At 64.8% G+C, this 54,192-nt stretch carries 52 protein-coding genes; 22 read left to right on the top strand and 30 right to left on the bottom strand.

All coding sequences use genetic code 11. From position 1 onward, the window contains the following. Nucleotides 1-217 precede the first annotated feature (217 nt). Both GSQ89_RS03715 and GSQ89_RS03710 read left to right on the top strand, forming a co-directional pair. The gene (locus GSQ89_RS03715) at nucleotides 218-1,033 is read left to right on the top strand and encodes a folate-binding protein YgfZ (RefSeq protein WP_158922143.1); all 816 of its coding nucleotides are present in this window, start codon (nucleotides 218-220) and stop codon (nucleotides 1,031-1,033) included. A 29-nt stretch (nucleotides 1,034-1,062) separates the two neighbouring features. Further along, nucleotides 1,063-1,998 (top strand): radical SAM protein, encoded by a 936-nt coding sequence (locus GSQ89_RS03710; protein WP_158922191.1) that lies wholly within the window; start codon nucleotides 1,063-1,065, stop codon nucleotides 1,996-1,998. Here GSQ89_RS03710 and GSQ89_RS03705 read toward each other — a convergent pair. The 4 genes from GSQ89_RS03705 to GSQ89_RS03690 form a co-directional block, all read right to left on the bottom strand. Next, complete coding sequence (locus GSQ89_RS03705; RefSeq protein WP_158922141.1) at nucleotides 1,881-2,957, bottom strand: hypothetical protein; 1,077 nt, start codon at nucleotides 2,955-2,957, stop codon at nucleotides 1,881-1,883. The genes GSQ89_RS03710 and GSQ89_RS03705 overlap by 118 nt on opposite strands. 4 nt (nucleotides 2,958-2,961) lie before the next feature. Then, nucleotides 2,962-4,371: an MBOAT family protein gene (locus GSQ89_RS03700; RefSeq protein ID WP_158922139.1), complete on the bottom strand. Its 1,410-nt coding sequence runs from the start codon at nucleotides 4,369-4,371 to the stop codon at nucleotides 2,962-2,964. A gap of 5 nt (nucleotides 4,372-4,376) precedes the next feature. After that, the gene (locus GSQ89_RS03695) at nucleotides 4,377-4,625 is read right to left on the bottom strand and encodes an acyl carrier protein (protein WP_158922137.1); all 249 of its coding nucleotides are present in this window, start codon (nucleotides 4,623-4,625) and stop codon (nucleotides 4,377-4,379) included. A 285-nt stretch (nucleotides 4,626-4,910) separates the two neighbouring features. Continuing rightward, nucleotides 4,911-5,519, bottom strand: a complete 609-nt coding sequence (locus GSQ89_RS03690) for a YqgE/AlgH family protein (protein WP_158922135.1) — start codon at nucleotides 5,517-5,519, stop codon at nucleotides 4,911-4,913. Nucleotides 5,520-5,638: 119 nt separating this feature from the next. On the opposite strand from GSQ89_RS03690, the gene GSQ89_RS03685 reads away from it, so the two are divergent. Both GSQ89_RS03685 and GSQ89_RS03680 read left to right on the top strand, forming a co-directional pair. After that, nucleotides 5,639-6,022 carry a Zn-ribbon domain-containing OB-fold protein gene (locus tag GSQ89_RS03685; RefSeq protein WP_158922133.1) on the top strand — a complete coding sequence of 128 codons (384 nt, stop codon included), beginning with the start codon at nucleotides 5,639-5,641 and terminating at the stop codon, nucleotides 6,020-6,022. Next, nucleotides 6,022-7,176, top strand: a complete 1,155-nt coding sequence (locus tag GSQ89_RS03680; protein ID WP_158922131.1) for an acetyl-CoA acetyltransferase — start codon at nucleotides 6,022-6,024, stop codon at nucleotides 7,174-7,176. The genes GSQ89_RS03685 and GSQ89_RS03680 overlap by 1 nt, the downstream gene beginning before the upstream one ends. A gap of 4 nt (nucleotides 7,177-7,180) precedes the next feature. Here the strand turns inward: GSQ89_RS03680 and GSQ89_RS03675 are convergent, their stop codons facing one another. Then, nucleotides 7,181-8,203, bottom strand: coding sequence for a peptidyl-alpha-hydroxyglycine alpha-amidating lyase family protein (locus GSQ89_RS03675; RefSeq protein ID WP_158922129.1), 1,023 nt, complete (start codon nucleotides 8,201-8,203; stop codon nucleotides 7,181-7,183). A gap of 59 nt (nucleotides 8,204-8,262) precedes the next feature. On the opposite strand from GSQ89_RS03675, the gene GSQ89_RS03670 reads away from it, so the two are divergent. Both GSQ89_RS03670 and GSQ89_RS03665 read left to right on the top strand, forming a co-directional pair. Beyond that, nucleotides 8,263-8,619 carry a type II toxin-antitoxin system Phd/YefM family antitoxin gene (locus GSQ89_RS03670; protein ID WP_216855995.1) on the top strand — a complete coding sequence of 119 codons (357 nt, stop codon included), beginning with the start codon at nucleotides 8,263-8,265 and terminating at the stop codon, nucleotides 8,617-8,619. Further along, a complete protein-coding gene (locus GSQ89_RS03665) occupies nucleotides 8,616-9,044 on the top strand; it encodes a type II toxin-antitoxin system VapC family toxin (protein ID WP_158922127.1) in 429 nt (142 codons plus the stop codon). The genes GSQ89_RS03670 and GSQ89_RS03665 overlap by 4 nt, the downstream gene beginning before the upstream one ends. Nucleotides 9,045-9,054: 10 nt before the next feature. Here GSQ89_RS03665 and GSQ89_RS03660 read toward each other — a convergent pair whose 3' ends face one another. The 8 genes from GSQ89_RS03660 to GSQ89_RS03625 all read right to left on the bottom strand — a co-directional run bounded on the left by GSQ89_RS03660 (nucleotide 9,055) and on the right by GSQ89_RS03625 (nucleotide 20,201). Then, nucleotides 9,055-10,749 (bottom strand): alpha-keto acid decarboxylase family protein, encoded by a 1,695-nt coding sequence (locus GSQ89_RS03660; RefSeq protein WP_158922125.1) that lies wholly within the window; start codon nucleotides 10,747-10,749, stop codon nucleotides 9,055-9,057. Nucleotides 10,750-10,753: 4 nt separating this feature from the next. Beyond that, a complete protein-coding gene (locus tag GSQ89_RS03655) occupies nucleotides 10,754-12,478 on the bottom strand; it encodes an FAD-dependent oxidoreductase (RefSeq protein WP_158922123.1) in 1,725 nt (574 codons plus the stop codon). 383 nt (nucleotides 12,479-12,861) lie between these two features. Then, nucleotides 12,862-13,743 (bottom strand): sulfotransferase, encoded by an 882-nt coding sequence (locus GSQ89_RS03650; protein ID WP_158922121.1) that lies wholly within the window; start codon nucleotides 13,741-13,743, stop codon nucleotides 12,862-12,864. Beyond that, complete coding sequence (locus tag GSQ89_RS03645; RefSeq protein ID WP_158922119.1) at nucleotides 13,743-15,389, bottom strand: acetolactate synthase large subunit; 1,647 nt, start codon at nucleotides 15,387-15,389, stop codon at nucleotides 13,743-13,745. Before GSQ89_RS03645 ends, GSQ89_RS03650 begins: the two co-directional genes overlap by 1 nt. A gap of 26 nt (nucleotides 15,390-15,415) precedes the next feature. After that, nucleotides 15,416-16,684: an amidohydrolase family protein gene (locus tag GSQ89_RS03640; RefSeq protein ID WP_158922117.1), complete on the bottom strand. Its 1,269-nt coding sequence runs from the start codon at nucleotides 16,682-16,684 to the stop codon at nucleotides 15,416-15,418. A gap of 5 nt (nucleotides 16,685-16,689) precedes the next feature. Continuing rightward, entirely contained in the window at nucleotides 16,690-17,847 is a 1,158-nt protein-coding gene (gene dgoD / locus GSQ89_RS03635; RefSeq protein ID WP_158922115.1) for a galactonate dehydratase, read from the bottom strand. Continuing rightward, nucleotides 17,844-18,917, bottom strand: coding sequence for an amidohydrolase (locus tag GSQ89_RS03630; protein WP_158922113.1), 1,074 nt, complete (start codon nucleotides 18,915-18,917; stop codon nucleotides 17,844-17,846). Before GSQ89_RS03630 ends, dgoD begins: the two co-directional genes overlap by 4 nt. 54 nt (nucleotides 18,918-18,971) lie before the next feature. Beyond that, the gene (locus GSQ89_RS03625) at nucleotides 18,972-20,201 is read right to left on the bottom strand and encodes an ABC transporter substrate-binding protein (protein WP_158922111.1); all 1,230 of its coding nucleotides are present in this window, start codon (nucleotides 20,199-20,201) and stop codon (nucleotides 18,972-18,974) included. Nucleotides 20,202-20,323: 122 nt separating this feature from the next. On the opposite strand from GSQ89_RS03625, the gene GSQ89_RS03620 reads away from it, so the two are divergent. Beyond that, nucleotides 20,324-20,989, top strand: coding sequence for a dienelactone hydrolase family protein (locus GSQ89_RS03620; protein ID WP_158922109.1), 666 nt, complete (start codon nucleotides 20,324-20,326; stop codon nucleotides 20,987-20,989). Nucleotides 20,990-21,017: 28 nt separating this feature from the next. On the opposite strand, the gene GSQ89_RS03615 is transcribed toward GSQ89_RS03620, so the two are convergent. From GSQ89_RS03615 to rpsF, 4 genes are all read right to left on the bottom strand, one after another. Then, on the bottom strand, nucleotides 21,018-22,286 hold the full coding sequence (locus GSQ89_RS03615; RefSeq protein WP_158922107.1) for a cyclopropane-fatty-acyl-phospholipid synthase family protein: 1,269 nt from the start codon (nucleotides 22,284-22,286) through the stop codon (nucleotides 21,018-21,020). Between the two features lie 145 nt (nucleotides 22,287-22,431). Continuing rightward, nucleotides 22,432-22,998, bottom strand: coding sequence for a 50S ribosomal protein L9 (gene rplI, locus GSQ89_RS03610; RefSeq protein ID WP_158922105.1), 567 nt, complete (start codon nucleotides 22,996-22,998; stop codon nucleotides 22,432-22,434). 12 nt (nucleotides 22,999-23,010) lie between these two features. Continuing rightward, nucleotides 23,011-23,283: a 30S ribosomal protein S18 gene (gene rpsR, locus GSQ89_RS03605; RefSeq protein ID WP_158922103.1), complete on the bottom strand. Its 273-nt coding sequence runs from the start codon at nucleotides 23,281-23,283 to the stop codon at nucleotides 23,011-23,013. Nucleotides 23,284-23,289: 6 nt separating this feature from the next. Continuing rightward, a complete protein-coding gene (gene rpsF / locus GSQ89_RS03600) occupies nucleotides 23,290-23,760 on the bottom strand; it encodes a 30S ribosomal protein S6 (RefSeq protein ID WP_158922101.1) in 471 nt (156 codons plus the stop codon). A gap of 228 nt (nucleotides 23,761-23,988) precedes the next feature. Here rpsF and GSQ89_RS03595 point away from each other — a divergent pair, with 228 nt between their 5' ends. The 4 genes from GSQ89_RS03595 (at nucleotide 23,989) to GSQ89_RS03580 (ending at nucleotide 26,303) form a co-directional block, all read left to right on the top strand. Further along, nucleotides 23,989-24,231, top strand: coding sequence for a type II toxin-antitoxin system Phd/YefM family antitoxin (locus tag GSQ89_RS03595; RefSeq protein ID WP_158922099.1), 243 nt, complete (start codon nucleotides 23,989-23,991; stop codon nucleotides 24,229-24,231). After that, nucleotides 24,228-24,611: a type II toxin-antitoxin system VapC family toxin gene (locus GSQ89_RS03590; RefSeq protein ID WP_158922097.1), complete on the top strand. Its 384-nt coding sequence runs from the start codon at nucleotides 24,228-24,230 to the stop codon at nucleotides 24,609-24,611. Before GSQ89_RS03595 ends, GSQ89_RS03590 begins: the two co-directional genes overlap by 4 nt. Before the next feature lie 90 nt (nucleotides 24,612-24,701). Continuing rightward, complete coding sequence (locus GSQ89_RS03585) at nucleotides 24,702-25,070, top strand: YciI family protein (RefSeq protein WP_158922095.1); 369 nt, start codon at nucleotides 24,702-24,704, stop codon at nucleotides 25,068-25,070. A gap of 6 nt (nucleotides 25,071-25,076) precedes the next feature. Continuing rightward, nucleotides 25,077-26,303 carry an RNA polymerase sigma factor gene (locus tag GSQ89_RS03580; protein WP_158922093.1) on the top strand — a complete coding sequence of 409 codons (1,227 nt, stop codon included), beginning with the start codon at nucleotides 25,077-25,079 and terminating at the stop codon, nucleotides 26,301-26,303. Here the strand turns inward: GSQ89_RS03580 and GSQ89_RS03575 are convergent. The 3 genes from GSQ89_RS03575 to GSQ89_RS03565 all read right to left on the bottom strand — a co-directional run bounded on the left by GSQ89_RS03575 (nucleotide 26,295) and on the right by GSQ89_RS03565 (nucleotide 28,994). Beyond that, nucleotides 26,295-26,582 (bottom strand): (2Fe-2S)-binding protein, encoded by a 288-nt coding sequence (locus GSQ89_RS03575; protein ID WP_158922091.1) that lies wholly within the window; start codon nucleotides 26,580-26,582, stop codon nucleotides 26,295-26,297. The genes GSQ89_RS03580 and GSQ89_RS03575 overlap by 9 nt on opposite strands. After that, nucleotides 26,582-27,757: a M20 aminoacylase family protein gene (locus tag GSQ89_RS03570; protein WP_158922089.1), complete on the bottom strand. Its 1,176-nt coding sequence runs from the start codon at nucleotides 27,755-27,757 to the stop codon at nucleotides 26,582-26,584. The genes GSQ89_RS03575 and GSQ89_RS03570 overlap by 1 nt, the downstream gene beginning before the upstream one ends. A 61-nt stretch (nucleotides 27,758-27,818) precedes the next feature. After that, nucleotides 27,819-28,994, bottom strand: coding sequence for a M20 aminoacylase family protein (locus tag GSQ89_RS03565; protein WP_158922087.1), 1,176 nt, complete (start codon nucleotides 28,992-28,994; stop codon nucleotides 27,819-27,821). A 106-nt stretch (nucleotides 28,995-29,100) separates the two neighbouring features. Between GSQ89_RS03565 and GSQ89_RS03560 the strand changes: the two genes are divergently transcribed. Then, nucleotides 29,101-30,051: an alpha/beta fold hydrolase gene (locus GSQ89_RS03560; protein ID WP_158922085.1), complete on the top strand. Its 951-nt coding sequence runs from the start codon at nucleotides 29,101-29,103 to the stop codon at nucleotides 30,049-30,051. A gap of 96 nt (nucleotides 30,052-30,147) precedes the next feature. On the opposite strand, the gene GSQ89_RS03555 is transcribed toward GSQ89_RS03560, so the two are convergent. The 3 genes from GSQ89_RS03555 to GSQ89_RS03545 all read right to left on the bottom strand — a co-directional run bounded on the left by GSQ89_RS03555 (nucleotide 30,148) and on the right by GSQ89_RS03545 (nucleotide 32,819). After that, nucleotides 30,148-31,275: a CaiB/BaiF CoA-transferase family protein gene (locus GSQ89_RS03555; protein WP_158922083.1), complete on the bottom strand. Its 1,128-nt coding sequence runs from the start codon at nucleotides 31,273-31,275 to the stop codon at nucleotides 30,148-30,150. Next, nucleotides 31,275-32,027, bottom strand: coding sequence for an SDR family oxidoreductase (locus GSQ89_RS03550; protein ID WP_158922081.1), 753 nt, complete (start codon nucleotides 32,025-32,027; stop codon nucleotides 31,275-31,277). The genes GSQ89_RS03555 and GSQ89_RS03550 overlap by 1 nt, the downstream gene beginning before the upstream one ends. 345 nt (nucleotides 32,028-32,372) lie before the next feature. Next, on the bottom strand, nucleotides 32,373-32,819 hold the full coding sequence (locus tag GSQ89_RS03545) for a lysozyme (protein WP_158922079.1): 447 nt from the start codon (nucleotides 32,817-32,819) through the stop codon (nucleotides 32,373-32,375). Between the two features lie 139 nt (nucleotides 32,820-32,958). Here GSQ89_RS03545 and GSQ89_RS03540 point away from each other — a divergent pair, with 139 nt between their 5' ends. From GSQ89_RS03540 to GSQ89_RS03525, 4 genes are all read left to right on the top strand, one after another. Further along, nucleotides 32,959-33,999, top strand: coding sequence for a TIGR03617 family F420-dependent LLM class oxidoreductase (locus GSQ89_RS03540; protein ID WP_158922077.1), 1,041 nt, complete (start codon nucleotides 32,959-32,961; stop codon nucleotides 33,997-33,999). Between the two features lie 147 nt (nucleotides 34,000-34,146). Further along, nucleotides 34,147-36,093 carry an elongation factor G gene (locus tag GSQ89_RS03535; protein WP_158922075.1) on the top strand — a complete coding sequence of 649 codons (1,947 nt, stop codon included), beginning with the start codon at nucleotides 34,147-34,149 and terminating at the stop codon, nucleotides 36,091-36,093. Between the two features lie 82 nt (nucleotides 36,094-36,175). Beyond that, a complete protein-coding gene (locus GSQ89_RS03530; RefSeq protein ID WP_158922073.1) occupies nucleotides 36,176-38,449 on the top strand; it encodes a xanthine dehydrogenase family protein molybdopterin-binding subunit in 2,274 nt (757 codons plus the stop codon). After that, nucleotides 38,419-39,813 (top strand): MFS transporter, encoded by a 1,395-nt coding sequence (locus GSQ89_RS03525; protein WP_158922071.1) that lies wholly within the window; start codon nucleotides 38,419-38,421, stop codon nucleotides 39,811-39,813. The genes GSQ89_RS03530 and GSQ89_RS03525 overlap by 31 nt, the downstream gene beginning before the upstream one ends. A gap of 118 nt (nucleotides 39,814-39,931) precedes the next feature. On the opposite strand, the gene GSQ89_RS03520 is transcribed toward GSQ89_RS03525, so the two are convergent. From GSQ89_RS03520 to GSQ89_RS03510, 3 genes are all read right to left on the bottom strand, one after another. Continuing rightward, nucleotides 39,932-43,102, bottom strand: coding sequence for an efflux RND transporter permease subunit (locus GSQ89_RS03520; RefSeq protein ID WP_158922069.1), 3,171 nt, complete (start codon nucleotides 43,100-43,102; stop codon nucleotides 39,932-39,934). Between the two features lie 372 nt (nucleotides 43,103-43,474). After that, nucleotides 43,475-44,800 carry an efflux RND transporter periplasmic adaptor subunit gene (locus GSQ89_RS03515; RefSeq protein ID WP_158922067.1) on the bottom strand — a complete coding sequence of 442 codons (1,326 nt, stop codon included), beginning with the start codon at nucleotides 44,798-44,800 and terminating at the stop codon, nucleotides 43,475-43,477. Nucleotides 44,801-44,956: 156 nt separating this feature from the next. Next, the gene (locus tag GSQ89_RS03510; RefSeq protein ID WP_158922065.1) at nucleotides 44,957-45,811 is read right to left on the bottom strand and encodes an alpha/beta hydrolase; all 855 of its coding nucleotides are present in this window, start codon (nucleotides 45,809-45,811) and stop codon (nucleotides 44,957-44,959) included. 107 nt (nucleotides 45,812-45,918) lie between these two features. On the opposite strand from GSQ89_RS03510, the gene GSQ89_RS03505 reads away from it, so the two are divergent. Beyond that, the gene (locus GSQ89_RS03505; RefSeq protein ID WP_158922063.1) at nucleotides 45,919-47,079 is read left to right on the top strand and encodes an MFS transporter; all 1,161 of its coding nucleotides are present in this window, start codon (nucleotides 45,919-45,921) and stop codon (nucleotides 47,077-47,079) included. Nucleotides 47,080-47,082: 3 nt separating this feature from the next. On the opposite strand, the gene GSQ89_RS03500 is transcribed toward GSQ89_RS03505, so the two are convergent. From GSQ89_RS03500 to GSQ89_RS03490, 3 genes are all read right to left on the bottom strand, one after another. Then, complete coding sequence (locus GSQ89_RS03500; RefSeq protein WP_158922061.1) at nucleotides 47,083-47,847, bottom strand: alpha/beta fold hydrolase; 765 nt, start codon at nucleotides 47,845-47,847, stop codon at nucleotides 47,083-47,085. Nucleotides 47,848-47,962: 115 nt separating this feature from the next. After that, nucleotides 47,963-48,943 carry an adenosine kinase gene (locus GSQ89_RS03495; protein ID WP_158922059.1) on the bottom strand — a complete coding sequence of 327 codons (981 nt, stop codon included), beginning with the start codon at nucleotides 48,941-48,943 and terminating at the stop codon, nucleotides 47,963-47,965. Next, nucleotides 48,943-50,121, bottom strand: coding sequence for a mandelate racemase/muconate lactonizing enzyme family protein (locus tag GSQ89_RS03490; protein ID WP_158922057.1), 1,179 nt, complete (start codon nucleotides 50,119-50,121; stop codon nucleotides 48,943-48,945). The genes GSQ89_RS03495 and GSQ89_RS03490 overlap by 1 nt, the downstream gene beginning before the upstream one ends. Nucleotides 50,122-50,295: 174 nt before the next feature. Here GSQ89_RS03490 and GSQ89_RS03485 point away from each other — a divergent pair, with 174 nt between their 5' ends. From GSQ89_RS03485 to GSQ89_RS03465, 5 genes are all read left to right on the top strand, one after another. Beyond that, a complete protein-coding gene (locus tag GSQ89_RS03485; RefSeq protein WP_158922055.1) occupies nucleotides 50,296-50,508 on the top strand; it encodes a hypothetical protein in 213 nt (70 codons plus the stop codon). Between the two features lie 56 nt (nucleotides 50,509-50,564). Beyond that, nucleotides 50,565-50,744 (top strand): hypothetical protein, encoded by a 180-nt coding sequence (locus GSQ89_RS03480; RefSeq protein ID WP_216855994.1) that lies wholly within the window; start codon nucleotides 50,565-50,567, stop codon nucleotides 50,742-50,744. Next, entirely contained in the window at nucleotides 50,741-51,025 is a 285-nt protein-coding gene (locus tag GSQ89_RS03475) for a type II toxin-antitoxin system RelE/ParE family toxin (RefSeq protein ID WP_158922053.1), read from the top strand. Before GSQ89_RS03480 ends, GSQ89_RS03475 begins: the two co-directional genes overlap by 4 nt. A gap of 146 nt (nucleotides 51,026-51,171) precedes the next feature. Next, nucleotides 51,172-51,858 (top strand): fumarylacetoacetate hydrolase family protein, encoded by a 687-nt coding sequence (locus tag GSQ89_RS03470; RefSeq protein ID WP_158922051.1) that lies wholly within the window; start codon nucleotides 51,172-51,174, stop codon nucleotides 51,856-51,858. Continuing rightward, complete coding sequence (locus GSQ89_RS03465) at nucleotides 51,858-52,661, top strand: exodeoxyribonuclease III (RefSeq protein ID WP_158922049.1); 804 nt, start codon at nucleotides 51,858-51,860, stop codon at nucleotides 52,659-52,661. The genes GSQ89_RS03470 and GSQ89_RS03465 overlap by 1 nt, the downstream gene beginning before the upstream one ends. Nucleotides 52,662-52,895: 234 nt before the next feature. On the opposite strand, the gene GSQ89_RS03460 is transcribed toward GSQ89_RS03465, so the two are convergent. Further along, nucleotides 52,896-54,192: carboxypeptidase M32 (locus tag GSQ89_RS03460; protein WP_158922047.1), on the bottom strand; the 1,297-nt coding region annotated here is incomplete at its 5' end.

Below are 54,192 nucleotides of genomic sequence, written 5' to 3'. Positions count from 1 at the left end.
GTGGTGGCGGTGGCCGTCGTCACCTGCGCGTTGGGGGTGTTCGGCGGGTTGTCGGGGGCAGGGTTGGTGTGAGGGGGGCTTTTGCCGTTTCCAGCGAAGGCGTGGATGCTGACCTGCGTCAGCATGACGGGGGCGGGCGGTGGGTTGGTCATTTGGTGGGTTGGTGGTTGCTTCGGCGCGCGCTTGCGCGACACGTTGGCAGCATTAACTATACCGAATGGTTCAACTGACCCCGCTACCCGAACGAGGCGTCATAGCGATCGAGGGCGATGATCGTGTCGCCTTCCTTCAGGGCCTCGTTTCCAACGACATTGAAGCCGTCCGGCCAGGCCACGCCGTCTGGGCCGCCTTTCTGACGGCGCAGGGCAAGTGGCTGGCGGATTTCTTCGTCTTCGCCCACGCGGATGCGTTGCTGCTGGACTGCGAGGCCGAACAGGTGCCGATACTGGTCCAACGGCTGTCGCGCTACCGCTTGCGGATGCGGGTCACCCTGCGTCCCGAACCGGAATTGCATGTGCATGTCGCCTGGGCCGGTGATCCGGGCGTGGGCGGTATCGTCGCCCCCGATCCCCGGCTGCCCGGCCTGGGCTGGCGAATTTTGGCCGCCGAACCGCTGCCCGCCACCGCAACGCCCGAGGACTGGGACCGGCATCGGCTGGCGGCCGGCGTGCCCGACGGATCGAAGGACATGGAATCCGATCGCAGCGTCCTGTTGGAGGCCGGTTTCGACGAACTGGCCGGCGTTTCGTGGTCGAAAGGCTGCTACATGGGCCAGGAACTGACCGCTCGGACGAAATATCGCGGGTTGGTCAAGCGTCGGCTGGTGCCGGTGACTGTCGAGGGACCGTTGCCGCCAGCCGGGACCCCGGTGCTGCGGGATGGGGTAGAGGTCGGCTCCATGCGGTCCGGCCGGGATGGGATAGGCTTGGCGTCTTTGCGGCTGGATGCGATCGGCGCCACGTTGCACTGTGGGGATGCGACGCTGATGCCGTCCGTGCCAGCCTGGATGCGGTTGCCGGCTACGACATCCTGACCGCCGGGGGGAACGACTACGTGGACCAGATGACGGCCAGGCTGAACCCGGCGAAGTTCCGCGATCCGTTCACCACGGCGGCGGGGGAAACACGGGCGACAGTGGCGCTGCGGGCGCTGGAGACGCTGTGGTTCAACACCGGCACGCTGTGCAACCTGACCTGCCGCAACTGCTACATCGAATCATCCCCTCGCAACGACCGGCTGGCCTACCTGACCCTGGCCGAGGTCGAGACGTATCTGGATGAAATCGCTCGCGACCGGCTGCCGACGAAGCTGATCGGGTTTACCGGCGGCGAGCCGTTCATGAACCCCGACATTGTCCCGATGCTGGACGCCGTGTTGTCGCGCGGGCTGGATGCGCTGGTGCTGACCAACGCGATGAAGCCGCTGCGCAAGCTGCGCCCCGAGATGCTGGCGTTGCGGCAGCGTTATGGCGACCGGCTGACGATCCGCGTGTCACTCGACCACCACGATCCCGTCATTCATGAGCAGGAACGCGGCCGCCGCAGTTGGCGCCCCGCCCTCGACGGGCTGATCTGGTTGGCTCGTAATGGCTTCAGGCTCGACGTCGCCGGCCGCCGCTTCACCGGGGAAAGCGAGCAGTCGTTGCGGGAAGGATTTTCCCGACTTTTCGCGACGCATGACATTCCGGTGGATGCGCATGATCCGGTGCGGCTGATGTTGTTCCCGGAGATGGAACCGGAACGCGATGTGCCCGAGATCACCACCGCCTGCTGGGGCATCCTGCATAAGTCGCCGGATGACGTGATGTGCGCCGGTGCGCGCATGGTGGTGAAGCGCCGAGGCGCCCCGGCACCGGTGGTGCTGGCGTGTACTTTGCTGGCCTATGATCCGCGCTTCGAGATGGGAACGACTTTGGCCGAGGCGTCGGCGCCGGTGTCGCTCAACCACCCGTTCTGCGCGTCATTCTGTGTGCTGGGCGGAGCGTCCTGCAGCCGCTGAGCCAGCATGTCGCTGAAGCGTTCGGCGCCCTCCGGGTTCAGGTGGGAGAACATGTCGCCGAAGAACCGGTCCGGCCAATGCGGCATGATCTGCGACGCCACGCGGAAGTGTTTGTAGCGGCGTTCGTAGGCGGCGAGGTAGGCGGCGAAGCCGGCGGGCACCGCGGGGTTGACCACGTTCCATGTCGATTGGTTGATCGGCATGGCGATGAAGCGCGTCTCGATGCCGCGGCGGTCGAGTTCCGCCAGCAGTTGGTCGAAATAGTGGTCGAGGATCGGTAATGGCTTGAATGCGGCCATGTGGCCGTCCAGGGTGACGACGCTGTTGCCGGGGTCGGTGCCGAAATAATAGTGGCCGCGGGCTGCCAGGGTCTCGGCCAGCCAGCGCTGGTTGGTGGGCCAGCGGACGAAGAAGCCGCCATGCGCCAGGTTGGAAAAATACAGCGGCGGGAAGCGGACTTGGTACAGCCAGTCGCGGACGCGCGGCGGCACGCCCTCCAACGGTTGCGAGTCGTAGACCGAAAGATCGCCGGTCTGCCGTGTGGCCTCGCGCACGGCGGCGACCTCGGCATCGGAGATGATGCCGAAGCGAACGCTGCGTTCCCAGAACATGTCCGGGCGGCTGAAGTGACCCGGATCGATGGAGATGATCACCAGCCGCGGTGGCGTCGGGCAGGCCAGTGCTCGTTTCAGCATCGACAAGGCCTCGATCGCCTCGGCGCCGCCCATGGCGAGGTTGGCGACGCGGATCGGCAGCCTGGAAGGGAGGATATCGGCGGCGGCGCGGGAATCGCCCAGGACGATCGCCTCGCCCAGGTCGCAGGTGTCCAGCATCGTCTGCTTGGCGCGCCATGCGGTGTATTCGACGTCCATGAACGCCATCGGCATCCGCACCACCCAGACCCAGAGCGCGGCGAAACTCACGACGGCGGACAGTCCGAACAGGACCAGGTAGCGCACCGGGTCAGAACCGGAAATACAGGAATTCGCTGGTGCCGCCGGCGGCGAGCACGCCCAGCGTGGCGGCGCATCCCATGGCGACGGCCCATTGCGGCGACGGCCGCCAGGGGAGGCGGGACGCTGGTTCGCCCAGCATCCATTGCCGTGTCGTCGGAGCGAGCCAGACGATCGCATACAGGATAACGAGCCAGAGGATTTGGGCGGGGACGTGGATGTCCGGTTGCAGATCGCCGATGCCGTGCAGACCGGCCATGCCAGCGAGCATGGACCCCGCCCGAGCGGCGGTGGTGGAGCGGAACAAGACGGCGCCGACCAGCACGCAAAGATAGGTCAGCGCCACGGCGACCCAAGCCGGAAGGACTCGGCCGTGCTTCACCCGCCAGACGTGGTTGACCAGCAGGAACGCCGTGTGCAGCAGCCCGAACAGCAGGAACACCCAGGTGGCGCCATGCCACAGGGAGATCAGCATCATCGTCACCACGATCGGGCCGCCGATCATGCTGACGAACCCGGCCGCGGTCGCCTGCGATCGCGCATCGATCGGCCGTCCATGGGCTTTCCGCCAGCGCAGGATCGCCAGGGTCATCGGCGCGTGCACGGTGGTCATCAGGAACCGGGTCAGCGACATATGCCAGCGCTGCCAGTAGGCGGTGACCGAGGTGGCTCGATACGGCTGGTCGAAGTTGTCCGGGTAGCGCAGACCGACCATCCAGGCGATGCCGATCGCCATGTCGGTGTAGCCGGAGAAGTCGAAATACAATTGCAGCGAATAGCACGTCGCGGCCTGCCAGGCCGGGAACAGGGTCAGCGCACCGGGATGGGCGAAACCCGGGTTGATGACGGTCAGCAGCGGGTCGGCCAGCAAGGTCTTCTTCAGCAGCCCGATGACGAAAAACCCGCTGCCGGTGGCTAGGTTGCCGCCGGTGAGTCGCCATCCATCGGTTCGCGCGAATTGCGGCAGCGTTTCCCTCGGGTTGAGGATGGGGCCGGCCAGCAGGGCGGGAAAGAACCCGGCGAACAGGGCGTAATCGCGCACCTTGGGTGGCGGTGTCTCGCCGTCGGCGTGATACAGCAGGCAGCCGATCTGGGTGAACGTGAAGAAGCTGAGGCCCAGGGCCGGCTGTGCATCCAGGTATTTGAACCAAGCCAGGACGGCGAGGTTGAGCGCTACGCCGGTTGCCGCCCATCTGCCTGGCCTGGCGGACACGTGCATCGCGTGCAGGCATCCGAGGTTACCGGCGATCGACAAAATCAACAGCGGCAGGAACGCCGGGGCGCCGGCGGCGTAGAACAGCAGCGACGCGGCGATCAACCAGGTCTTCGCCGATGCCTGCCCCCAGCGTCCGGCCAGCGCGAAGCCGCACAACGCCACCGGCAGGAAGCCCAGCAGGAACGGAAAACCGTTGAACGGCACCGCGGTCAGGCCGCCATCAACGCCTGCTTGGCCGCGATCATATCGAGCAGATCGCGGACGGTGACCAGGCGGTCGATCTCGGCAAGTTCGAACTGCAGCCCGAACCGGCACTCAACCTCGACCACCACGGTGACGAGGTCCATCGAGTCCCAGCCGGCCACGTCCTCGAACCGCGTCGCCGGGGTGCATTCCAGCGAGGGGTCGAGCAACAGCTCGCGGAGGATCGTGGTAATCTCGGCTAAGGGTCTGGCCATTGCCCGCTCCTTCCGTAAGGCAGGCGGCCGATATACGCGCGAAATGCTACCGAAACGTTAACGAGGGCCGCCAGCCGTAGGCCGCGGGGACAGACAAGTGCCTCGGCGTCGGCGCCAGACCCCGGCCCGTCATGGCGAACGAAGACCGCCATCCGCGCCTTTGCCGAGAACAGCATAGCAAGGCATGCATGCCGACCGCCGTCGGCATGACGATGAGAGGCCGATGGCGGTCGCTAGACGACCCGATCGTTTCGCCGCACACCCTTTGTCTTCAATGCCTCAGCGTCAGGCGTGGCCGGCGGTGTCGGACAGCAGCAGCGGATCGACGCGCAACTTGGCGAAGGCGCGCCGCCATTTGGTGTCGTGCTGGCCGTCGAACAGCAGCGTCTCATCGGCTGGGGCCGACAGCCAGGAATTCGCCTGGATTTCCTGGTCGAGCTGACCCGGCCCCCAGCCCGCATAGCCCAGCGCGAGGACACATTCCCGCGGCCCGCCGCCCTCGGCGATAACCTTCAGCACGTCCAGGCTGGCAGTCAGGGCCATAGTGCCGTCGACCTTCAGGCTGCCCTCCCCCGTCCAGTCGGTGGTGTGCAGCACGAAACCGCGGGCGTTCTCGACCGGGCCGCCGGCACATAGCTTGATCTGCCGGACGGGTGGCAGCGGTTCGACGCTGAGTTGCTTCAGCAGGTCGTCGAACGTCGGCTTGACGATCGGGCGATTCAGAATCAGGCCCATCGCGCCTTCCGGCGTATGCGCACACACGTAGATGACGCTCTGCTGAAAGCGCGGGTCCGCCAACGCCGGCATGGCGATCAGCAGTTGGCCGGTCAGGAAGCCCTCGGGAACCGGCTGACCAGGCGGGGAAGCGACAGTCTGGGAGAAAAAATTGGCCATTGGCGAAATTTGGTCTCAACCCTTCATCTGTGCAAGCGCTTCGATATCGCTACCGGCTGGTTTGTCTACCGCCTATGGCCTTGCTAGTTTGCCGGCGCATTGCCAGAGGAAGCCGTCCCATGCCGAACGCGACCGAATCGCCCCTTGCGACATACATCGCGCATCTCAAACGCGGTGAGTTGGGGTATCAGTTCAGCCCCTCGGCTCAACAGGTAGTGTTCTACCCGCGGGTCATCGCGCCGAAGACGGGGGCGGCGGATCTGGAATGGCGGGTCAGCAAGGGACTCGGGACGGTGCATGCGACCACGGTGGTGCACCCACAGCAGGGGCCAAAATACAATGTGTGCCTGGTCGACGTGGACGAGGGGTTCCGGATGATGAGCCGGGTCGAGGACATCGAGCCGACCGCCGTCAAGATCGGCCTGCGGGTGAAATTCCGCGTGCATACGCCAGAGGGCGACGAAGACCCCTACCCCGTGTTCACGCCGGCGGAGAGCGTCTGATGAGCAACGTAACCCGCGGCAGCGTCGCCATTGTCGGCGCCGCCGAATCCGATCTGGGCGCGGTCGCCGCGCTGATGAGCCCGATCGACCTGATGGCGCAAGGCATTCACCGAGCGCTGGAGGATGCGGGGCTGACCCTGGCCGATGTGGACGGGGTGTTCTGTGCGACCACCCAGGCGCGTACCTCGGCGATGTCGCTGGTCGAATATCTGGGGCTGCCGAACGCCTATACCGACAGCACGATCGTCGGCGGGTCGTCGTTCGAGATCCATGTCGCCCATGCCCATGCGGCGTTGGAAGCCGGGCTGTGTTCGGTGGCGGTCGTCGCCTACGGCAGCACCCAGCGCACCGTCGGCCGCCGAGCATCCAGTGCTCGGGAATTCAATCCCTATGAAACGCCATACAAGCCGTTCCTGCCGGCGACGGCGTATGCGATGGCGGCGAACCGGCACATGCACGAGTATGGCACCACGCGCGAGCACATGGCCGCGGTGGCGGTGGCGGCGCGTGAATGGGCGCTGCTGAACCCGGTGGCGTGGGAGAAGAAGCCGCTGACCATCGCCGATGTGCTAAATGCTCGGCCGATCAGCGATCCGTTCACCGTCCGCGACATCTGCCTGGTGACCGATGGCGGTGGGGCGATCGTTCTGGTGCGGGCGGACCGGGCGCGCAGCATGAAGCAGAAGCCGGTGTATGTGCTGGGCAGCGGTCAGTCGATCACGCATGCTTCGATCACCTCGATGCCGGTGCTGACGCATACCGGGGCGATCGAATCCGGTGCTCAGGCTTATCGGGCGGCTGGCGTGAAGCCATCGGACGTGAAGGTGCTGGCGCTGTACGACGCGTTCACCATCAACACGATCCTGTTCCTGGAGGATCTGGGGTTCTGCGCGAAGGGCGAGGGCGGGCCGTTCGTGTCGGGCGGTCGGATCGCGCCGGGCGGATCGCTGGCGGTCAACACCAATGGCGGCGGGCTGTCGTACTGCCACCCGGGAATGTACGGGCTGTTCCTGCTGATCGAGGCGGTGCGGCAGTTGCGCGGCACCTGCGGCCAGCGCCAAGTCGCCGGCGCCGAGGTGGCGCTGGTGCATGGAAACGGCGGCGTGCTGTCAGCTCAGGCGACGAATATCCTTGGCGGGCCGGCGACGGTTTAACGGGCTATTTGAGGGTGAAGCGGTCTACCCGCTTCCCCTCATTCGAGGCGCCGTAGATCGTGCCGTTCGCGTCGGCGGCGACGCCCTCCGGTCCGACCTTGTCACCCTCCGGCCGGGGGATGAAGTATTTGACCGAACCATCCGCGGCATTGCCGATGCGAATGCCGTGGCGGCAGCCGGGGTCGGTCGTGCAGCCGGTCTTGTCGGTGGTCTGCGAATCCGCCACGTAGATCATGTCTTTCGCGTCCACGTAGACTCCGCTGGGGCGGCCGAATTGCCGCCAGTCCGCGAGGAACTTGCCGTTCGCGTCGAACACCTGGATGCGGTTGTTGGAGCGGTCGGCCACGTAGACCCGTTCGTGCGAGTCCACTGCGATGGCGTGTGGAACATCGAACTCGCCGGGTGCGCTGCCCTTTTTGCCCCAAGCCAGCAGGAATTTTCCGGTCTTGGAGAACTTGACGACTCGCGCGTTGGAGTCGTCGCCGTGGCCGTCGGAGACGAAGATGTCGCCGTTGCGGGCGATCGCGATCCCGGTCGGACGGTTGAAGTAACCGGGGGCGTCTCCCGGCATGCCGGCCTTACCGAGTTTCATCAGGACTTTGCCGGTTGGGCTGAATTTGACGACCTGCTGGCCCTTGCCGTTCTTGCCGTCGGCATCGGCGACCCACACGTTGCCGTCCGGATCGACGGCGATGCCGTGCGGAAACACGAACATGCCGGCCCCGAAGGCCGCCGACAGTTTGCCGGTGGGGTCGAAGTGCAGGATGGGGGGTAGTTTCGAGTCGAGACAGCTTTCGGCGCCGCAACGCTCGAACACCCAGACGCTTTTGCCGTCGCGGTCGATGGCCACGGTGGTCGTGGCGCCCCACGTCCGGCCGGTCGGCATCTGGCCGAACGAGGTGGCGGCGTTGTACGGGTTGGGCAGGTCGATGCTGGGCGGTGGGGTGCCTTGTGCCCATGCGGACGTCGCGCCGGTGACGGCGATGGTTGCCGCAATGAGGATTTCGGCCAGTTTGATAGGTCGCATGGACACTTCCCCTTTTTGTTTGACTATCGTTAGCAGGTTTGGGGGAAGTGTGCGAAGGCGTGGATTGGTTGCAAATCGCGCCAGTGATCCTTAATCTGGTCGAACTGACTAGAATTTTGAGAGTTGTGCCGATGTCTCCACGTCAATCATCCGGCGATCGACCGAATCACTGGCCCTTGCAGAATGCAAAGGCGCGTTTCAGCGAGCTGGTGCGACGAGCCCGGAGTGATGGGCCGCAGCATGTCACGGTTCATGGACGTGACGAAGTCGTGGTCATCTCGGCGGAAGCGTTCAGGCGCCTTTCAGGGGGTGAAACCGGCCAGGCGCTGATCGATGCGCTGCAATCTTCGCCGTACCGTGATTTTGATATCGAACCAGTTCGACAGGCGATGCCGGTTCGCGATGTCATCCTGTGACGGGCTGGCTGCTGGATACGAATATTCTGTCGGAACTGCGTAGGCCACGCCCTGAACGGCGTGTGGTGGACTTCGTCCGCAGGCAGCCGCTCGACCTGTTGTTCGTAAGTGTGGTGACGTTTTCCGAGATCCGGCTTGGAATCGAATGCGCACCCGACCCGCTGCGCCGAACCGAACTGAACGAATGGCTGACGCACAAAGTCCGACCCATGTTTGAGGGGCGCATTCTACCGATCAGTGAAGATGTCATGCTGCAATGGCGGCTGTTGGTCGAGGACGGGCGTAAGGTAGGCCACACTTTCACACAGCCTGATCTGATCATCGCGGCGACCGGGCTGCATCATGGATTGACCATCGTGACTCGCGACACGGGGGATTATTCCCGGACGCGGGCCGCTGTGCTCAATCCATGGATTGCTTCGTAGGCGGGTCGTTCTATCCGCCCCGGCGGTTTGACCTTCGCAGCGTCGGCGGGGTCGCGGCCAGTCGTTCCAGTTGCGGTGCCAGATCCTTTTCCGGAATGATCACTTCCACCAGCACTGGTCCGTCCGTCACCTTTACCACGTCGGCCAGGACCGTGCGCAGGCTGCCGACCGTATCGGCGCGGACGCCGGTTGCGCCGAAGCCTTTCGCCAGCGCGAGGTAGTCCCAGACGGGCAGTATGTCGAAGGGGGCGAACTCGCCGTCGGGCTTGAAGGCATCCAGGTTCACGAAGGCCTGTTCGATGGCGTAGACATTGTTGCTCATGACGAAGATGGCGGCGTTCTTCTTCGCCATCACCAGGCTGGAGAGTTCCTGGCAGATCATGCGGAACCCGCCATCGCCCGCCACCACGAAGGCTCGCTTGTTGCTGCCCAGCATGACGCCCAGCGCGGCGCCGGTTTCGTGGCCGAGCGATCCCCAGGCGGCGTTGGAGATGAACCCATCGCGCGGCAGGCCAAACAGATTGCCGAAAACGTAGAGCGATGTGCTCTCGCCCAGGACCAGCGCGGTGCTGTTCACCAGGTTCTCACGCCGGAGGAAATCGGCCAGTTCGTACATGAAGATGTTGTAGGTCAGGCCGTCGGTTGGTTGCGCGGCCGGCGGGTTCCCGGGTCGTTGCGGCAGCCGCACGGGCGGAGGCGCGGCGTTTTCGTACCGCGCCAGCAAGCCCTCGATGAAGTCCCGCATGGTCACCTGGTGATAGTATTGGTGGCCGATGCGAACTTCCTCCTCGGTCACCTCGATCATGACGCCGAAGCTGGAGGCCATGATGTTCAGGTAGTCGTCGGTGATGATGGTTCCCAATGCAACGACACAATCGGACGCCGACACGAAATCCCAGGTACTGGGCGGCGAGGCGGGACCGGCATAGGTGCCGATGAATTGCGGCTGCGCCTCATCCAGCACGGTCTTGCCCAGGGAGGTGGTGGTGAACGGCAGACCACTGCGATCCACCAGCGCCTGTAACGTGTCGCGCAGCCCGAAGCGGGCGATTTGCACGCCGGCCCAGATCACCGGCTGCCTCGCTGCCTGGATGCGTGCCCAGGCAGCGTCCAATGCGGCGTGCAGTGACGCGGGGTCGCTGACGGTGACGATAGGCGCCAGGGTCCCGCTGGGCTCGCCGCATGGCAGTGTCCATACGTTCTTCAATACCTCGATATAGATCGGGCGCCGATGGGTCAGCATCGCGGTGAATGCCGAGTCGATCTGTTCGGCCGCCTTCGCCGGATCGTCGATGATCAGCGACGCCACGGTGACGTTCTGGAACACGATCCGATCGGCCTGAAGATCGCCGGTGCTGTGGTGGAACAGGATTTTCTTGGTCCGTTCCAGAACCCGATCGGACGTGCTGGGGCTGGCGGAGATCACCACCACCGGCACCCGTTCCACATACGATCCGGCGACGCAGTCCAGCAGACTGAACGTGCCGACGCCGTACTGCACGCAGGCACAACCGACACCTTTGTAGCGTCCATAACCATCGGCGGCGTAGCCCGAACCGAGTTCGTTGATGTTGGCGACGCGGGTGATGCCTGGGCTACTGTCCAGGACATCGATAAATGGGGCCGCATAGTCGCCGGGGACGGTGAAGACGTGCTCCACGCCGACGTCCCGCAAACGAGCGATGATGTATTGGGCGACGTTCATGACTTTACCCCACTGGCGGTGGATTCAGGCAACTCGGTGTCGCATCGTCGAGCGTCTGTTTGGCGCCGGTCACCGTGACCCCGCCCGACAGATCGCCGCATCCCGGACACGGGTTCGGCATCAGCGCGTAGTTCGGATCGGTGATCCATGTTGGCCGCGTCAGGCCGAAGAAATCCTCCAGCATGGATTCGGCTATGTCGAGCGCGCCTTCGACCCAGCCCTGGCCGTATGAATAGGCCTCACCGACGATGAAGATGTCCTGGTCGTCCACCGGCTTGCGCATCCGGCACATGATTTCATCGAGGCGGAAGTTCGATTTCCATTCGTGCCAGCCGCCGCCGTAGGGATCTTCGTTCCAGGTGTGGTAGACCGCCGAATACGGTAGCGGAATGTCCGGCATGGCGTGCATCGCGGCAACTTGGCGGTTGGCGGCGGAGACCATCTCGTCGGTGGCATGGAACGGCGTGTCGGGGATCGGGTTGGTGACCGTCGACTTGAGGGTGTCGGGCACGTAGCCTCGGTAGGGTGCGCCTTCTTCCAGGCTTTTCCAGAACGGCACCGTGCCCATGTCGTTGTAGCTGGCCATCAGCAGGGAGTTCATGTACGGCAGGCCGCCTGGCTGTTCCGCCTCGGTGCCGAAATAGTAGGTCTGGCGCACCGGCAGGTCGGTGACGGACCGGCCGGCTTCCAGCCCAAGCGCGCGCCACCACGGTGTTTCGTAGGCCAAGAACAGCTTGAATGCGGTCTGGATCAGCACCGATGGGATGTTCGCCTTCAGCCAGGGGTCATCGAAGAAGCTGCTCTTGATCAGCTCAAGCGAGCGGCGTGGCATCGCCAGGATGATCTTTTTCGCCCGTATGGTGATCGGGCCGGCGTTGTGCAGCAGCCTGGTCTGCGCTCTCTCGGTGATCGTGGGTTGGAAGTGCAACGTGTAGGGATATTCGCCGGTGCCGATCTCGATTTCCGCGAGACGGTGGTTCAGCATGGTGCGGTGGCCGATGGGCAGGCCGCCCGGCATGTCCTCGTTGAATTCCTTGGCGAGCCTGATCGGCAGTTGGTCGTAGCCGTCGCGCAACGTCAGGAACTGCGTGGTGTCGGTGTATTCGGTGGCCGGCAATTGGGTGACCGCGTTGGCGTTGGCGACGTTCGCTTCGTATCCGCCGGCGTCCTTCATGAACTGATAGCCCTCATTGCTGAGGACGCGGTTGGCGAGGTCCCAGAAACCCCATTTCCACAGCGGCCGCCCATAGGCGGTGACTTTCATCAGGTCGCACAGCGACAGGTTTTCCATGCCGGGGAAGATGTTGTTCATCATCCGCACTTGCAGGTTGGTCGGTCCCTGGCCTCGTTCGCTGAACGACATATTGTAAGGGACTTTGTCGGGATCGGCGAGTTCGTGCAGGCGAAGGTGCTTGCCGCGCAGGTAAAACAGATTGCAGTTGGCGCCGACAGGTTCCGGCGCGCCCATCGGGAAATCCTTTTTCGCCAGCCCGAGATGATCCACCAGACTGGCGACCATGATGTGCTGGGTGGGGATATAGCGCATGCCGCCGACCTCGGCCTTCACGTTCGGCAGACCGGGGATCGTGACTGTGTAGAGTCGGCCGCCGATGCGGTCGCTGTACTCGAACAGGGCGATTTTTGCTTCGGCGCCGAGGCTTTGCTGCAGCCGCCATGCCGAGTAAGCACCGGATACGCCGGCACCCACGACTGCGATATCGAGATCCATACCGTGTTCCTCCCCCGCTGGAGAAGGGCGGTATCACAGTTGCGTTATATGGGCAACAAACAACCGGAAGGTGAAATTGTTGGGTGATGCTGCCGGATCCGGCGTGGCGGGGTCGGCTGGGCTGGCGGATCCGGCGTTCGGGGGCGGTAAATTGCTGGTTATGGTTCCATGCCGGAAGGATAGGCCGGGCTGTCACGTTTTCGTGTACGTAGATGGGACGGTACTTTTGGGCATGGTGAGCACGGGGCCGTCTTTTTGTTACTTTTACGTAGTAACAAAAGGCGTAGATGCCGATCTGCATCGGCATGACGGTGGTGATGGGGGGTGACGGGCGTGGTGATGACCCGGGTGACTAGACGTGACGAGGGAGGTAGCGGCGGGGGTTATGGTGTCCAACCGAACCGGGGAAACATCCAGCCCAGGACATTCACAATCATGGCGTTCATCTCCGGCGTGAACGTCGTCTGCCAGTCCCCGGATACGCCCTTCCGGAAGAACGACCCATCCAGTGCCACACCCGGGGCTCGACCGCCGGACAGTGCGGTGAACGACGACCTGGCAACGCACTCGGCCACAATGGCGTCGTCGTGAGCCACGCCGAGGAAATGGAACAACGCGACAGCCACCGGCAATAGCGCCGTCCGCATGTGTTCGTAGGTCACGACCATGCAATCGGCCGGGTATTGCTCGGTCAGCGCAAACATCGTGCGGGCGCCGTTGTCCAGCGATGACAACGCGCTGGAAATGAAGGCGGTCTTTGCCGCGATCTCGTCGGGCCTCGGTTTCGACTGGTGGAAGAAGTGCCAGGCCGACGCAAGGACGTCGCGGGGATCGCGGGCGATGCCGATGAATTTCGCATTCGGGAACAGGGTTTTCAGGCGCGCGAAGAAAAACACATTCTCCGGCGTCTTCTCCCCGATCGCTCGGCAGTTCTCGCCGGCGCCGTGGCGGTCCAAGGCCAGCAGCACGCCCGAACCGAGGAGGAATTCGGTATCGTCCGCATCCGGCAACGGATACCCACTGCCGTGGCGGAACACCGTCTCATTCTTCGCCGCGATCGCCTCACGCCGTGTCACCGCCATGGCCTCCAGCGGTTCCGCGAGATACTTCGTGAACAGGCCTTCGCCGCGGCAAGACACCTCGGGGTGGCTGTCGAGGAGATATTGCAGCCAGGTGGTGCCCGACCGAGGCGCACCGCCGACAAAGAACAACTGCCGCCGCAACAGGCGCAGGATCGCCTCCTGCCGGTCAACCCAGGGTACCATCAAGCGGACGCGGGCTTGTGCGCCCGCAACTCATCCACCAGCACGCGGATGTTCTCGCTGTAGTCGATCGGCACCGCGACAAGGTGCACGCCGCCGCCGGTGAACGCGGCTTCCAGCACCGGGATCAGGTCGGCGGTCGCGGTCACGCGGGTGCCCTTGGCGCCGTAGCTCTCGGCGTATCTGACGAAGTCGGGGTTGCCGAAGGTCAGGCCGAAATCGGGGAATTCGTCCACCGCCTGCTTCCAACGGATCATGCCGTAGGCACCGTCGTCCAGGATCAGGACGACCAGGTTCAGCTTCAGGCGGACGGCCGTCTCCATCTCCTGGCTGTTCATCATGAACCCGCCGTCGCCGCACACGGCCATCACGCGCCGTTCCGGATACAGAATGGCGGCCATGATCGCCGACGGCAGCCCCGCGCCCATCGTCGCCAGCGCGTTATCCAGCAGCAGCGTGTTGGCGAACAAGGTGCGATAATTCCGAGCAAACCAGATCTTGTACATGCCGTTGTCGAGGGCGACGATGCCGTCGGGCGGGATCACTTTGCGCACGTCATGCACGATACGCTGCGGCGTGGGCGGCCAGCGGTCCTCAGTGTTGCGGTCGGCGATCCGGCTCAGGATGCCGTCTCGCAATGACAGCAGAGCACCGGCATGGGGCAGTTTGCCCTCCAACCGGTCGGCCAGCAGTTCCAGGCTGGGGCCGACATCGCCGACGACCTCGGCGTGCGGGAAGTAGACCTGATCGACGTTGGCGGGCGTGTAGCTGATGTGGATCACGCGCGGTCCATCCGGACCCATGATGAACGGCGGCTTCTCGATCGTGTCGTGACCGATCGCAATAATCACATCCGCTCGGTCTATCGCGTCGTGCACGTAGTCGCGCTCCGACAGGGCGGCGGTGCCCATGTAGAGGTTGGTGCCGCTGGCCACCGTGCCCTTGCCCATCTGAGTGGTGAAGAACGGGATTTGCGTGCGCCGCACGAAGCCGGCGAGGCCGGCGGTCGAACGCGGCCGCGACGCCGCGGCGCCCAGCATGATCAGCGGGCGCTTCGCCGCGAGGATCATCTCCGCCGCCCGGTCCAGCGCCACGCGGTGCGCGACGGGGGTCTCGATCGGATGGATCGGGAACGGTTGCAGATCGGGGGCGTCCTCGGATGCCACGTCTTCCGGCAGTTCCAGCAGGACGGGGCCAGGCCGTTCCTCCATGGCGACGCGGAAGGCGTCGCGCACGGTGGCGGGGATGCTGGCGCTGCCGGCGATCTGCCGGGACAGTTTCGTCAATGGCTTGAAGGCGCCGACGATATCGACGATCTGGAAGCGCGCCTGGCGGCTGGTGTGGATCGCCTTCTGGCCGGTGATCATCACCATCGGCATGGCCCCCAACAGCGCGTAGGCGGCGCCGGTGGTCAGGTTCAGCGCGCCTGGACCCAGCGTGGCGATGCAGACCCCGGGCTTGCCGGTCAGCCGGCCGTAGGTCGCCGCCATGAACGCCGCGGCTTGCTCATGCCGGGTGACGATCAGCTTGATGGAGGACCGCCGCAGGCTTTCCACAACCGCGAGGTTTTCCTCGCCCGGCACGCCGAAGATGCGTTCGACGCCCTCGTTCTCCAGCGCGGCGACGAGGAGGTCGGATCCCTTCGGCATGTCGATCCCTTTCGATACGGGGCGTGTTACTCCGCCGCCCGCATCGGTTGGGATTGCAGGCGGGTTCGGTCCAGCTTGTATGCCTCGCCGCCTTTCATGATAGCAACCAGGCGATCCTTATGCCGCAGGATGCTCACGTCGGCGACCGGATCGCCATCGACCAGCAGCAGGTCGGCGAGGTAGCCCTCGCGCACCTGCCCAGCCTGGATACCCATCAGCGCGGCGCCGTTCTGGGTGGCGCAGACCAGGGCTTCGGACGGGGAGTAGCCCAGGTAGTTGACGAAATGGCCGATGTCGCGGGCGTTGTCGCCATGCGGGGTGCGGGCGAAGCCGTAATCGCCGCCGATGACGACCTTGATACCGCGCTTCTTCATTTCGGGATACGACCGGGACGCGGCGGCGAGGCCCAGTTCGATGCCGTGCCGGATGCCGCGAGGGATGGCGCCTTCCGGGGCTTCATGCACGGCGGCATGCAGCAGGCCGATGGCGGGACCGATGAACACCCGGTCCTTGACCGATTCCAGTAGGTCGAGCGCCTCCTCATCGGCGTGTTCGCAGTGGTAGATCACATCCACTCCGCATCGCACCGCCCGTTTGACCGACTCCGACGCTCTGCAGTGGGCGTTGACCTTGCGTCCGAACGCGTGCGCGGCGGTGACGCCGGCCAGGATTTCGGCTTCCGACATCACGGTGCGGGGCAGATCGCCGGTGCGGGTATGATCGTCGCCGGAGATGTTGAGTTTGATACTATCCACGCCCTCCCGCACGCACAGACGGGCGAGGCGGGTGATCTCATCCGGACCGTCGCCGACGATGGCGAAGCTTTCGCGGATCTGATGCACCCGGCGTTCGTCGCCGAGGCCGCCGGTAACAGTGATCTCCGGGCCGCAGGCGCGCAGCCGGGGGCCTTGCAGTTCACCGGCCTCGATGGCGTTGCGGATGACGACGTCGATGCGCAGCTTGGCGCTGGCCGCGCTGTAGGCACTGGTGAAACCATGATCCAGCAGCAGGCGGGCGCTGCGGGCGGCGATGAGGGTGTGTTCCTCGGGCGGGGTGTCGCCGATATCGGTGCCGCGGGCGGCGTTGATGAAGGTGATGTGGGCGTGGCCCTCCACCAGGCCGGGCATCAGGGTCATGCCGTTGGCGTCGACGATGTCGGCGCCGGTGGGGTCGAGTTGGCCCCGGTCCTTGGCGACGGTGCGGATGCGTTCGCCCTCGATCAGGACGTCGGCGGGGAAAGCTTGGGCGCCTGAGCCATCCCAGACGCGGCAGTTTCTGAACAAGGTGCGGGTCATGACGGTTACATGTCCACGACAGCGCCATCGTGATGCGGGCGCATCCGGATGGGGCGGGGTTTTTCGGGGAAGTTTTTGGCAGCGTCAGGCAGCAGTTCGACACCGATTCCCGGGCCGTTGGGGATGGGCATGAAGCCTTTGTGCGGTCCGGCGATCGGCGAGACGATGCCGGTGCCCAGGATGTTGCTGGTGCCGTGCAGGTCCGGTGTCTGGGTCGGGTATTCCTGGATGGCAAAGTTCGGAATGCAGGCCGCGATCTGCAGGCAGGCGGCGGTGCTGACCAGGGACAGCGGGTTGTGGGGGACCACCATGCAGTCGTTCGCCTCGGCCAGCGCAGCCACTTTCTTGGCGCCGGTAATACCGCCGCATAGACAGACGTCGGGACGCAGGTAGGCAACGGCGCGACGGTTCAGTAACGTTTGAAACTGAAACAGGCTGATGAAGCGCTCACCGGTAGCGACAGGAATGTGGATGTGGTCGGCAACCCAGGCCATGGCGTCGGGGTCATTGGGACGCAGCGGGTCCTCATAGAACATCGGTTTGTACTGTTCGATCGCTCGGGCCAGGGCGACGGCCTCCGGCGGGGTCATGCGGCGGTGGATTTCGACGCACAGATCGACCTCCGGCCCGACGGCCTCTCGCAGTTGCCGGACCGTTTCAGCGGCGTCCTCGATCTTCTGGGCGTGGCTCTTGAAGTAGGGGGTGGTTTCGTCTTCATCCAACAACGGGTTCAGATGGCCGAGCGCGGTGAATCCTTCTTCTTTGAGGCGGACGGCCTCGGCGATCAGGGCGCTGCGCGTGCGTCCCTTCACATGTCCATACACCCGAGCGGTTTCGCGCATCTTGCCGCCGAGGAGTTCCCAAACCGGAACGTTGTAGAGTTTCCCCTTGATGTCCCACAGCGCGATGTCGATCGCCGACACTGCGCCGTTGATGGCGGTGCCGGAGAAATGGTGAGCACGCAGCATGACGTTCCAGTGGTGCTCGATCAGCCGCGGGTCTTTGCCGATGAGGTATTCGGCGAACTTGGTGATGGCGGCGGCGCTGGCCTCCATGTGACCCCAGGTGCCGGATTCGCCGAGGCCGGTGATGCCCTTGTCGGTTTCGACCTGGACATACAGGAACCGATCGATGAAGAGCGGTTCGATGCGGGTGATTTTCATGGCTTGATCATGTTGTAGACGCGGGCGGCGGTGCCGCTGTACAGCGCGGTTTTCTCCGTGGCCGACGCGCCGGCGGAGATGCGTTTGAAGGCGTTCCACAACTCGGTGTAGCCGCCGGATTGCTTGTCGGGCGGGAAGTTGCTCTCGAACATGCAGCGGTCGACGCCGAAGGCTTCGATGCAGGGTTCGACGTATTGGCGCCAGCCGGCGGCCAAGTCCTCCGATCCGGGCGGGATCTCGCGTTCGTGGTATTCGAAGCCGAAGGACGTCATGCCGATGCCGCCCAGCTTGACGACGACGTTTTGGCATTTGGCGAGTTCCTGGATGTCTTTTTTCCAGGTCTGGAGGATTTCCTTGCGCTTGCCGGAGTAAGGGCCGACGCCCAGTACGCCACCGACGTGGTCGAGGATGATGGTGGTGTCGGGGAACGCCTGCGCCAGCTTGATGGCGTCGGGTAGTTGCGGATGATACTGCCAGGACTCGAAGGTCAGCCCCAGCTTGCCGAGTTCGGCAAAGCCCTCCTGGAATTTGGGATCGAGCACAAGATGCGGCGGGACGATGCGGGAGGCGAACTTGCCGATCGAGTCGTGGCCGTCCCAAGAGGCGCCCATGCGGATGCCTCGGAAACGGCCGTTGCCGGCGGCGATTTCGGCTTCCAGCACGTCGCGGACGCGGGTGCCCAGGCGCAGGTCGGCGTAACCGATGATGACCTCGGCGACGCGGCAAGGACCGTAATTGCCGGATGCGCTCATGGCGGCGATGCCGTTGACGAATTCGACCTCGCCCACAGGCGCCATCTCCTCCGGCCCGTGTTTGCGGTACATGGCCTGGCATTCCATGAACACCGTGGAGACGATGTTGTGGCCGCCGCCGATATCGGCCAACAGGTCGGGCAGGAAGTAGCTGCCGCGATGCGGCGTGTCCCAGAAATGGTGGTGCGGGTCGATGATCGGCAGATCCGGTTCCAGCGCGGTTTCTCGCGGCCGCTTTGCCAGCCAGGCCTTCAGGTCGGCGTCGTTGCGATAGACGATGCCTGTGAACGCGCCTTTTGAATCACCGATCTGCGCCATGTTCTTCCCCTCTTTCCTGGATCGCGGGGGGACTTCATCATTGAACGGCCGGTTCTACAAGCTTAGCAGCGGGCAGGCGGGCGCCGGCGGTGGAGCGAACGCGGTCTGGGCCGGAATGGTCGCCAGCTTGCGGCAGTAGTCCCAGGCGTATTTCGACTCCGCAGGCGATTTGACCTGCCACAGATACATATCGTGGATCATCTGGCCGTCGGCTCGGACGGATCCTCTGCCGAACAGCGGATCGTCGGTCGGCATCGCCTTCATCTGCTGCATGACGGCCTTGCCGCTGGCCTTGGCCTTGTCCACACCGATCGCGGCGACGGCCTTCAGATAGTGCAGCGTGCCGGCATAGACCGCAGCGTGGTCCTCGGTGGGTTTCAGGTCGCGCCATTTCGGTTGGAAGCGCGCCGAAAAATCCCGAGCGCCGTCATTCATGTCCCAGTAAAACGGGTCGGAGTAGACGAGGCCCTGGGCGGTTTCCAGACCCAGCGAATGAATGTTGGTGATCAGGACCAGCAGGCTGACGAGGCGCTGGCCGCCCTTCCCTATGCCGAATTCATGCGCCTGCTTGATAGCGTTGGTCGTATCGGCGCCGGCGCTGGCCAGGGCGATGACCTTGGCGCCGCTCGCCTGCGCCTGCACCAGGAACGAGGAGAAATCGCCGTTGCTGGGGAAGGGGAAACGGGCGTTGCCCAGAACCTTACCGCCGGCGGCGCGCACGACCGCCGAGGTATCGTCCACCAGCGCCTGCCCGAACGCGTAGTCGGCGCTGATGAAGAACCAACTGTCGCCACCGTCCCTCAGCACCGCGGACCCGACGCTGGCACCCAAAGTGCTGGTGTTATAGGCGAGCTGCATACTGTTGGGCGTGCACGCCTTGCCAGTGATGGCGCTGGCGGCGGCGCCGATCTGGGCAACCTTGTCGCGCTCCTTCGCCAGCCCCGCGACGGCTAGCGCGATCGCCGAGTTGGGCATGTCGGTGACCATGTCCACGCCGTCACGGTCGAACCAGTCTCGGGCGACCGACAGGCCGATATCGGGTTTGTCCTGCATGTCGCCGGCGATCACCTCCACCTTGAAGCCGGGTTTGTGGTCGCGGATGAAGTCCTCGGCGGCGAATTGGGCGGCAATGACCGATCCGCCGCCCGACGGGTCGGTGTAGTCGCCGGACAGCGCGGTCAGCACGCCGATGCGGATCGTCGGGGTTTGCGCGCGCGCCGACCTGCCCAGGACCGAGCTGGCGGCGCCGGCCATCAGCAGGCGGCGAGGAATGTGAATTGTCATGATTGCAGCCTTCGTGGATCGGCGCCGAGTTTGGGTGAGTCGATGATCGTCCGCAACGGGTGTGCGGTTGACGGATGGGGCGATCTGGCCATTCTGTCGCGCATTGTTTCGGAGGGAATCAGATGGGTGAGACGATCCAGTTGAAAGCCGCGGACGGCTTCAGCTTTTCGGCCTATGTCGCCGGGCCGGCCAACGCCACCAAGGGTGTCGTGGTGGTGCAGGAGATTTTTGGCGTCAACCACCACATTCGCGACATGGCCGACCGCTTCGCCGCGTTGGGCTATGCCGTCGTCGCGCCGGCGCTGTTCGATCGCGCGCAGAAGGGCGTGGAACTGGGCTACACGCAGGACGATATCGGCACGGGCCGTGACATTCGTATGAAGCTGAACGACGCCGAGGTGATGCAGGACGTCGAGGCAGCGGCCAATCATCTAGCCGGCAAGAAATTGGGCATCGTCGGCTACTGCTTCGGCGGCACCGTGTCCTGGTGGGGTGCGACGCGGACGACGAAGTTTGGCGCGGCATCATGCTGGTATGGCGGCGGCATTCCCGGCACGAAGAATGAGAGCGCAAACTGCCCGGTGCAGATGCATTTCGGCGAGAAAGATGCCTCGATCCCGATGAACGACGTGGACGCGGTGCGCGCGGCGCAGCCGAAGGTCGAGGTCTACGTCTACAACGGTGCGCAGCATGGCTTCGGCTGCAACGAACGCGGCAGCTACAGCAAGCCGGACTACGATGTGGCGCAGCAGCGGACGCTGGATTTCTTCGCCAAAAACCTGGGGTAGCTGGGTGGGGCCGCAGGTCGCGGCCCCTTCAGTCCGTGCGAAGCCGCCGCAGCGGGCTTGCCGCCTCTTCCACCGGGCCTGTCCGTTCCCCCTTCTCGACCGCGGCAATGTAGTCGCGGGTCAATGGGACGACGCCGTGGTCGTGGGCAAGCTGCAGTTGCCACACCATATGGCGGCGGCGGCGGAAGGTGATCTCAGAGGCGGCCAGGTAGAACTCGAACATGCGGCAGAAGCGGTCGTCGTAGAGTGCGGCGATGGCATCGCGATTGGCGGCGAAGCGCCGGCGCCAGTGGCGCAGTGTCTCGGCGTAATGTAGCCGCAGGATCTCGATATCGGTGGCCATCAGGCCGGATCGTTCAGCGTGGGGCAGGACTTCCGACAACGCGGGCGAATAGCCGCCGGGGAAGATGTATTTGCGGAACCAGGCATTGGTGCCGCCCGGGCCGTCGCTGCGGCCGATCGCATGGATCAGCGCCACACCGTCCCGTTTCAGGCACCGGAACACGGTATCGAAAAACGCCTGGTAGTAACCAACCCCAACATGCTCGAACATGCCGACTGAAACGATCCGGTCGTACGTCCCGGTGACCGAACGATAGTCCAGCATCTCGAAGCGGACGCGGTCTTCCAGACCCTCGGCCACGGCGCGGGCACGCGCTTCCGCCAGTTGCTCCTGCGACAGCGTGATCGCGGTGACACGAGCACCGAAGTCGCGCGCGAGGGTCAAGGCCATGCCGCCCCAGCCGCAGCCGATGTCCAGCACGTGCAGGTCGGGCCGGTTCAGGCACAGCTTGGCGGCGATATGCCGTTTCTTCGCTATCTGCGCTTCTTCCAGCGTTTCGTCGCCGCGGGGGAAGTAGCCACAGGAATATTGCCGGTCTCGATCCAGAAACAGACTGTAGAGACGGCCGTTCAGATCGTAGTGGTGCGCCACGTTGCGGCGCGAGCGGCTGGCCGGGTTGAACTGCGCCAGGCGGCGGCCCAGCACACCAAGCCGTTCCCGCCAGCGGGCGACCGGATGACCGTCCGGGTTGTGCTGCATGTTGGCCAGAAACACGTCCAGCAGGTCATAGATACCGCCCTCCTGAACGGAGAGCTTGTCGGCCATGTAGGCTTCACCCACCGCGAGCGATGGATTCAGCACGAGTCGGCGGATTGTCTGCTGGTCGCGCAGCCACAGTGTGGCAGTTGGTCCATCGGTACCGGAGTAAGTGGTGGATGCGCCGTCCGGCCACACAACGTTCAGTTGTCCGACCGCAATCAGCCGCCGGAGAATGCCATCAAGGACAGCGCGCATCGTTCTCCAATCCCTTATCCCGACCGAGAAACGGACGGAGCATGGATCAGGTAAGCGCGAAGCGTCAAATTTTCATGGCACAGACGTTCAACAGACCGTGCCGGTCGGCTTCCCCTGTTCCTGGCGAACAGGGGAAGACCGGGTATCAATCGGGTTGCGGCGTATCGCCTTCGAAGATGTTTTCGGCGGTCGGGGCCTGTTCGTCGTCATCCGCGGGGCCGGCCGCACGTTCGCCGCGGGCTTGGCGTTCGGCTTCCTCGGGGCTGCGGGCGACGTTAACGGTGACTGGGATCGACACTTCCGGATGCAACGACACGCGGACCTGCGACAGGCCGAGTGTCTTGATCGGATGTTCCAGGACGACCTGGGACCGGTTGATCGTCAAGCCGCCCGTCGTGGCGCCCTCGGCGATATCGCGCGCCGAGACGGAGCCGTACAGGCTGCCGGACTCGCCGGCCTGGCGGATGATGATGACGGACAGCCCGCCCACCCGTTCCGCGATGCGTTCGGCTTCCTCGCGGCGCCTGAGATTCAGCGCCTCAAGCTGCACGCGCTGCTGCTCGAACTTCGCGCGGTTGTCCTTGCTGGCGCGCAGCGCCTTCTTCTGTGGCAGGAGGAAGTTGCGGGCGTAACCCGGCTTCACCTTCACCACATCGCCCATCTGTCCCAGCTTTTCGACCCGCTGGAGCAGGATCAGTTCTACGGCGGCCATGAAATCCGCTCCTTACGCGACGATGTAGGGCAGCAGCGCCAGGAAGCGGGCGCGCTTGATGGCCACCGCGAGTTCGCGCTGCTTCTTCGCGGACACGGCGGTGATACGGCTGGGGACGATCTTGCCGCGCTCCGACAGGAAGCGGGACAGCAGGCGCACGTCCTTGTAGTCGATCTTCGGCGCGTTGGGGCCGGAGAACGGGCAGGACTTGCGGCGGCGATAGAACGGCCGGCGGGCGCCTACGGCGGCGCGGCGGGCGGCTGGATTGACTTCGGTATCGGACATTGGGGTCTACTCCTCCAGCAGGCCAGGGCGGAATTCGTCGCCGCCGAATCCGTCGCGGGCTCGGAATTCCTCGCGGTCGTCGAATCCGCGGCGGCGGCCGCTTTCGAACCGGCCGGCGGGCTTGGGTCCGCGGAAGCCGCGTTCGCGGTCGTCGGACTTGCGGGACAGGATGGCGGACGGGGCTTCGTCGATTTCCTCGATGCGCACCGTCATGAAGCGCAGGACGTCTTCGTTCAGGCCCAGCTTGCGCTCCATCTCCTTGACGAAGGCCGGCTTGGCGTCGAGACCGAGCAGCATGTAGTGGCCCTTCCGGTTTTTCTTGATCCGGTAGGCCAGGCCACGCAGGCCCCAGTATTCGCGCTTCTTGACTCCACCGCCATCGGCTTCGAGTTCGGTGCCGATTTCGTCGGCGATCGTCTCGACCTGCTGCTGCGTGACGTCGTTCCGTGCGATCAGCACGGTTTCATATAGCGGCATGGATGAACCCCCTATGGCTTGTCTCTGCCCTCGACCGGAAATGGTCTCATGTCCACGATGGACATGCGGGCATAGCCGGGTGCGATGCCGTCGCCCCCGGCAGGGAAGGCGCGGCTTGAAGCACGGATGGGGTGGGAATGCAAACGGTTTGTGCTAGGCGTAGGTCGCGTGCTTGACCGTCGGTCGTGCAACTCTTAAATGATTGGTCAACCTGGTCAAGAGATCGTCATGGTCCACTTCGTCAGTCTCTATGACGCGAAAACACGGCTCTCCGCGCTGGTGGATCGGGCTGCCGCCGGCGAAGAGATCGTGATCGCGAAGAATGGTGTCCCTCGCGCACGATTGGTGCCGATCGAACAGCTTGGTGCACGCCGGAAGCCGGCCAACGCCATGCGCATCGAATACCTCGCCGCGGACTTCGACGCCCCCGATCCACGTATCGAGCAGATGTTCGGCGATGACACGACGTGAATCTCTTGCTGGATACCCATGTTTTTCTTTGGTGGGACCGGCGTGAGACGACCTTAAACGCCGACGCGCGTGCCGCGATCGAAGATCCCCGCAACGATGTGTTCATCAGCGCTGCGTCCATGTGGGAGATCGCGATCAAGCGGCGCCTGGGCAAGTTGACCTTTCATGGTTCGGCATCCTCCGCGATCGGCGCCAATGGGTTTCATGAGCTGCCGATCGTGCCGATCGATGCCGAGGATGCAGGCAATCTGGCATGGCACCATAACGATCCTTTCGACCGGCTTCTGGTGGCTCAGGCAATGCGCCTTGGTCTTGTTCTACTGACTGCCGATCGTTCGATCCGGTCCTTCGACGGCGTGGCGCTGCTCCCGGCTGGGTGAAACAGCGCCGGTCTTTGTCGAAATCGGCCCCGCTTGAACGTCATTGGACCAGCGGCGCATCGTGCGGCCGCCAAGCCAGGGAAACCAATAATGCAATACCTGTTACTTCTGTACGTCGGCGAGGCCGATATGGCGGCCGCGTCCAAGGACGACTCGCGAAAGATGACCGCCGCCTACGGCGCCTATGCCGAGGCCATGGTCCAGGCCGGCGTCATGGTCGGCGCGAACCGGCTACGCCCGACCGAGACCGCGACAACGGTCCGGTCGCCCGGCGGCAAAACCCAAGTGCTGGATGGTCCATACGCCGAAACCAAGGAACAACTGGGCGGGTATTTCATGATCGAGGTCCCCGACCTGGATACGGCCCTGTCGTGGGCGGAACGCTGCCCCACCGTGGGACATGGCGTGGTCGAGGTGCGTCCAGTCTGGCCGGCGTCGGACTATGATCCCGATCGCTGACAGAGGATGAGCGATCCGGCCGATATCGCGGCGGCGGTGGCGCGGGCCAGCTATGGCAGGCTGCTCGCGTTCGTCGCCGCGCGTACGGGCGATGTGGCGGGGGCGGAGGACGCGTTGTCCGACGCCTTCGCCGCGGCGCTTGCCACTTGGCCGGTGCAGGGTGTGCCGGATAGGCCGGAGGCTTGGTTGTTGGCCGTCGCGCGCCGCAAGCTGATCGATGCGGGCCGGCGGGGGCGAAGCAGCCCGGGGGCGGCCGAACATCTGCGACTGCTGGCGGAGGAAGGCGCGGCCGAAATCCCGAGCGCTGTGCCGGACGACCGGCTGGCGCTGATGTTTGTTTGCGCCCATCCGGCGATGGATCCGGCGGTGCGGGCGCCGTTGATGCTGCAAACTGTCCTGGGGCTGGATGCGGCGACGATCGCCTCCGCTTTCCTGACGGCGCCAGCCACGATGGGACAGCGGCTGGTGCGGGCGAAGACTCGGATCAAGTTGGCGGCCATTCCGTTCCGCCTGCCGGAGCGGGCCGATCTGCCCGAACGGCTGGCGGCGGTGCTGGACGCGATCTATGCCGCGTTCGGTGCCGGTTGGACGGACCCCGGCGGCACGGATGCCCGGCGCCGGGACCTCGCTGGAGAGGCGATCTGGCTCGGCCGCCTGCTGGTGTCGCTGTTGCCGGAGGAACCGGAGGCGCTGGGTTTGCTCGCCCTGATGCTCTATGCCGAATCCCGCCGTGGCGCTCGGCGTAGCCCAGACGGGGATTACGTGCCGTTGGACGAACAGGATGTGGGTCGCTGGGACGCTGGGTTGATCCGGCAGGCCGAGGCGCTGTTGCTGCGGGCCAGCCGGATGGGTGCTGTCGGCCGGTTCCAATTGGAGGCGGCGGTGCAGTCGGCGCATGGGGTGCGGCGGCAGACCGGCCGGACCGATTGGGCGGCGATCGTCCAGCTGTATGATGCGCTGGAAACGTTGACCGGATCGCCTGTGGTGACGATCAATCGTTCGGTCGCCGTTGCCGAGGTCAAAGGGGCTGCCGCGGGGCTGGCGGAGTTGGATCGGTTGGCCGACGATCCCCGGTTGGCGGATTATCAACCGTATTGGGCGGCTCGCGCCGGGTTGCTGGCACGGATGGGGTCGGCGGCGAGCGCGGCGGCGGCTTATCGACGGGCAATTGGGCTGGAGGCTGATCCGGCGGTCCGCCGTTTTCTGCAGGGCCGGCTGTCGGCGTTAGGCTGAGAGTGTCCTGGCGCCATCCTGCCGCTCGATCCGCATGCCGTCGCGCACCGGCATCATGCAGGTCTGCGTGTTGGGTCGGCCATCCACCACGGCGAGGCATTCGAAACAGGCGCCCATCATGCAGTATGGGCCGCGCGGTGCGTTGGATACCGGCGTGGTGCGGGTCGTGGTGATCCCGGCGGCCAGCAGCGCCACAGCGATGCTGTCGCCGGTTCGGGCAGGGATGGCGGCGCCGTCGAACCAGATCGTCAGGTCGGTGGCGCCGGGGCGAACCAGCATCAGTCCACCGAACCCTTGGGCAGTTTCTTCTCGGTGATCGCCGCGTAGAGGGCGACGCCGTAGGGGATCGTCTCGTCGTTGAAGTCGTAGAGATGGTTGTGCAGCGCGGCGGTGTCGCCGCTACCCAGGTTGATATGGGCGCCTGGGACGCGTTCCATCATGAAGCTGAAATCCTCCGATCCCATGCCGGGTGGGGCGTCGCGGCGGACGTTGTCCTCACCCACCAGTTCGGCCGCGGCGTCGCCGTAGGCGATGGCCTCTTCGGTGTTGTTGACCATGGGGGCGAAGATGACGCGGAAGTCGACCGTGGCCTCGGCGCCGAAGCCGGCGGCGACGCTGGTGGCGAGGCGCTTCATGTTCTGTTCGATGGTCGCCATCACCTCGGACTTCATGGTGCGGACGGTGCCGGCCATAACGGCGGATTGCGGGATCACGTTGTAGGCGTCACCGGACTGGATGCGGGTGATGCTGAGCACCGCGGTGTCCATGGCGGAGATGTTTCTCGAGATGATCGACTGCAGGGCGGTGCCGAGGTGGCAGGCGACCAGGACGGGGTCGATGCTCTGCTGCGGATGCGCGCCGTGGGCGCCTTTGCCGGTGATGGTGATGTCGAAGAAGGCGCCGCCGGCGGCTCTGGCCGAGGGGCCGGTGATGAATTTGCCGACGGGGAGGCCGGGGCGGTTGTGCATGCCGTAGACGGCGTTGCATGGGAAGCGCTCGAACAACCCGTCCTTCAGCATTTCCAGGGCGCCGCCGACGCCTTCCTCGGCCGGCTGGAAGATGAAGTTGACGGTGCCGTTGAAGTTGCGGGTTTCCGCCAGGTATTTGGCGGCACCCAGCAGCATGGTGGTGTGGCCGTCGTGGCCGCAGGCGTGCATGCGGCCAGGGTTCTGGCTGGCGTGCGGCAGGCCGGTTGCCTCCAGGATCGGCAGGGCGTCCATGTCGGCACGCAGGCCGACCGAGGCTTGGCCATTGCCGTTGCGGAGGACGCCGACGACTCCGGTCTTGCCGACGTTGCGGTGAACCTCGATGCCCCATTCCTCCAGCTTGCGGGCGACGAGGTCCGCGGTGCGGTATTCTTCCAGCCCCAGTTCCGGATGGGCGTGGATATCGCGGCGAATGGCGGACAGTTCGTCCTGGTAAAGACGAGCACGATCGAGCGCGGACTGGGTCATCCTGGGTTCCTGGGCCGGTTGTGTCGCCGGACCATATCACGTGGGCCGGCGCGTGCCAGGGTCAGTCGAGCGTGGGCTTGGGAAGTTTCTTCTCGGTGATCGCCGCGTACAGGGCGACTCCGTACGGAATCGCTTCATCGTTGAAATCGTACTGATGGTTGTGGACTGCGGCGCTGCCGCCGTTACCCAGCAGGACATGGGCGCCGGGCACGGCTTGCATCATGAAGCCGAAATCCTCCGAAGCCATGGCGGGCGGTGCGTCCCGGCGCAGGTTTTCCTCGCCGGCCACACTGGCCGCGGCGTCGGCGTAGGCGAGCGCCTGCTGTTCGTCGTTCACCGTGGGCGCGAACAGGATGCGGAAATCGACGATGGCCTCGGCGCCGAAGCCGGTGGCGATGCTGGCTGCGAGGCGCTTCATGTTCTGCTCGATGGTCGCCATCACCTCGGACTTCATGGTACGGACGGTGCCGGCGAGGACAGCGTGTTGCGGGATGACATTGTAGGCGTCGCCGGACTGGATGCGGGTGATGCTGAGCACGGCGGTGTCCTGCGCGGAGATGTTGCGCGACACGATGGATTGCAATGCGGTGCCCAGGTGGCAGGCAACGATGACCGGATCGATGCCCTCCTGCGGGCGGGCGCCGTGGGAACCCTTGCCAGTGATGGTGATGTCGAAGAACGCACCGCCGGCGAAGCGGGCACCTGGGCTGGTAGCGAACCGGCCGATTGGTAGGCCGGGGTAGTTATGAAGGCCGAACACCGCATCGCAGGGAAAGCGGGCGAACAGGCCATCCTTCAGCATTTCCAGGGCGCCGCCGAGGCCTTCCTCCGCCGGCTGGAAGATGAAGTTGACGGTGCCGTTGAAGTTGCGGGTCTCCGCGAGGTATTTCGCCGCGCCCAGCAGCATCGTGGTGTGGCCGTCGTGGCCGCAGGCGTGCATCAGGCCGGGGGTCTGGCTGGCGTAGGGCAGACCGGTCGCCTCCAGGATCGGCAGCGCGTCCATGTCGGCGCGCAGCCCGACCGAGGCCTGCCCGTTGCCGTTGCGTAGTACCCCTACGACACCCGTTTGGCCGACGTTGCGATGGACCTCGATGCCCCATTCCTCCAGCTTACGGGCGACGAGGTCGGATGTGCGGTGTTCCTGCAGGCCTAGTTCGGGGTGCGCATGGATGTCCTGGCGAATGGCGGCGAGTTCGTCCTGGTACAGGCGGGCTCGGTCGAGCGGGGATTGAGTCATCTTGAGGTCCTGGGCCAGGGTGTCGCCGGCCGACTGTAGCACGCGGGTCTTGCCTTGTCGCTTGGGCCGGGGTGTTGTTGCGGTTCGGTACGGGAGAGGACGCAGGATGTATCTCAACACTTTTGCCCAGGGGTCGACGCCGCTGGACATGACGGGGACGGACGAGTTCCGCAGCCTGTTGGCCAGCGCCGGCGATCTGAGCATTCCGCATGCGCCCGACGTGCCGTACCGGTCGTGCAACATCGTGCTGCGGCAGTTGCGGTTTCATTTCCTGGAATGGGGGAAGGCGGACGCGCCGGTGATCGTGCTGCTGCATGGCGGGCATCAGTCGGCGCATTCGTGGGATCTGGTCAGCCTGCATCTGGCGCAGCGATATCATGTGTTCGCGCTGGATCAGCGCGGGCATGGCGACAGCGAGTGGGCGCGGGATGTTGTTTACTCGAACCACGAGATGTCGCTGGATGCCGAGGCGTTCATCGGCGCGATGGGGCTGGTTCGGCCGATCGTGGTCGGTCATTCGATGGGCGGCCGGAACACGATGCTGCTGACCCGGCGGAACCAGGCGTTGCTGCGCGCGGCGGTGATTGTCGATGTCGGGCCGGAATTGTCTGATCGGGGACGTGCGGCGATCGGCGGGTTCGTGCAGGCGAACCAGGAATTCGACGATCTGGAGCACTTCGTCAGCAACGTGCGTAAATACGATCCGTACCGCAGTCGTGAGCACATCGAGCGGACGGTGAAATACAACATGCTGGAACGGGCGGATGGGAAGTATGTCAGCAAGTGCGATTCCAATCCTCGGCGGCTGAATATTCCGCGTGGGTCGGGACCGTTGGAGAATATTACGCTGGAGGAGGCAGGGGGATTCAATCTGCCGGTGCTGCTGGTGCGAGGTGCGAACTCGAACATCCTGGAGGCGGAGGCGGCGGAGCGGTTTGCGGCGGCGATGCCGCGGGGGCGGTTGGTTACGGTGCCGGATGCCGGGCACAATGTGCATGGGCAGAATACGAAGGGGTTTATTGGGGCGTTGGGTGGGTTTTTGGAGGGTTTGGGGTAGTATCGTCATACCGATGCAGATCGGCATCCATGCCTTTTGTGTGCGAGGACGAAGGCGTGGATGCTGACCTTCGTAAGCATGACGGGTGTATGACGATCAGCGGCCGAAAATTTCCTCGTTGTGCTCTCCGAGTTTCGGGGAATCACCTTGCGGATGCGGGCGCTGGCGATCGAATGTGATCGGCAGGCCGACGATCTTCAGGTCGCTGCCTGGCAGGGTTCGCATCATGTCCATTGCCTGTAACTGTTCGGTTTCCGCCAGCTCGGCGATGTTGTTGACGGGCGCGCAGGGGACACCGGCCTCACCGATGATGCCCATCCAGTCTTGGCGCGTGCGGGTCAGCAGGACGGGTTGCATTGCGTCCACCACAGCCTGGCGGTTGGCGGCGCGTTTGCGGCCGTCGGACAGCAGCGGGTTGTCGCACCACTCGGGGTGGCCCATGGCGCGGGCCAGTTTGACGAACAGGCGGTCGTTGCCGGCGGCGATGCATATCGGGCGGTCGGCGGTTTCGAAGATCTGGTATGGGGCCAGGGTCGCGCTCGCCGCACCGTGGCGTTTCGGGAGGTTCCCGGTCACGTTGTAAGCGTTCAGCGGGCCTTGGACCCAGGCGACGGCGCTCTCGAACAAGGACGCGTCTACGACGCAGCCGACGCCGGTGCGGTCTCGTTGCTTCAGCGCTGCCAGGGCGCCGATCACGCACCACATGCCGGTGGCGGTGTCGTTGATCGCCGGGGCGCAGAATGTCGGCGGATCGTCGGGGCGGCCGGTCAGGGTCACCACGGCGCCGTAGCATTGCAGCAGCGGGTCGAAGCCGGGTGCCAGCTTCAGCGGGCCGGTAAAGCCGAATGCCCAGATCGAGCAGTAGATCAGCGCCGGGTTCATCGCCATCATTGCGTCCGGGCCGATGCCGAAATCATCGACGATGCCGGGGCGCAGGTTCTGGATCAGGATGTCGGCGTGCCGCACCAGCGCCTTCAGTTTCTCGACGTCCTCGGCGCTTTTGATATCCAGCGTAACCGATCGCTTGCCGCGATTGTTGGTGTGGAAGCTGACGGAATCGCCGTCGATGAAGGGAGGTCCCCATAGGCGCGCATCGTCGCCCCCGTCGGGCTTTTCTATCTTGATCACGTCGGCGCCCATGTCGGCCAGGATCACCCCGGCGAGCGGGCCGGCCAGCGCCTGACCGATCTCGACGACCTTGATGCCGTCCAGCGGTCCTGACATCAGACCAGGCCCAGGCGGGCGCGGAACGATGCCTCATTCAGGCTGAATTCCTGACCGTTCAGGTCATCGGCGGCCGTGGTACACAGATACACGATGGATTGAGCCGGCAATGCCACCGGTGTCAATTTTTCCCGGGGAATTTGGCTGACGGGGTTCACGCCGGAGGCCCGGATCAGCACCTGCATGTCGGTGTCCGTCGTGCCGGGCTGGAAGCCGAAGATACGGATGCCCTTGCCGGTGGTTTCCAACGCAACCGCTCGGGTCAGCATGTGCAGGCCGGCTTTGGCGCTGCAATAGGCGCTCCATCCCTCCAGCGGGCGGATCGCCGCGCCGGAGGACACGTTCACGATCGTTCCGCCGCCGGCCGCCAGCATGCCGGGCAGCACGGCGCGGATAGCGTGGTAGGCGCCGGTCAGGTTGATGGTAACGTTCCGGGCCCAGGCGGCCGGATCGCTGTCGGCGATGGAGGTGATCGGCTCGATCACCCCGGCGTTGTTGATCAGTGCGTCGAGGCGGCCGAAGCGGGCCTTGGTTTCGGTGACTAACGCCGCAAACGCCGCATAGTCGGACACATCGCAGGGCCGTGCCGAGGCCCTACCGCCGATGGATCGCGCCACCTTATCCGTCAGCTTGCCATCTCGCGCGGTCAACACCACGGTGGCACCCGCTTCCGCCAGTGCCGCCGAAGCCGCCGCGCCGATTCCGCGGCTCGCACCGGTCACGATGATGACCTTGCCGTCCAGACTGCCCATGGTTTCCCCCTCATTCACTCCGGGAGGTTAGAGCATCCGTCCGGCGGAGGCCAAGGCTCGGCCTATCCGTGCTGCCGGTACTGTTCGCAGAACGCCGGTCTATCCTTATCGAGAAGTGCGCAGCCGCGACGGATTTCATCATGGATCAGGGCACAATCGTTCGCCGTGTTGCGGGGGGATGGGTTGCCGGGGAGACGGTCAGGCACTGCTGTACCAGTTGCCGCGCTTTCGCGACGCCGATCGACTGGTTGCAGGGAACCGCCGCGAAGGTGGGATGCAGGCAGGCCAGACATCCAACCAGCAGAAAGCATCCCTGTGCCAGACTTGCCAGATTCTCTCGCCTATTTATGTCAGATACAGTGTCCGTTCCGCGGTTCGCCGGTTGGTCAGACCGTTCACCACCTGCAGGACGCCGTTGATCGTGGCTTTGTTCCACATCAGGAATGCATCGGCTGCGTCCTGCGCCCGACCCGTTCGATGATGTTTCAGAACGCTCGAGGAAGCAAAATTGCCGGAACCAATATTATAGGTCAGCGAAACCATGGCGGCGAAGTGATTGTCGTTCGTGTCCACGCTGGCCAATGCCCTGGCGACGGCGGCCTCCGTACTGAGAAGATCACTGGCCAGGGCTTGGTCCGCCTGATCCTGGGTGAAAACCATGCCGACGGAAACACTGCGCGTATGGCCATAGCCGATCGTCCAGATGCCGGCGACATCCTGATAGGCGGTCAACTTGCACCCCTCGAAGCTCTTGATCAGCTTCAGGCCGGCGGCGTTTATTGTTCTGGCCATGGGACGCTCCATTCCTGGAATTAGCGGGATGATGGCCGATCGGCACTGTCGAAGCAACAATATCCCGCCGGCGTGACGGCATTTGCCGCCGAGACACGCCTGTCGCACACTTGGACGAACCACACGCGAGAGGGACACGATGCGGGTTTCAATTGGGCTGCCCGTGGCGGATTGGCGAGCCTGCGCCGCGGTCGCGCGCCAAGCGGAAGAAGATGGCGCCGACGCCGTCACCGCGAGCGAACTGAAGCACGATCCGTTCGCACCGCTCGCCTTCGCGGCGCTGGCCACCGAACGGGTGGCGCTGGTGCCGTCCGTGGCGATCGCATTTCCGCGTAGTCCGATGGTGATCGCCAACCAGGCTTGGGACCTGAACCGGCACTCGCGCGGGCGGTTCGTTGTGGGGCTGGGCAGTCAGATCAAGGCGCATAACGAACGGCGGTTCAGCACCCCTTGGATCGCGCCGGCCGCTCGTTTGGGGGAGTATGTCGAGGCGTTGCGGGCAATTTTCCGGTGCTGGGAGACCGGGGAGAAACTGAGTTACCAGGGAAAGTATTACAATTTCTCACTGATGACGCCGGAGTTCTCGCCGGGGCCGCAGGGGCTGGGCCTGCCGCCGATCGCGATGGCGGCGGTCGGGCCACTGATGCTGAAGACCGCCGCTCGGGTGGCCGACAGTGTGCGGCTGCATAGTTTCGCCACGCGCGACTATCTGGAGAAAGTCGTGCGGCCGCTGCTGGCGACGGAACTGGCCGCGGCGGGCAAGTCGTTCGAGACGTTCGAGATCACCGGCGGCGGGTTTGTCGCCACCGGTCCGGATCAGGCCGCGGTGAAGGACGCCGCGGAGAAAGTCCGTTATCGCGTGGCCTTCTATGGATCGACGCCGGCCTATCGTGGGGTTTTCGATCTGCATGGGGTTGGCGACCTGGGTGTGCGGCTGACCGAGATGTCGAAGCAGGGCCTGTGGCACCAGATGGCGGCGCAGGTGCCGGACGATGTGCTGGATCTGTTCGTGGCCCGAGCGACTTATGATGAACTGCCGGCGGCGATCGAGAAGCGGTACGGCGGGATCGTCGATACGGTGTCGTTGGAGTTTGCGCCTGGCACTGATGCGGTGACCCGGCGCGCCACGATCGCGGCGATCCAGCGGATTCCCAGTGGGTTTACCGGGTTTCGGAGGTAAGTCGGTCGGTAACCTCGAATTTCACCGGATACGACTCCCCTTCGCTGGATTTTGCGGTAGCATCCCTTGGCGAGGGCGCTCCGGGTGCCCGCTTCGCACGGGCCCGCATCTCGGCTGGCGCCTTCCACTAACGAAGGAGGTGCGACCATGTCCGGAACCAAGAACGGCAGAAGTCCCCGCTCGGTGGCTCTGGTGGGGCCTTATGGCAGCGGAAAATCCACGCTTTTTGAAGCCCTGCTGGACGCAGCGGGCGCGCCTGTCAAACGACCGGCCGATCCGCGCAACCGCCCGACGACCACCGAGATCCGACTGGGACATTGCACCTATCTGGACGACCCGTGGTCCATCCTGGACTGCCCGGGGTCGATCGAGTTTGCCCACCAGACCTGTTCGGCACTGGCGATGGTGGATATCGCCGTCGTGGTCTGTGAGCCGACGCCGGCAAAGGCCGCGATGGTCGCGCCGCTGCTGAAGACGCTGCGGGATGAAGGCGTTCCCCACATCATCTACATCAACAAGATCGACACGCTGGAAGGCAGCATCGCCGACACGCTGGCCGCCCTGCAGAGCTATACCGCCAGCCCGCTGGTGCTGCGGCACATGCCGATTTTCGACGGCGAGGCCGTCACCGGCTACGTCGATCTGATGAGTGAGCGGGCCTATCGCTACCGCAAGGGACAGGCATCCGAACTGATGCAGATCCCTGAGGCGCTGCTGGCAGAGGAACAGGCCGCGCTGGACCGGCTGGTGGAGACTCTGGCCGATCGCGACGACGCATTGTTGGAGAAGGTGCTGGAGGACATAAAGCCGACGCCGGACGAGTTGTATCGCGACATGCGCAAGGATCTGTGCGCCGGCGCGGTGATCGAGGTGCTGGTGGGGGCCGCCGAACACGCCGCCGGTGTGCGCCGCCTGTGGAAGGCGCTGCGGCATGACACGCCCGACCCGGCTGAAACCGCGGAGAGGCGGCAGATCGTACCCGGCGGGGCGCCTCGGGCGCAGGTATTCAAGACGGTTTATGCCGGGCATACCGGGAAGCTGTCGTATGTCCGGGTGTGGAGCGGGACGGTGGCCGACGGCGCTCAGTTAGGCGGGACGCGCCTCGGTGGCATCTATCGGTATGTGAACGGCGAGATGGCCAAGGTGCCGGACGCTCGGCAGGGCGACATCGTTGCATTCGGCCGGCTGGATGGCGTGCCGACCGGTGCCACTCTGTCGCCTGGCGGCCAGCCGGAACCCCTGCCCTTCCCGCATCCGGCGCCGCCGGTCTACGCGATGGCCGTGGCCACGACGGATCGGAAGGACGATGTGAAACTGTCGGGGGCGCTGCACAAGCTGGCGGAGGAAGATGCCTCACTTTTCATCACCCAAGAAGGCGAAACCGTGCTGCACGGCCAGGGCGAGATGCATCTGCAGACCGTGGTGGACCATCTGGCGCGGGACTACGGGCTGAAACTGGCGGTGCAGAAGCCGGCGATCGCGTACAAGGAGACCATCCGCAAACCGGTGCATGAGCATGGGCGATTGAAGCGCCAGACGGGCGGGCATGGGCAGTTCGCCGACGTGAAGATCGACATCGCGCCTCGGGAGCGCGGCGAGGGGTTCCTGTTCGTCGATAAGGTCGTCGGCGGGGCGGTGCCTCGGAACTTCATTCCGTCGGTGGGCGATGCGGCCGAGGAGGCGACGAAAAAGGGGCCGTTTGGGTATCCGGTGGTGGATATCTCTGTGACGCTGGTGGATGGCGGGTTTCATTCGGTCGACAGTTCCGACATGGCGTTCAAGACCGCGACTCAGATCGCGATGAAGGAGGGGCTGGCCAAGGCCGATCCGGTCCTGCTGGAACCGGTCGATCACGTCACGATCAGTGTGCCGAACGACTACACCGCCAGGGCGCAGCGGCTGCTGACCGGGCGGCGCGGGCAGATCCTGGGGTTCGCCGAACGGTCCGGGTGGACTGGCTGGGATGATGTCGAGGCGTTGGTGCCCGAGGCCGAGATGCATGACCTGATCATCGAGTTGCGGTCGCAGACGATGGGACTGGGGACATACAAGAAGCGGTTCGATCATCTGGCGGAGACGCGGGCGGTGCCGTGATGGTGCAGGGGCACGGGGGTCCCTTGCCCCCTGCCCTGCTCCCGGCCCAAACTGGCGCTTGAGGAAACCCTGGGGACTGTCCATGAACGATCGCGCCGTCATTGGCGATTCTCCGCGCCGGCGTGAGGACGCCCGCTTTGTTGCCGGGCGCGGTGCGTATCTGGATGATCTGCGCTTTGACAGCGTTACCCATGCCGTGTTCCTGCGTTCCCCGCATGCACACGCCCGTATCGATGCGATCGAAACCACGGCCGCGGCGGGGATGCCGGGCGTTGTTGCTGTGCTGACGGCGGCGGACGCGGCGGCCGATGGGCTTCGTCCGTTGCGTCCGACGGTCGAGGCCAATGTGCAGACCAATGAGCCATTCCGCTTTCTGCCGCAGCCTCTGCTGGCCGAGGGCAAGGTCCGGTATGTGGGCGAGCCGGTTGCCTTGATCGTCGCGGAAACGAAGAACCAGGCGCTGGATGCTGCTGAACGGATCGTGGTGGATTATGAACCGTTGGCAGCCATTACGCGGGCGGATGATGCGTTGCGGCCGGGTGCTCCGCTGTTGGCGGACGAGGTACCGGACAATGTGTGCATGGACTGGACATGGGGCCAGACCGCGGGGGTCGCGGATACTATCCGGACGTCTGATCATGTCGTAACGATCGCGTTGAACAACCACCGCATCGTCACCAATCCGATGGAGCCGCGTGGTGCGATCGGTGTCTACGACGGTCGATACACGCTGCATGTGTCCAGTCAGAACCTTCATGGGAACCGTGATACGGCATCCCGAGCGCTTGGGGTGGCGCCGGGGGAAGTTCGTTTCATTGCACATGATGTGGGTGGTGGATTCGGAGCGAAGAATTTTGCTTATGCGGAGCAGGCGCTGATTTTGTGGGCTGCGCGTCGGGTTGGTCGGCCAGTGAAATGGATTTCTACCCGATCCGAAACATTTCTCTCCGACCATCAGGCCAGAGATCATCTGTCGGTTGCCACGCTGGCGCTTGATAACGATGGAAACTTTCTGGCGCTGCATGTGGACAGTGTCGCCAACCTCGGCGCTTATATGGCCGGTGGGGCCGGCGGTGTGCAGACCAATCAGTATCCGCACTTGCAAGGCACCGTCTACGGTATTCCGGCCATTGCCCTGCGGGTGAAGGCCGTCCTGACCAATACCGTCCCGATCGGGGTCACGCGCGGGCCGGGCTTTGGCGAGGCGGTCAACATCATGGAGCGGTTGATCGACGCGGCGGCTCGGCAGTGCGGGTTCGATCGGATCGATTTGCGCCGGCGCAACTTCGTCCGAACGATACCGATGACAAATGCCTTCAAGTTCGTTGTGGACAGTGGGGATTTCCGAGCGGCGTTTGATGCTGCGATTGGTGGTGCCGATCTGGAGGGTTTTTCGGTTCGGCGGCGCGCCAGTGAAACCGCCGGCAAGCGCCGGGGTGTCGGGCTGGCTTGCCACATCAAGGCCACCGGCGGCCTGCCGACTGAGAACGTCGATATTCGGTTCGAGGCGGATGGGTCGGTTTCGCTGATCACGGGGACTCAGACAATCGGCCAGGGGCATGAGACGACGATGCCGCAGATCCTGGCGGATCGGCTGGGGCTGCCCAATGCGATGATCCACCTGAAGCAGGGCGACACCGATCTGATACCGATGGGTGGCGGGCATGGTAGTTCTCGCGCCACGTATATGGGCGGCACGGCGATCTGGCGGGCGTCCGACATCATCATCGCCAAGGGGCGCGCCATTGCTGCTCAGGCGCTGGAGGCGGCCGAGGCCGATATCGTGTTCGAGGACGGGTTGTTTCGCGTCGCTGGAACCGATCGTGTCATTGCCTTGCTGGATGTCGCGGCGAAGGCGCCGGGGACGCTGGATACGTACCATCAGTGGACTCGGGAGGCGATGACGTTTCCTAACGGCACCCATGTCGCGGAGGTGGAGGTCGATCCCGACACAGGCGCCGTCACCTTGGAACGGCTGACCGCGGTTGATGATTACGGGGTGATCGTCAATCCGATGGTCGCGGCCGGCCAGGCGCATGGGGCGATCGCGCAGGGGGCCGGTCAGGCGCTGCTGGAACACGCGGTTTATGATCCGGAGTCCGGTCAGCCGATCAGCGGGACATTCATGGATTATGCCATGCCAAGGGCTGGTGACCTGCCCAGTTTCGACCTGCGTTTCGCCGGCACGCGTTGCACCACCAATCCCGTGGGTGTGAAGGGCTGCGGCGAGGCAGGTGCCATCGCGCTGTTCCCCGCTATTGCCAACGCCATCGCCGATGCGGTCGGGGTTACCTCGCTGGACGGTCCGGCCTCGGCGTCGCGGGTGTGGCGCGCCATGCGGGGTGCAGCGTCCTGAAACATCCAATCATCCCGCTGCTGATCGTTGGCCTGGGCACTTTGGTGGTGCCGCTGGACTCGGCGGTGAATATCGGGTTCCCGGCGATCGTCGCGCATTTCGGGCTGCCGATCCCGATGATCCAGTGGATCGTCATCAGTTACACGCTGACCCAGACGTCGCTGATGCTGAGCTTCGGGCGGGTGGGCGATTTGCTGGGGTACCGGCGCGTGTTTCTGTTCGGCACTGGTGTCAGCTCGCTCGCCTTCGTTGGCTGTGCGTTAGCGCCTTCGTATGGCGTGCTGCTGGCGGCACGAGTGGCGCAGGGGGTTGGCGCCGGGTTGATCCTGTCCTGCGGGCCGGCACTGGCGATCAGCCTGTTCCCCGAGGAACAGCGCACACAGGTGCTCGCGCGCTACATGATGATGTTCGGTATCGGCAGTGCGCTGGGTCCTTCGGTGTTCGGAACGCTGGTGGAGCATTTCGGGTGGAGCGCGGTGTTCAGTTTCCGGGCGCCAATCGCGGCGGTGGCATTTTTGTTGGCGTGGACGTTGCCTCGGCCGGCGCGTGGGGAGCGTGAGCCGTTCGATGCGGTGGGCGGCGCGTTGTTGGCGTTGGCGCTGAGTTTCATGCTGCTGGCGTTGAACCGGTTGCGACCGCCGGGTCCGGAGACGGTGGTGTTCGCGGTGGTGGCGATTGTAGGGTTCGTGCTGTTCTATCGGCAGGAGCATCGGGCGGCAAAGCCGATCATCGACTTCAAAACGTTCCGGAGCGCCGATTTTGCGGTGATCAACCTCAGCAATGTGCTGCTCAATCTGTCCGCGTTCTCCATCATGCTGCTGGCGCCGTTCTACCTGGCTCGTATTCCGGGGTTGACGCTGCCGATGGCGGGCCTGGTGCTGGCGGCGTCGCCGGCCGGGCTGATCGTTGCCGCGCCGATCGCGGGACGGCTGGCGGTGGGGCAGAAGCCTCGGGTGATCGCGCTGGTGGGCACCGCGTTGAGCGGCGTCGGGTTGTTTGGGATTTCGCTGTCCGGGAGTACGCCGGATATCCCGATCCTGGTGATGTCGATGCTGGTGCAGGGGTTTGGGATCGGGCTGTTCCAGGTTGCGTATTTCGACATCGTCACCGCCACCATTCCGGCGCGAAACCGAGGTGTCGCGGGTGCGCTGGGTATGGCGACACGGACGATCGGCACGGTCACTGGGGCGACTGTGTTGATGCTGATTTTCCAAAGCCTGCGAGCATCCAGTCCGGATGGGTTCATGGTGGCGTTCCAGACGACGTTCCGGATTGCGGCTATGATTCCGGCGGCGCTGATCCTGCTGGACTTGCGACGTCCGCGGGTTCGGGTTGCTGGGGTGCGGGTGACGCCGAAAGAGTGATGGGGTGGCTGATTTTCGTTGTGGTGGGCGGGAAGAACGGCGTGGATACCGGCATTCGCCGGTATGACGGGGGGTCAGGTGGCGGCGGGGGGCCAACGGGCGGCGGGTGGGTATCCGGTTACGCTGCGGGTTCCAGGTCGTGGGTTGGCTCGTCTGCTGCTGAGCGGCGGGAGAATGTGTCGATCAGGACGGGCAGGATAATCAGGATCAGCACGGGGGCCAGCATGATGCCGCCTACCACCACAAGCGCCAGAGGTTTTTGTACCTGGGAGCCTATGCCGTTCGAGATCGCAGCCGGCAGTAGGCCGACGCAGGCGACCACGCATGTCATCAGCACGGGGCGCATTTGGACCCGGCAGGTGCGCAGGATCGCTTCGGTGCGGTGCAGGCCGGCGTCGATTGTTGCGTTGTACGATGTCAGGACGATGATCCCGTCCATCGCGGCGATGCCGAACAGCGCGACGAACCCGATGGCGGCGGACACACTGAACGCGGTGCCGGTGACGTACAGCGCGAAGATGCCGCCGATCAGCGCCATCGGGATCACGCTCGCTGCCAGCAGCATGTCGCGCAACGAGCCGAAGTTAATGTAGAGCAGAAGGCAGATCAGCAGGATCGCGATCGGAACAACGATTTCCAGGCGGGCGATCGCTTCTTCCAGGTTACCGAACTCGCCGACCCATTCGAGGTGATAGCCGCCGGGAATGACGACGGCTTCATCGACTTTCTTCTGTGCCTCCAGCACGGTGGTGCCGAGGTCTCGCCCGCGCACGCTGAACTTGATGGGAATGTAGCGTTCCTGCCCTTCGCGATAGATGAACGATGCACCGGAGGTCAGGCGGATCGTTGCCACATCGGTCAGGGGAATCGGCACCACGCCATTGCCGTTCGGATTTGGCGCTCCGACGACGATGTGGCGGATTGCATCGAGGTTTTTCCGGTATTCAGGTGCCAGCCGGACCATGATCGGAAAGTTGCGGTCCGATCCGTCTTCATACAGGTTTCCCGCCTGCTGCCCGCCGATCGCCGCTTGCACCGTCGTATTGATATCGCCCGGCGCCAGCCCATACCGCGCCGCTCGGGCGCGATCGATATCGATACGAACCGTGGGCTGCCCGAGCGAAGCGAAGACGCCGAGGTCTGTAATGCCGGGGACGGTCGCCATGACGTCTTTTATTTTGTTTGCGGTCTTTTCAAGCGTTTCCAGATCGCCACCGAACAGTTTGACCGAGTTCTCGCCTTTCACGCCGGAGGCGGCCTCCTCGACGTTGTCTTCGATGTATTGAGAAAAATTGAAGTCTACGCCAGGGAATTCGCTCTGCAGCCGCTGCATCATCTGTTCGGTCAGCTTGTCCTTGTCGACGCCGGCGGGCCAGGTGTCGAACGGCTTCAGCGGCACGAAGAATTCGGCGTTGAAGAACCCGGTGGCATCGGTGCCGTCGTCGGGGCGTCCGTGCTGCGACACGACGGTAACCACCTCGGGGTAGGATCGCATGACCGCGCGCATGCGATTGACGTAGGCGTTGCTGTCCTCCAGCGAGACCGAGGTTGGCATCGTCGCGCGTATCCACATATTGCCTTCTTCCAGCTTGGGCAGGAATTCCAGCCCAAGTGTCCGGATCGCGAGGCCGGCGCCCAGCAGCAACAGCACCAGAGCACCCAGGGTGAGTACGCGGTTGGCGAGCGCGAACCTGGCCACTGGTCCGTAGGTGCGATGCAGCAGGCGGACCGGCAGGGTTTCTTTCTCGCTTTCCCGGCCGCGCAGCAGCACCGCGCACAGCGCCGGCGTCACGGTGAAGGTAGCGATCAGTCCGCCGGCGATGGCGTAGGCGTAGGTGCGGGCCATCGGGCCGAAAATGTGGCCCTCGATCCCGCTCATGGTGAACAGCGGGACGAAGCCGGCGATGATGATCGCGGCCGAGAAGAAGATGCTTTTGTTCACCTCGATCGCGGCGTTGCCGATCACCGCGAACTTGCCGCGCAAAGCGGCGACAGGTCGTGAGGTTTGGACCGAAACGGATTGGAGGAATCGTTCCGAGGGCGGTTGCGCCAGGCGGCGGACGACGTTCTCCACCAGGATCACCGTGGCGTCGACCACCAGGCCGAAATCGATCGCCCCCACCGACAGCAGGTTGGCGGATTCTCCGGTGAGCAGCAGCAGGCCGATGGCGAAGGCGAGCGCGAAGGGGATCGTCGCCGCGGTGATACAGGCGGCGCGCAGATTGCCGAGGAACAGCCATTGCACGATGAAGATCAGCACGATGCCGGCCAGCATGTTGTGCAGCACCGTTTGGGTGGTCACGTTGATCAGATCGGAACGATCGTAGATTTTTTCGATGTGTACGCCGGGCGGCAGCACGGTGGAATGGTTGATGCTGCTGATCAGCGCCTCCACCCGCTTGATCGTCGGCAGGCTTTCGGCGCCGCGCCGCATCAAAACGATGCCCTGGACGATATCGTCGTCGTTGTCTTGTCCGGCGATTCCCAGCCGTGGGACGTTGCCAACGGTGACCGTGGCGACGTCGCGCACCAGCACGGGAGAGCCGCTGTTCTGCGACACCATGGTATTGCGAATGTCGTCCAGCGAGCGGATCACGCCGATGCCGCGCACCACCGCGGCCTGGGTGCCGAAATTCACCGTCTGGCCGCCGACATTGATGTTGGCGTTGTTCAGCGCGGCGACGACCTGTGGCACGGTCAGCCCGTAGTCGGTCAGCTTGTGCTGGTCGATCGTGACCTCATAGGTTTTGGTCTTGCCGCCCCAGCCGTTGACGTCGATCACGCCGGGGACGGCCTTGAAGCGCCGTTCCAGCATCCAGTCCTCGATCGTTTTCAGGTCGGTCACGGAATAACCGGGCGGGCCGACCACGCGGTATCGCATGATCTCACCGATCGGGCTTTCGGGGGAGATTTGCGGCACCACGTTGTTCGGCATTGGCGGCAGCGCCGACAAGCGGTTGATCACCCATTGTTCGGCTTGTTGATAGGTAAAATTGTAGTTGAACTGGACAGTTATGTCGGACAGGCCGAACAGTGATATCGTTCTGATAGCGGTCAGGTTTGGGATGCCGGCCATCTGGATCTCGACCGGAATGGTCATGTAGCGTTCCATTTCCTCGGCTGATGTGCCGGGGCTTTGGACGATAATGTCGACCAGGGGGGGTACCGGGTCGGGGTAGGCTTCTATGTTCAGTTTGGTGAAGGCGACGCCACCGCCGACGAACACGGTCAGCATCAAAACGAGCATGAGGATGCGTTGCCGCAGGGCGAGGGCGATCAGGCCGTTCATGGGTGGGGCCTGTTGGGGGGCGGGCTATGCCTTGTGCAGGATCGGCATAGGAAGGCGTGGATGGCGGGCCTTCGCCCGCCATGACGATGGTGGTGGTGGTGGTGGACGGGCCGTTGTCCGTCGTGGCGACGAGGGGGGTGGACGATGGGCCGTTGTCCGTCGTGACGACGAGGGGGGTGGATGGTGGGCCGTGGTCCGTCGTGACGACGAAGGGGGTGGTTGGTGAGCCGTGGTCCGTCATGACGACGAGGGGGGTGGATGGTGGGCCGTGGTCCGTCGTGACGACGAAGGGGGTGGTTGGTGAGCCGTGGTCCGTCGTGACGACGAGGGGGGTGGTTGGTGAGCCGTGGTCCGTCGTGACGAGGGCGGATATCAGTCACCGGTCACCGCCCGGTCGATGAAGACGGCGCCGGCGGTCACGATTTTGTCGCCGGGTTTCAGGCCGTCGAGGACCTCGGTTGTGCCGTCGTCGCGGGTGTGGCCTGGCTTGATTGGGCGGATGGCGAGCGTCTTTGCCGTGTCGTCAGCGACCCAGACGTGGGCGGTGTCGCCTTCGAAGACCACCGCATCACGGGGCACGGCCGGATGCTGGGCCTCGGCGCCGGTGATGATGCGGAAGCTGGCGAACATCTCAGGCTTCAGGGTCTGCTGCGGGTTCTCCACCTCAGCGCGCACCGGCAGGCGATGGGTGGCGGCGTCCAGCGAGGCGGCGATGTAGTTCAGGCGGCCCTTGAAGACGCGTCCGGGGTAGGCCAGGACGCGGACCTCGACCGGATCGCCGAGGTGCAGATACGGGGCGTCTTCTTCCCGGGCGTTGGCGACCATCCAGACCTTGGAGACGTCGCCGATCATGAACACGGGATTGGTCGCGCCGGCCGAGGCACTGATGATGTTCTGGCCCAGGCCGATCTGCCGTTGCACCACCGTGCCGCCGATCGGTGCTCTTACCACACTGTCGGCATCTAGGGTGGACAGATCGGCGGTGGCGGCGATGGCGGCGATGTCGGCCTCACTCCTGCCCAGGATCCGCAGGCGGTTGCGCACCGAGGCCAAGGCGATGAAGGCGTTGTTCATCCCGCCCTGCGCCGTGGCAAGGTCGACCTGGGATTGCTGCCAATCCTTCAGCGCCGCCCCTTGGGCGGCATAGAGGGCGTGCTGCCGCTTCTCGTTGGTTTCCGCCAGGTTGAGCTGGGCTTTCGCCGTCTTCACCCCGGCCGTAGCGGTGATCAGGTCGTTCTGCGCCTGCGCCAGTTCCGTCGACTGGATGGCGAACAGCGGGTCGCCTCGCTGGACCGTGTCGCCCGCTCGGGCCATCAGGCGCGTCACGCGGCCGCTGTAGGGGGAGAAGACCGGCGTCACAAGATCGTCATCAAGAGCGATCCGGCCGTCGGTTTCCGCCACCGGCTGGAACGCCTGGTCCTCCACGGTCTGGATTTTCAGGGTCGCCCACTGACGGGCTGTCGGCTTGAATGCAGTTGGGTCGGGCTGAGCGGGCGCTTCCTCGGTCGTTGGGACCGGTGTGGATCGGCTGAACAGATGCAATACCGCAGGTCCGCCGATGAATACGGCTACCAGAAGGGCGAGGGCGATCCCGACCAGCAGGAATTGCAACGGGCGTGGCAGGCGTGGGCCGAACGAGCGCGCGGGTTCGACCCGCGTCGGCGGAATCTGGACTTCGGTGGGCGAATCCTGATCCACGAACAAACCTCGCAATCGGCGCCGGGCGCCTGGGCAATTGCGCGGCCTTCTATCCTATCATTTGGTAAATGTCGCTTCATTTGCGACCAAATTTGGTTGCGAACCGTAACCCGCCGGCGGGACCGCTGCTACGGTCCCGCCGCACGTGGCGCGCCGTCAGGTCAGATGGCGCGCGAAGAACGCCGCTGTGGGATTGTGGGAGGTCTCCGTCCCGCGCGTGGCATTGTCGATGTACAGCAATTCCAGGTCTCCGCCGGCCTTGCGGTAGTTGTGCGCAAATCGTTCCGGTTCGTTACCGTCAAACGTCCCTACCGGGTCGCGGTAATCGTGCGTCGGGTCGGGGCGGCCTTGGATCCACAGCGCGGGCAGCATTTGCACCTTCTCGCCGCGTTCCAGCAGCAGCATGGGATTGCCTTCCTCCATGGCCGCCTCGGTCTTCCAGTACAGGTCGTGGCGGCTGGGGATGTCGCCGACCCAGGCGGGCGGGTTGCCGGAATCCCGCAGCTTCACCGCGTTGCGGTAGCGCGATAGCGGGTTGATCACTGGCCACTGCATGACCACGGCCTTCACCGTGGCGTCCACCTTGGCGCCGTCGGGCGAGGCGATGGCGGTGTAGCGGGGATCGGCCGGGCGCATCGCCGACAGCATGGCGAGGTGACCGCCGCTGCTCTGGCCGGACAGGCCGACGGCGTCCGCGCGCAGCCCCAGCTTGCCGGCGTGGGCCTTCAGCCAGCGGATGGCATAGTTGATATCGACCAGTGAGGTCGGGTAGCCCGACCCGGCGTGCCGAAAATTCAGCGCCGCGACGGCGAAGCCCGCCTTGGCGAGCACCAGGTCGCGGGGTTCGCAATCCTTGAGGTCCTGATTGCTCCAGGCGCCGCCGTGCAGGTCCACGATCAGAGGGAATGGTCCTGTTCCCACCGGCATAAAAAGACGCAGGCGCTGGGGTCCGTCGGCGTGCTCGATATAATTGAAATCGGCGACGGTGTAGTCGAATGGCTGCTTGCTCATCGAACGCTCCCGTTGGTTTCCGGTTAGTGTAGGACCGAGCGGGCGGTATGGACAACTGGCTGGGGTGTGGATTGTTCCGGGTTGTCGTTTGGCGGATGCTGAGCGGAATGTCCGCATCGCATTTCCGCCTCGGCACCGTGCTTGGCATCAACCAGATGCTGTCCTGGGGGATGACGTTCTTCCTGCCGGCGATCGTTGCGGGGCCGGTTGGGGTGACGCTGGGGCAGTCGGGGTTTCGGATGCTGGGGGCGTTTTCGTGGGCGTTGCTGGTGGCGGGTGCAGGTGCGCCTCGGGTCGGGAAGTGGATCGATCGGCATGGCGGGCGTGGCGCGCTGCTGACCAGCATCGTGGTGATGGCTGTTGGCCAGGTGGTGTTGGCGTTCACGCCTAATTTGGCGGTCTGGTACCTCGGGTGGACGATCATCGGCGCGGGCATGTCTATGGGATTGTATGACGCCGCCTTTGCGACGGTCGGCGGCCTGCTGGGACAGGAGGCGGGACCCAGCATCACGGGGATCACGCTGGTGGCGGGGTTTGCGAGCGCGGTGTTCTGGACCGTGGGGGCGACGCTGATCGGGACGCTGGGCTGGCGTGGTCTGCTGCTGGGCTATGCGGGGCTGATGCTGCTGGTCAATTTGCCGATGGTTTGGCTGTTGGTGCCGCCGGCGCCGCCTCGGCCACGCCAGGATGGCGTGGAGGGCGGGATGCCCCGGTCCTCGGCGCAGCGTCGGGCGCTGGTGCTGCTGGGCGGGTTCTTTGCGCTGCGCTGGTTCATTACGTCTACGATCGCGGTGCATATCCTGTCGTTGTTGCAGGGAATCGATCTGACCGCGGCGGAGGCGGTTGGTGTTGCTGCGCTGATCGGGCCGGCCCAAGTCGCCGGGCGGCTGCTGGAATATGTCATCGGACCGCGGATCAATCTGCTGGTTAAGGCGCGTGTCGGGGCAGTGCTGTTTCCTGTTGGGGCGGTGTTGTTGCTGTTCGGTGGGGCTTACGCGGCGATGGGGTTCGCGGTGCTGTATGGCATGAGCAACGGGATCCTGACGATCAACCGGGGGACGCTGCCGCTGGCGATCTTCGGGCCGGCGGGATATGCGGCGCTGTTGGGGTGGCTCGCGGTGCCGGTGCTGCTGGCACAGGCGCTGGCGCCGACGGTGACGGCTCCGGCGATCGCCGCGCTGCCGGCGCTGGATGTGTTTCTGGTGTGTGGGGCTGGGGCGGCGGTGGCGTTGACGTTCCTGTTGCCGTTGCGGCTGCCTGCCGCGTGATCGTTATCGCCAGTCGTGCAGGAAGGCCTCCACGACCGAGAGGAAGCCGGCGGGGTTGTCGGCGTGGACCCAATGGCCGGCGTTCTTGACGGCGACGAAGCGGGCCGTCGGGAACTGGGATCGGATGGCGGGTCGGTGCTCGTGGCGGACGTAGTCGGAGTTGGCGCCGGTCACGAACACGGTTGGGCCGGGGTAGGTGCCGGGCAGGTCGATCCAACCCTCCAGGTCAGGGACGGCGGCGGCGATTTCGGCCAGGCCGATGCGCCAATGCGGGTCGGTGCCGAAGCGCAGGTTTTGCAGCAGGAAGGCTCGTATGTCGGGGCGGGGGACGGCGTCGGCCAGGGCGGCGTCGGCTTGCTGGCGGGTCAGTGATGGGGTCAGGGGGATCGCGGCCATCGCCGCAGCAATGATATCGTTGCCGTGCTGGTAGATGACGGGGGCGATGTCGGCGACCAGCAGGCGGCCGACCTGATCGGGATATTGCAGGGCCAGCGCCATGGCCGCCTTGCCGCCCATCGAGTGGCCGATGACCGCGGCTTTATCGATACCGAGGGACAGAAGGGTCTCGTGGACGTCGGCCGCCTGGGTGGGGTAGCGCATGTCGTCGGCATGCGGGCTGTCGCCGTGGTTGCGCATGTCCAGCGCGACGACCCGGACGTGCGGGACGATGGCGCGCTGGACAGCCCCGAAGTTGCGGGCGGCGCCGAACAGGCCGTGCAGCAGGACGACGGGTGGGCCGTCGCCGGCCTGGATGGCGTGCAGGATCATGGGGTTCTCTGTGTAGGCGGAACGTGTCCCAGCGGTCGCTGCGCGGATGGCCGGGACACGCCCGGCCATGACGATCGAAGGGAGTGGGGCCGGCCGTGGCGAGTCGGACGCTCGTTCAAGCCGGCATCAGCCTGCGCAGGTCGGTTTCCGGACGGGCGCCGTAGTGGCTGATGATCTCCGACGCGGCGATGCTGCCCATCTGGCCGCACACAGCCAACGGCTTGCCGGCGGTCAGGCCGGCAAGGAAGCCGGCGGCGTAGGCATCCCCGGCACCGGTGGTGTCCACCACCTTGGTGGGTTGGGCGGCGATCTTGACCGTTTCAGTGCCCTGGATGATCAGGCTGCCCGCTTCGCTGCGGGTCAGGGCAGCGAGCGCGATGTCCTTGCGGGCGGCCTCGGCGGCTTCCTCGAAGGTGTTGCGTTCGTAGAGCGCGGTGATCTCGGTCTCGTTGGCGAACAGGATGTCGACGTGGTTGGCGACCAGGTCGAGGAACGCCGCGCGGTGGCGGTTGACGCAGAAGGCGTCGGACAGCGACAGGGCGACGCGGCGGCCGGCGGCATGGGCGGCGGTGGCGGCCTTGCGGAAGGCGGCCTGGGCCTCCGGCGGGTCGAACAGGTAGCCTTCCAGGTAGGTGACGGCGGAGGCGGCGACCAGGGCGGGGTCCACGTCGGCCTCGCCCAGGGTGACGCAGGCGCCCAGGAAGGTGTTCATGGTGCGCTGGCCGTCCGGCGTGACCAGGATCAGGCAGCGGGCGGTCGGGGCGCCGCCGGACAGCGGGGCGGTGGGGAAGTGGACGCCGACCGCCTTGATGTCGTGGCGGAACGCGGCACCCAACTGGTCGTCGGCAACCTTGCCGATATAGGCGACCTTGGCGCCGAGGCCCGCCGCGACGGCGCAGGTGTTGGCGGCGGACCCGCCGCTGCTCTCCTGCCCCGGAGGCATCGCGGCGTAGATCGAGTCGGCCGTCGGGGCGTCGATCAGGATCATCGCCCCCTTGTGCATGTCGTGGCGCGACAGAAAGCTGTCCTCGGCTCGGGCGACGACGTCGACAATGGCGTTGCCGATGCCGAGGATATCGTAGGTAGGTTCGGTCATTATCTTCCTTTTGGCGGGTGCGCTCTGACGGCCGCCTCGTTGACGTCGACGCCCCAACCGGGACGGTCGGGGATGATGAGGTCGCCGTTTTCTATGATTGGCGCGTTGATGAAAAGCTCATCCCGCCAGGCGACGCTGTCGATGTCGATTTCCATGATGCGGAAGTTGGGCACCACGGCGCAGAAATGCGCGCTGACGGCGGAGCAGAGGTGGCCGTAGTAGTTGTGCGGGGCGACGTTGACCTCATACGCCTCGGCCATGGCGGCGATCTTGATGGATTCGAGGAAGCCGTTCCAGATGACGTCGATAATCGCGACATCGGTGGAATAGGCGTCCAGGAACGGGCGGAAGGCTCGGCGGCCGGTGACGGATTCCAGCGAGGCGATGGGGCACGGCGCCTTGCTGCGGATCAGGGCGAGGGATTGCGGGTCCCAGGTGTCGATTTCCAGCCAGGTGAGATCGAACGGTTCGACCGCCTTGGCGATCTGCAGGTACCCCTCGGTCTTGAAGTGGTAGTTGACGTCGAGGTGCAGGCCCATGTCGGGGCCGGCGCCAGCGCGGAACGCTCCCAGCAGGTCGCGGACGGCTTGCAGGGTCTTGCGGTCGACGTTGAGTTCGGGGTGGCCGGGCGTGCGGCCGAAACCGGGGCCGAAACCTGTCAGTTTTTCACCGTCGAAGGGCAGGATGTTGGTCTTGAGGCCCTTGAAGCCACGGCGTTTGACCTCGGCGCCCAGGGCGGCGACGTCGTCGTAGGTCCGCAGCGGGGGGACGCCGACCAGTTCGTGGTTGCGGACGCGGTAGGAGCCGCAATGCGACCAGTAGACGGGGATGCGGCGGCGGACGGGACCGCCGAACAGTTCGTAGACCGGGACACCGAGGGCTTTGCCCTTGATGTCGAGCAGGGCGTTGCCGATGGCGGCGATGGCGCGCTGGTTGACGCCGTTGGGGGCCTGGACCTGCTTCACATACAGCAGTGAGTCGATAGCCTGGATCGGCCGCGGATCGGTGCCGATCAGGGCTTCGGCCATGCCTTGGATGACGGCGGTGAGGCCTCGGCTGCCATCGGCCTCGGTGTACTCGGACCAGCCGACCAAGCCGTCATCGGTGGTGATTTTCAGGAATGAGAAGGTGCGCCAACCGGCGTCGGCGTGCAGGTCCTCGATCTTGGCGATCTTCATCGTTGATTCCCTCCGGGTTGTGCGGGGAGGTTAGGCTGGATCGGGGCGCTTGTCGTGCTTTGGGGCCGGTACGATTTATGATATGTCGTGGATCGTCGCTTTGCGGCGCGGTTACGCGTGCGATCGTGGGGGGTCTCTGGTTGCTTGGTGGATTTCAACAAACGGACTTCGCAAATGTCTGATGACCCCAACAATCTGATCCTGACGTTGCTGCGCGCCATCCGAGGCGATATCAGCCACATCAAGGGTGACATCATCGAGATCAAGGAGCGCCTTGGTTTCCTGGAAGGCAGCTACGCCTCGCTGTCCCGTCGTGTGGATCGGTTGGGCGGCGATGTGGAGCGGATCAAGGTACGGCTTGATATCGTCGATGCGCCAGTGAACTGAAACTGCGGCTACCAGACGTTCGTGACTACACGGTAAAACATCGGTAGAATTCGCACATGGGCAACACCAAACTCGAGTCTATCTTCGACACACTTCCGGACGAGGCAGAAGAGGTTCGGCGCGACGCCATCGCCGACGCGGAAATCGAGGCCGGCCTCGGCGTTCCGCACACCAAGGTCCGCGAATGGCTGAAGAAGCTGGCGCAGGGTAAGCGGACGCCACCCCCGACCGTATGACCTTGCCGGTCATTTGGTCGCCGTCCGCCCTGCGCGAGATTGTCAAAATCTTCGACTACCTGACCGTCTTCAATCCCCAAGCCGCTGCCAGCGTATTCCACGCCTTGATCGGCGCTGGAGACAGCCTCGCAGACTTTCCGCATCGGGGAAGAGCGGTACCCAAATCCAATATGCGGGAACTGATAACGGCATATCCCTACATCATCCGTTATCGAATCACGCGGGACAGTGTCCGCATCCTGCGGGTCCGGCATACCGCTCGGCGGCCCACCAAACGTTGATCACGTCCACTGGAGTCCCGGGGTCCTCCCGGCAGATCACGCGGCCGGGTGAACCATTGCCTCGCCTTCATGTTTCCCGTATGTCCGGCCGCTGTTTCATCCGATTCCGACTATTTCCGACTGGCTCCATACGAGGGTGCAACCGAATGGCTGATTACGTCATCTCCCCGCCGGCGATTGCGTCCGTGCCTGTTGCCGGTGGTGGCAGCTTTCCGGTCCGCCGGGTTTTCTGCGTCGGGCGCAACTACGCCGAACACGCCAGGGAGATGGGCAGCGATCCGGATCGGGAGCCGCCGTTCTTCTTCATGAAGCCGGCCGACGCGCTGCTGCCGGATGGCGCCGACATGCCGTATCCGCCGCAGAGCAGTCAGTTGCACCATGAGATGGAGATGGTGGTGGCGATCGGCGAAGGCGGCGCGAACATTGCCGAGGCCGATGCGCTGCGGCACGTCTGGGGCTATGCCGCCGGGTTGGACATGACGCGGCGCGATCTGCAGAACGCGGCGAAGAAGGAAGGCAAGCCCTGGGATATGGGCAAGGGCTTCGACTGGTCGGCGCCGATCGGGCTGCTGGTGCCGGCGTCGAAGGTCGGCCATCCTGCCAAGGGGCTGATCGAGTTGAAGGTGAACGGCAAAGTTCGCCAGACCTCCGATCTGTCGAAGATGATCTGGAGCGTGCCGGAGATGATCGCCTACCTGTCGGGGCTGGTGAAGCTGGCGCCTGGCGACCTGATCTACAGCGGCACGCCGGAGAATGTCGCGGCGGTGCAGCGCGGTGACCTGCTGGAAGGCACCGTCGAGGGCGTCGGTTCGGTGAAGACCCGAATCGTCTGATGGCGTCTCTGCGGGTCGCGACCTGGAACATCAACTCGCTGCGCTTGCGCGTCGGGCTGCTCGACAAGCTGGTCGAGGCGCTCGGGCCGGACGTCATCTGCTTGCAGGAGACGAAGGTCCCGGACCTGCTGTTCCCGGCGGAGGCGTTGCAGCCGCTGGGGTATCCTCACACCGTGTTTCGCGGGATGAAGGGCTACAACGGCGTGGCAATCTTGTCCCGCGTGCCGCTGGAACTGCACGACACCGCCCCGGACTGGTGCGGCAAGGGCGACTGCCGGCATGTCGCGGCGACGTTGCAGACGCCGGGCGGGCCAGTCGAGTTGCATAATTTCTACGTGCCGGCCGGCGGGGATGTGCCGGACCGGACTCAGAACCCGAAATACGGCCACAAACTCGATTTCATCGCCGAGGCTCGGTCTTGGTTCGCGGCGCGGACTCTTTCGCGATCGGTGCTTGTCGGTGACCTGAACATCGCGCCGCTGGAGAACGATGTCTGGAGCCATAAGCAGTTGCTCGATGTGGTGAGCCATACGCCACCAGAAACCGAGGGGCTGAACGCCTGGATGGACGCTGGCTTCGTGGACGCGGTGCGGCATTTCGTGCCGCCGGAGCAGAAGCTGTATTCGTGGTGGTCGTATCGCAACCAGGATTGGCGGGCGTCGGATCGCGGCCGGCGGCTGGACCATGTGTGGGTGACACCGGACCTGGAGTCGGGGCTGCGCAGCCAGACAATCCTGCGGGACGCTCGGGATTGGCCGCGCGGGTCGGATCATGTGCCGGTTTGTGTGGAGATGGAGGTCTGAACGCTGGCCTGGGTCGGTGTCGACGGCTTCTGCCTTTCTGCCCCCAAGGCGTAGATGGTGAGCCTTCGCTCACCATGACGGGGAGGAAAGGCCGGCGGGTCGGTCCATGACGGGGGAGAGGCTCGCGCGCCAGACTCTATGACGTGGAAGAGAGGCCGGCGGGTCGACCCATGACGGGGAGGAGAGGCCGGTGCGTCAGCCTTGCGGCGGCGTGGTTGCGGCCCCTGCCCTCGCTTAGTCGACGGCGCGCAGGTAGCGGCGGCGCAGGTGGGACTGGAAGGCGAGCGGGTCGAGTTTGCGGCCGGTCGCGCGTTCCAGGATCGTGTTGAAGTCGAACCGGCTGGCAACGCCGTGGACATGGACCCGAAGCCATGCCAGCAGGGGCGACAGGTCGCCTCGGCTGAAGGCTTCATCCATGTTGGGGATTACGGCGCGGGCGGCCTGCATCAGTTGGGCGGCGGCCATGGCACCCAGTGTGTAGCTGGGGAAATAGCCGAAGGCGCCGTCGTACCAGTGAATGTCCTGCAGGCAGCCTTGCGCGTCGTCGGGCGGCGTGACCCCCAGCAGGGCGTGCAGGCCGTCGTTCCAGGCGGCGGGCAGGTCGGAGACGGACAGGTCTCCGGCGATCATCGCGCGCTCCAGCCGGAAGCGCAGGATGACGTGGGCCGGATAGGTCATTTCGTCCGCGTCGACGCGGATTGTGCTGCGTTGGACGCGGCGCCACAGGCGGCCCAGGTTGTCCAGTCGGTATGGGTCGGGGGCGCCGCCGAATGTCTCGTGCAACCGGGGACCGAGCCAGCCGAGGAACGAGTCGGAGCGGAAGGCTTGCATCTCGACGATGAGCGATTGGCTTTCGTGTGTGGCCATGCCGGCGGCCTCGCCAACCGGCAGGCGGGCGTAGGCTGGGGGCAGGCCGCGCTCATACAAAGCGTGTCCGGTCTCGTGCACCACGGCCAGGATGGCGGAGGTGAAATCGTCCTCCAGATAGCGAGTGGTAATCCGGACGTCGGTGGGGGTTCCGCCGGAGAATGGGTGGGCGGACTGGTCGAGCCTGGCGTGGTCGAAATCCAGGCCCAGACGCTGTGCGAGGTCTCGACAGAGCATTTGTTGCGCGGCGACCGGGAACGGCCCGACGGGGCGGATTGGGGCGGGGTGTTCGGCCTGGTATTGTTCGGCGAGCGGCAGCGCGGTGGACAGGAAGTCTTCATAGGCAGCGAAGACCGGGGCTACGTCGTCGGCGCCGATGCCCGGCTGGTGGCCGTCCATCAGGGCGTCGTACGGGGTCAGACCGAGTGCGCCGGCGAGCGCGGCGGCGGATTCGCGGGTCAGACGCAGCACCTCGGCCAGATGGGGTCGCACCATGGCGAAGTCGGCGTCCTTGCGGGCGGTGCGCCAGATTTTCTCGCAGGCGGAGTTCGCCTTGGCCTGTGCCTCGACCAGATCCTCCGGCAACGCCTTGGCGCGCGTGTAAGCGTGGCGCATCAGGCTGAGGTTGGCGGCTTCCCATGGGTCGGCGGTTTCGGCGGCGGCG

The sequence above is a fragment of the Acidisphaera sp. S103 genome (assembly GCF_009765975.1).
Taxonomy (GTDB): Bacteria; Pseudomonadota; Alphaproteobacteria; order Acetobacterales; family Acetobacteraceae; genus Rhodopila.
Note: the sequence above shows the minus strand (reverse complement) of the source record. Positions and strands in the feature narration are given on the sequence as shown.

Excerpts from the sequence above, each read along its gene's own strand:
- GSQ89_RS03715 (WP_158922143.1), top strand. The coding sequence starts at position 218 with ATGGTTCAACTGACCCCGCTACCCGAACGAGGCGTCATAGCGATCGAG.
- GSQ89_RS03710 (WP_158922191.1), top strand. The coding sequence starts at position 1,063 with ATGACGGCCAGGCTGAACCCGGCGAAGTTCCGCGATCCGTTCACCACG.
- GSQ89_RS03695 (WP_158922137.1), bottom strand. The coding sequence starts at position 4,625 with ATGGCCAGACCCTTAGCCGAGATTACCACGATCCTCCGCGAGCTGTTG.
- GSQ89_RS03690 (WP_158922135.1), bottom strand. The coding sequence starts at position 5,519 with ATGGCCAATTTTTTCTCCCAGACTGTCGCTTCCCCGCCTGGTCAGCCG.
- GSQ89_RS03685 (WP_158922133.1), top strand. The coding sequence starts at position 5,639 with ATGCCGAACGCGACCGAATCGCCCCTTGCGACATACATCGCGCATCTC.
- GSQ89_RS03680 (WP_158922131.1), top strand. The coding sequence starts at position 6,022 with ATGAGCAACGTAACCCGCGGCAGCGTCGCCATTGTCGGCGCCGCCGAA.
- GSQ89_RS03675 (WP_158922129.1), bottom strand. The coding sequence starts at position 8,203 with ATGCGACCTATCAAACTGGCCGAAATCCTCATTGCGGCAACCATCGCC.
- GSQ89_RS03660 (WP_158922125.1), bottom strand. The coding sequence starts at position 10,749 with ATGAACGTCGCCCAATACATCATCGCTCGTTTGCGGGACGTCGGCGTG.
- GSQ89_RS03655 (WP_158922123.1), bottom strand. The coding sequence starts at position 12,478 with ATGGATCTCGATATCGCAGTCGTGGGTGCCGGCGTATCCGGTGCTTAC.
- GSQ89_RS03650 (WP_158922121.1), bottom strand. The coding sequence starts at position 13,743 with ATGGTACCCTGGGTTGACCGGCAGGAGGCGATCCTGCGCCTGTTGCGG.
- GSQ89_RS03645 (WP_158922119.1), bottom strand. The coding sequence starts at position 15,389 with ATGCCGAAGGGATCCGACCTCCTCGTCGCCGCGCTGGAGAACGAGGGC.
- GSQ89_RS03640 (WP_158922117.1), bottom strand. The coding sequence starts at position 16,684 with ATGACCCGCACCTTGTTCAGAAACTGCCGCGTCTGGGATGGCTCAGGC.
- dgoD (WP_158922115.1), bottom strand. The coding sequence starts at position 17,847 with ATGAAAATCACCCGCATCGAACCGCTCTTCATCGATCGGTTCCTGTAT.
- GSQ89_RS03630 (WP_158922113.1), bottom strand. The coding sequence starts at position 18,917 with ATGGCGCAGATCGGTGATTCAAAAGGCGCGTTCACAGGCATCGTCTAT.
- GSQ89_RS03625 (WP_158922111.1), bottom strand. The coding sequence starts at position 20,201 with ATGACAATTCACATTCCTCGCCGCCTGCTGATGGCCGGCGCCGCCAGC.
- GSQ89_RS03620 (WP_158922109.1), top strand. The coding sequence starts at position 20,324 with ATGGGTGAGACGATCCAGTTGAAAGCCGCGGACGGCTTCAGCTTTTCG.
- GSQ89_RS03615 (WP_158922107.1), bottom strand. The coding sequence starts at position 22,286 with ATGCGCGCTGTCCTTGATGGCATTCTCCGGCGGCTGATTGCGGTCGGA.
- rplI (WP_158922105.1), bottom strand. The coding sequence starts at position 22,998 with ATGGCCGCCGTAGAACTGATCCTGCTCCAGCGGGTCGAAAAGCTGGGA.
- rpsR (WP_158922103.1), bottom strand. The coding sequence starts at position 23,283 with ATGTCCGATACCGAAGTCAATCCAGCCGCCCGCCGCGCCGCCGTAGGC.
- rpsF (WP_158922101.1), bottom strand. The coding sequence starts at position 23,760 with ATGCCGCTATATGAAACCGTGCTGATCGCACGGAACGACGTCACGCAG.
- GSQ89_RS03595 (WP_158922099.1), top strand. The coding sequence starts at position 23,989 with ATGGTCCACTTCGTCAGTCTCTATGACGCGAAAACACGGCTCTCCGCG.
- GSQ89_RS03585 (WP_158922095.1), top strand. The coding sequence starts at position 24,702 with ATGCAATACCTGTTACTTCTGTACGTCGGCGAGGCCGATATGGCGGCC.
- GSQ89_RS03580 (WP_158922093.1), top strand. The coding sequence starts at position 25,077 with ATGAGCGATCCGGCCGATATCGCGGCGGCGGTGGCGCGGGCCAGCTAT.
- GSQ89_RS03575 (WP_158922091.1), bottom strand. The coding sequence starts at position 26,582 with ATGCTGGTTCGCCCCGGCGCCACCGACCTGACGATCTGGTTCGACGGC.
- GSQ89_RS03570 (WP_158922089.1), bottom strand. The coding sequence starts at position 27,757 with ATGACCCAGTCCGCGCTCGATCGTGCTCGTCTTTACCAGGACGAACTG.
- GSQ89_RS03565 (WP_158922087.1), bottom strand. The coding sequence starts at position 28,994 with ATGACTCAATCCCCGCTCGACCGAGCCCGCCTGTACCAGGACGAACTC.
- GSQ89_RS03560 (WP_158922085.1), top strand. The coding sequence starts at position 29,101 with ATGTATCTCAACACTTTTGCCCAGGGGTCGACGCCGCTGGACATGACG.
- GSQ89_RS03555 (WP_158922083.1), bottom strand. The coding sequence starts at position 31,275 with ATGTCAGGACCGCTGGACGGCATCAAGGTCGTCGAGATCGGTCAGGCG.
- GSQ89_RS03550 (WP_158922081.1), bottom strand. The coding sequence starts at position 32,027 with ATGGGCAGTCTGGACGGCAAGGTCATCATCGTGACCGGTGCGAGCCGC.
- GSQ89_RS03545 (WP_158922079.1), bottom strand. The coding sequence starts at position 32,819 with ATGGCCAGAACAATAAACGCCGCCGGCCTGAAGCTGATCAAGAGCTTC.
- GSQ89_RS03540 (WP_158922077.1), top strand. The coding sequence starts at position 32,959 with ATGCGGGTTTCAATTGGGCTGCCCGTGGCGGATTGGCGAGCCTGCGCC.
- GSQ89_RS03535 (WP_158922075.1), top strand. The coding sequence starts at position 34,147 with ATGTCCGGAACCAAGAACGGCAGAAGTCCCCGCTCGGTGGCTCTGGTG.
- GSQ89_RS03530 (WP_158922073.1), top strand. The coding sequence starts at position 36,176 with ATGAACGATCGCGCCGTCATTGGCGATTCTCCGCGCCGGCGTGAGGAC.
- GSQ89_RS03520 (WP_158922069.1), bottom strand. The coding sequence starts at position 43,102 with ATGAACGGCCTGATCGCCCTCGCCCTGCGGCAACGCATCCTCATGCTC.
- GSQ89_RS03510 (WP_158922065.1), bottom strand. The coding sequence starts at position 45,811 with ATGAGCAAGCAGCCATTCGACTACACCGTCGCCGATTTCAATTATATC.
- GSQ89_RS03505 (WP_158922063.1), top strand. The coding sequence starts at position 45,919 with ATGTCCGCATCGCATTTCCGCCTCGGCACCGTGCTTGGCATCAACCAG.
- GSQ89_RS03500 (WP_158922061.1), bottom strand. The coding sequence starts at position 47,847 with ATGATCCTGCACGCCATCCAGGCCGGCGACGGCCCACCCGTCGTCCTG.
- GSQ89_RS03495 (WP_158922059.1), bottom strand. The coding sequence starts at position 48,943 with ATGACCGAACCTACCTACGATATCCTCGGCATCGGCAACGCCATTGTC.
- GSQ89_RS03490 (WP_158922057.1), bottom strand. The coding sequence starts at position 50,121 with ATGAAGATCGCCAAGATCGAGGACCTGCACGCCGACGCCGGTTGGCGC.
- GSQ89_RS03485 (WP_158922055.1), top strand. The coding sequence starts at position 50,296 with ATGTCTGATGACCCCAACAATCTGATCCTGACGTTGCTGCGCGCCATC.
- GSQ89_RS03480 (WP_216855994.1), top strand. The coding sequence starts at position 50,565 with ATGGGCAACACCAAACTCGAGTCTATCTTCGACACACTTCCGGACGAG.
- GSQ89_RS03475 (WP_158922053.1), top strand. The coding sequence starts at position 50,741 with ATGACCTTGCCGGTCATTTGGTCGCCGTCCGCCCTGCGCGAGATTGTC.
- GSQ89_RS03470 (WP_158922051.1), top strand. The coding sequence starts at position 51,172 with ATGGCTGATTACGTCATCTCCCCGCCGGCGATTGCGTCCGTGCCTGTT.
- GSQ89_RS03465 (WP_158922049.1), top strand. The coding sequence starts at position 51,858 with ATGGCGTCTCTGCGGGTCGCGACCTGGAACATCAACTCGCTGCGCTTG.